The following is a 48,832-nucleotide window of genomic DNA, read 5'->3' on the forward strand; positions in this document are numbered from 1 at the left end:
ACAGAAAAATGACAATAAAAATGACATATGAAGTGATTATACTGGGGCATCTTCATATGCCATTGTATTTTATAGGGACATTTACTGAATATCCCTAAATGAAGGGGCTGTTCAAAGTCGGATAGCCCCTTTCGCTATAGTTTATTTCGGTAAAAAGTCACAATCCTTTTAACTGTGCTTCGATTGCGGCAATTTTAACCTCTGCATCGGCTTGTTTTTTACGTTCATTGGCTACTACCTGTTCGGGAGCACCGTTGACGAATTTTTCATTACTGAGTTTTTTCATCACTGAAGTCAGAAAACCACGGGTATAGTTTAATTCTTCTTCCAGTTTGGCTTTTACTTCGGCTGTGTTTACTTCACCTTGTGCCGGAATAAAATATTCGACGGTATCGACGATAAAACTCCAGGCTCCTTTGACCGGTTCGTTAACCAATCCGATCTGACCGATATTTCCCATTTTACGGATGATACTATCGAAGGAAGCCGGATAACGTTCGTTCTTTTTTACCTTCAGCTCCAGGACATCTTTGAAAGCGATATTATTTTGTTTCCGGATATTTCTTATACCTACGATGATATTTTTTACCGCTTCAAAGCGTAACAGATAACTCTCGTCATAACTTGTCGCCTTCGGGAGTCGTGAAATCATGATACTTTCACCGTCTTGCCGTTCGCGTAAGGTTTGCCAGATCTCTTCTGTTATAAATGGCATAAACGGATGCAGTAATTGCAACAGTTGCTCGAAGACATTCAGCGTCTCCTCATACGTTTTCCGATCGATAGGCTGGCCGTACGCTGGTTTGATCATTTCCAGTAACCAGGATGAAAATTCGTCCCGGAACGTGGTGTATACCGTCATCAGTGCTTCGGAGATCCGGTATTGGTCGAATTGGGTATTCAACGTTTCGTTTACTTTTCCCAACAAGTGGTTGAACCATTCCAACGCCAAACGGGAATGGGCCGGTTGGTCGATGGAGGCTACCTCCCAGGATTTTACCAACTTGAACGCATTCCACATCTTGGTAGTGAAATTACGGCCTTGTTCGGGCAGACTTTCATCGAACAGTAAATCACCTCCTGCCGGAGCACATAATAACATCCCTACCCGTACCCCATCTGCTCCGTATTTGTCGATCAAATCCAACGGATCAGGAGAATTTCCCAGGGATTTAGACATCTTACGGCCTAATTTATCCCGTACGATACCGGTGAAATATACATTTTTGAACGGCATTTTCCCTTCGTATTCATAACCGGCCATGATCATACGAGCCACCCAGAAGAAAATGATGTCCGGGCCGGTCACCAGATCGTTCGTGGGATAGTAATAATTGATTTCCGGATTTCCGGGATGGTTGATTCCGTCGAATAAGGAAATAGGCCATAACCAGGAAGAAAACCAAGTGTCGAGGCAATCTTCATCTTGTCGTAGATCTGCAATGGTCAGATTCGAATTATGACTTTTCTCCCGGGCTAAGCGTAAAGCTTCCTCTTCGTTATAAGCGACGACATACCCGCCTTCAGGCAGATACCAGGCCGGAATCCGGTGGCCCCACCAAAGTTGACGGCTGATACACCAGTCTTTGATGTTTTCCATCCAGTGTCTGTAGGTATTTTTGAACTTAGAAGGGAAGAAACGGATATCGTCGTTCATTACCGGCGATAAAGCGATCTCTGCCAGATGTTCCATTTTCAGGAACCATTGCATAGATAGTTTCGGCTCGATGGGTACATTGGTCCGTTCCGAAAAACCGACATTATTGGTGTAAGGTTCCACTTTCTCCAATAACCCTGCTGCTTGCAGATCTTTTTCTATCTGCTCCCGTACGTCGAAACGGTCCATGCCGACATAAATTCCGGCCTGCTCGCTGATCGTACCGTTGTCATTGAAAATATCGATAGAAGGCAAATGATATTTTTCACCTAACATATAGTCGTTGACGTCATGAGCTGGAGTTACTTTTAAACAGCCTGTACCGAATTCAATATCGACATATTCGTCTTCGATAACCGGTATCGTGCGCCCGACCAAAGGAACGATCACCTTTTTTCCCCGTAAATGCTGGTTTTTAGGGTCTTTGGGATTGATACACATAGCAGTGTCTCCCATGATGGTCTCCGGACGGGTGGTCGCTACCAGGGCATAACCGTCTTCTCCTTCTATTTTATAACGGAGATAGTATAATTTACTATGCTCTTCTTTGTAAACCACTTCCTCGTCGGAAAGAGCGGTCAGTGCTTTCGGATCCCAGTTGACCATACGTACTCCCCGGTAAATCAGTCCCTTGTTGTAAAGGTCGACAAAAACTTTCAGTACACTTTCACTTCGTTCTTTATCCATGGTAAAAGCAGTACGGTCCCAGTCACAGGAAGCTCCCAGGCGTTTCAATTGCTTGAGGATGATTCCGCCGTGTGTATGCGTCCAATCCCAGGCGTGTTTTAAAAATTCATCCCGGGTCAGATCGGTTTTTTTTATTCCTTCACTTTGAAGCTTACCTACTACTTTGGCTTCTGTGGCTATCGAAGCGTGGTCCGTGCCAGGCACCCAGCAAGCATTTTTCCCTAACAGACGGGCCCGGCGTACCAAAGCATCCTGTATTGTATTGTTCAGCATGTGCCCCATGTGTAGAACTCCGGTGACGTTAGGAGGAGGGATGACGATGCAGTAAGGTTCTCTGCTGTTATCTACTTCCGAATGGAATAGTTTATGATCCATCCAGTACTTGTACCATTTCTCTTCGCTTGCTTTCGGATTGTAATTTGTAGCAATCATGCCTGAAATTTTAGATTTAAAATGATAATAAAAAGGCTGCATTTGCAGCCTTTTCTTATTCTTCTGATTTTTTGATTCGTCTTCCTTTTTTCTTTTGAGCTTCCATCGCTGATTCGAGATCTGCTTTTTGCATGCTGCCGTCATAGTCACAGATATATTTGTCGATCAGGATTCGTCCGCAATACTCACACACGATGATTTTTTTCCGGGAGCGGATATCCAATTGCCGCTGTGGCGGAATTTTATTGAAACAACCTCCACAAGCATCCCGGTCGACGGTGACGACTGCCAGGCCGTTGCGGGCATTGTCACGGATCTTCCGGTAGGCTGTCAACAAACGCTCTTCGATATTCTGAGATAATTCCTCGGATTTTTGGGTCAATGCTTCTTCATCTTTGTGGGTTTCAGCGATGATGTCGTCCAGTTCCGCTTTCTTCGCTTCTAAATCTGCTTTCTTTTCTGTATATTGTTTGTTGGAAATTTCCAGATTTACCTCTTTTTCGGCTTTCAGTTTTTGAGCTTCCCGGATTCTTTTTTGCTGTAATTCGATTTCCAGTTTCTGAAATTCGACTTCTTTGGTCAGGGCATCGTATTCCCGATTGTTACGGACATTATCCAATTGCTCTGAATATTTTTTTATCAGCTCTTCCGACTTGGTGATTTCCTGTTTTTTGTTTGTTACACTTTTGTCAGCTTCACTGATTTCATTTTTCAAATTTTCAAGACGGGTTTCCAGACCGGCGATTTCGTCTTCCAAGTCCTGAACTTCAAGAGGCAATTCCCCTCTTAATGTCTTGATTTTATCGATCTCGGTATCAATGCGTTGTAGCTCGTAAAGATGCTGCAATTTTTCTTCGACAGAAAGTTCTTGCAGTTTTTCGTTGTTTGTTGCCATATTTATAAAGTAACTCTAATTTATTTTTGAACCATCAGAGGAAGAAACACCCTATTATAAATAATGTATGGGATTTGTTTCGACCTTCGAAAACTGAATTGCAAAGTTAGATATTTTTTTTGTAACTAACTCATAAAAAATCTCTTTTGTGAACTGTTCGCTTTCATAATGCCCGATGTCTGTCAGGATCAACCGATTTTCTGCCTGGAAGAAATCGTGGTATTTGTAGTCTCCGGTGATATATATATCGGCTCCCTGAGCTATTGCGGCCGAAGTGAGGAAGGCACCGGAACCGCCGCAGACGGCTACTTTCCGGATCTGAGATTTACAGATTGCAGTGTGACGGACGACTTTACAACGGAAAGTCTTTTTTACCTGTTGCAGGAAAGGCAGACTATCGGCTGGCTCGGCGAGTTCGCCGATGATTCCGAAACCCGTTACAGGATTGGTATTATCCAGGTTAACGATGTTCCATACCGGTTCTTCATAAGGATGTACCTTCAGTAAAGTCTCTATGCTTTGGGAGAGGAGGTATTCAGGGACCGTAATTTCGGTTTTTATCTCTTCCTCCCGGTGAAGGGTCCCGATTACTCCTACATAGGGATGGCTACCTGCCTCGGCGTGAAAGGTGCCTTCTCCTTTCTGGTTGAATGAACAGTGACTGTAATTACCGATGTGACCTCCGCCTACTCCCAATACGGCTTGTCTTACTTCTTCTGCCTTTGAGACAGGCGTGTAGAAGCACAGGCTGAATAATTTACCGCCCGGTTGCAGGATTTTCCGGTTTTGTAATCCCAGTTTGTCGGCCATTCTGCCGCTGACACCGTGTAATACGGCATCCAGATTGGTATGTGCGGAGTAGATATTGAGGTTGTGCCGAATGGCTTTGATGAGGCAACGTTTTACATAGCTGTCCGGACGCAGATTTTTTAATCCCTGTAAAGTGAGCGGATGGTGGGAGATGAGCAGATCATGTCCTCCCTGTACGGCTTCGTCGATTACTTCTTCGGTAATATCCGTGCTTAACAGAACCGAATGTATTTCGGCTTCCGGATTGCCACAGATGAGTCCGGCATTATCGTAACTTTCCTGTAAACTCAAAGGAGCGAAGTTCTCTAAAATAGAGAGGATGTCTCTGACATATAGGGGCCGTTGCTGGTTTTGCATGTCTGTACTTGGGACCGTAAGTCCTGATTATTGTAATTGGTCTTTAATCTGAAGTAATTCTTCCTTGATTGCTTTCAGGCGTTTTACCACTTCGAAGTTGGTTTCGGTTTCCGCTTTGTTTTCCCGTAATTTCATCTGAGCACCTTTGAGTGTCATGCCTTTTTCTTTGACCAGATGATAGATCAGGTGAAAATTGTCGATATCTGCCTTGGTAAACTGGCGGTTGCCTTTTTTGTTTTTATGTGGTTTGATGACGTCGAATTCTTTTTCCCAAAAACGAATCAGTGAGGTATTCACTCCGAACATATCGGCGACTTCACCGATTGAGTAGTATACTTTTAATGGTTGTTTCTCCTGTTCCATAATCTGAGGTATAAAGTTGCCGCTTAGTCCATGGTTTGCCCGTTATTGTTTGCTTCTGTTACGAGTTTATCATATTCATCGGCTGTTAAATCGTTGAAATAATAGTTAATCGGATCGACAGGAATGCCGTTTTTCTTTACTTCATAATGAATATGAGGCCCGGTAGACATCCCTGTATTACCCATATATCCGATGATATCGCCACGTTTGACTTTTTGGCCTGCTTTAACATTGTAAGCGCTCATATGAGCGTAAAGGGTTTGATAATTGAAGCCGTGGTCGATCAATACGCATTTTCCATAACCTTGATGAATTTCTGCATATACGACTTTTCCGTTTCCCGTTGCATAGATCGGCGTACCGACGGCTCCGGAAAAATCCATCCCGGCATGGAGTTTTACCGTTTTATAAATCGGGTGCATCCGATAGCCGTAGGAGGAAGAAAAACGGGTACTCGGATCTTTAAGTGATACGGGTAAGATGGCCGGTATCGATGCCAGCATTTCGATCTTATTTTTCGCCAATGTTTCTATTTCATCGTACGATTTACTTTGGATATAAAGCGCTTTCGATAATTCATCCAGTTTTTTGCTGGTATTGATGATCAATTCGGCATTGTCCATGTCTTTCAAGGACTCATACCGGTTTACTCCTCCCGAACCTGCCCGGCGGATAGAAGCGTCGATCGGTTCGGACTCGAATATCACCCGATAGATATTGTCATCCCGGGTTTCCAGATTTTTCAATACCTCGTCCATACGCTCCAATTCGTTGTTCAGAATATGATATTGAGCCAGTATTTCTTCTTTTTCTCTTTTCAGCGCCTTTTCTTTCGGAGAATCGACGATAGCGGAAACAATCAAAAAGATGACCAGGGCCAGGGATAAACTGGAAAAGAATTTTACGACCAGCGACCATAGTTTCTTTTTTACGGAGACATGTATTCTATCATAAGACAGTGTTTCGGGATTAAAACGATAACCTGTTTTCGCCATTTTTTATTATAAAATTGATAATTTTCGATGCAAAGTTAAAGAAATAATCTAATTTTGCAATTCTATTTTGCGTCGATACGGGAGAGACAGTCTTGGGCAGGTTCAGGACGTGGAAACACAATCCCGTTTTTTTATTGTACTTCTGAGTACAAAAAACGATAGTTACAACTTGTTCATTAAAAAGATATGAAATCAGCAGAGATCAGACAAAAGTTTCTGGATTTTTTTGAAAGTAAGGGACATACTATCGTCCCTTCAGCACCCATGGTGATTAAGGACGATCCTACGTTGATGTTTACAAACGCAGGAATGAATCAGTTCAAAGATATTATTCTTGGGAATATCAATCCCAAACACCGGCGTGTCGCGGACTCGCAGAAATGTCTCCGGGTTTCCGGAAAACACAACGACCTGGAAGAGGTAGGACACGATACATATCATCATACGATGTTCGAGATGCTGGGGAACTGGTCGTTCGGTGATTATTTCAAAGAAGATGCGATTGCTTTTGCCTGGGAATTCCTGACCGGAGTAATGGGGCTGGATAAAAACCGGTTGTACGCTACTGTCTTTGAAGGGAGCAAAGAGGACGGACTGGAAGGAGATGCAGAGGCACGTAAAATTTGGATGAATTATTTGTCCGAGGATCGAATCCTCTTCGGGAATAAAAAAGATAATTTTTGGGAAATGGGGGATATGGGACCTTGTGGGCCTTGTTCTGAAATCCATATCGACCTCCGGCCCGAGGAGGAGAGAAAATTGAAATCCGGTCGTGAACTGGTGAATCAGGATAATCCACTGGTGATTGAAATCTGGAACCTTGTATTTATGCAATACAACCGGAAAGCGGACGGAAGTCTGGAAAATTTGCCCAATCATCATGTGGATACAGGAATGGGATTCGAACGGCTTTGTATGGCTGTGCAAGGAAAAACTTCTAATTATGATACGGATGTTTTTACTCCAATCATCGATGAAATATCCCGGCTTAGCGGTTTGAAGTATGGGGTGTCACACGATGCCGATGTGGCTATGCGGGTGATTGCAGACCATTTGCGTACTATTTCTTTCTCTATTACAGACGGGCAATTGCCTTCGAATGTGAAAGCAGGTTATGTGATCCGCCGGATCTTGCGGAGAGCGGTGAGATATGCTTATACTTACCTGGATCAGAAGGAAGCTTTCATGTACCGGTTGGTGCCTGTTTTGATAGAAGTGATGGGAAAACATTATCCGGAATTGGTCGCTCAGCAAGAATTGATTGAAAAAGTGATACGGGAAGAAGAAAATGCCTTCCTGAGGACATTGGATAAAGGTATCAAATTGCTGGATCGGATTATCGAGAAAACTAAAGCAGAAGATTTTCTGACGATTCCCGGTAATGTTGCTTTTGAATTATACGATACTTATGGATTCCCACTCGATTTGACCGAGTTGATCTTGCGGGAGAAAGGGTTGGTGGTTAACCGCCGGGAATTCAAAGCTGAAATGGAAGCCCAAAAAGAGCGTTCCCGTTCAGCATCTTCTGTAGATACGGACGATTGGATCGAATTGATCGACGACGATGTTCAGGAGTTCGTAGGATATGATTATACCGAGGTGGAGGTAAAAATCACCCGCTATCGGAAAGTAGTTACCAAGAACAAGACCCTCTATCACCTGGTATTCAATATTACTCCTTTCTATGGAGAAGGAGGAGGACAGGTAGGAGATAGCGGAGTACTGATCGGAGAGAAAGAGACTATCCGGATTATCGATACTAAGAAAGAAAATGGACTGACCATTCATTTGGCGGAGAAGATGCCGGAGGATGTAACCCAGACTTTCATCGCGAAAGTGGATGAACATAAGCGGGTGCTGACCGCTAATAATCACTCGGCTACTCACCTGCTGGATTATGCTTTGCGGAAAGTGTTAGGAAAGCATGTCGAACAGAAAGGTTCTTATGTGAGTGACGAGCATTTACGGTTCGATTTTTCACATTTCCAGAAAGTGACCGATGAAGAACTGGCCGAGGTTGCTGCCATTGTAAACCGGTTGATCCGTATGAATATTCCTTTGGAAGAACATCGCAGTGTCCCTATGGCTAAGGCACAAGCTATGGGAGCTTTAGCGATTTTCGGGGAAAAATATGGCGATCTGGTCCGGGTGATCAAGTATGGGGAATCTGTCGAACTGTGTGGAGGTACACACGTTCCGGCTACCGGACAAATTGGTTTTTTCAAGATTCTGTCTGAGAGTTCGGTTTCTGCCGGTGTGCGTCGTATCGAAGCGATCACAGCCGATAAAGCGGAAGAGTACATCAATAACTCTTTTGCTATCATCCGGGAAATGGAGAAAATGTTCAAATCCAATAAAAATTTGATGGAATGCGTAAAGAATGTTTTGGAAGAGAACGAAGGATTAAAAAAGGAAACTGAAAAATTTGCTAAAGAAAGCTTACGTTTATTGAAAGAACGGTTGAAAAACGAGAAAAAGGTATACCGGGATATCAATCTGATTATTACGAATTTGTCTATCCCCGCAGCTCAAGCGAAAGATATCGCTTTTCAACTGAAAGGGGAATATGAAAAAGTGATTTTCATTGCGGGAGGTGTAAATGCCGGGAAGCCTCACCTGACCGTGATGATCAGTAATAGTATAGCAGAAGACTACGGGTTGAATGCCGGTCAGATCGTGCGTGAAGCTGCTCAGGAAATAAAAGGTGGCGGAGGCGGACAACCTTTCTTCGCAACTGCGGGAGGGGCCTATCCGGAAGGAATAGAAAAAGCCATCGAAAAAGCAGAAAAGTTAGTGATGCATAAAATTAATGTAGATTAGTTTCAATATTTTTCCAGATAAGTGAATGTTTTAATATTTTTTTATACATTTGCTTTGCTTATTGAGCAACCAATTTGAATATTAAGAATAAATTTGAAAGTGATTATGAAAAGAACATTGAAAACTGTTGCTACCGTTGCGTTAGCCGGGTTTGTTGTTGCTTCTTGTTCATCTCTGAATAAGATGAAAAGATTAGAAAAGAACATTGCTTATAAGGTAACTCCTGAAATGCTGGAAGCTAAAGGTGGCCAAGTAGACCTTAAAATCGATGCTACTATTCCTGCTAAATATTTTAACAAGAAAGTAACTTTGGTTGCTACTCCGGTTTTAAAATTCCAAAATGGTGGAGAAAAAGCTTATGAACCTAAAACTTTCCAGGGCGAAAAAGTGCAGGGAAACAACGAGGTTGTACCTTATGCTACCGAAAAGACTGTCAATTATAGTGGAACCGTTCCTTTTGAAGAAGGAATGAGAGTTTCCGGCTTGTATGTGAAATTTCAGGGATCTAAAGGTAAAAAATCTGCTGATTACGAATCCCGTAAAATTGCTGATGGTGTGATTGCTACCGCTACTATGGTGAATAATGCTCCGGCTATCGCTATCGGTGCGGATCAGTTCGAAAGAATCACCAAGGAAGAACAGGAAGCTGCTATCTATTATTTGATCAATTCTGCTCAGATCCGTACCAAAGAAATGAGTTCAAAAGAAATCAAGGCAATGGAAAAATTCATCAAAGATGCGAAAGCTGCAGAAGATATGGAATTGAAAAATATCCAGATTCAGTCTTATGCTTCTCCTGATGGTCCGATGTCTTTTAACGAGAATTTGGCTAACAACCGGGAAGGTGCTGCTGACAAGTTCGTTAAAAACAACATGAAGAAAAATAAAGTAGAAGAATACAAAGACTTGGATTTCTTCAAAAAATATGTTGTGGCTGAAGACTGGGAAGGTTTCAAAAAAGCGATGGAAGAATCTAATATCCGCGACAAAGAATTGATCTTGCGTGTACTGGCTATGTATTCAGATCCTGAAGTAAGAGAAAGAGAAATCAAAAATATTTCTTCTGCTTATTCTGTAGTGGCTGAACAAATCCTGCCGAAACTGAGACGTTCTAAATTTGTTGTAAATGCAGAACGCATCGGTAAATCGGATGAAGAAATCCGTAACCTGGCAAAATCTAATCCTTCTGCTCTGAATGTTGAAGAATTACTGTATGCAGCTACGCTGTTCGATAATAATGGAGATAAATTAGCTATCTACGAAGCTGCTATGAGACAATTCCCGAACGATTGGAGAGGTTTCAATGACGCAGGTATGATTCTGTTCGAAACGGGTAAAGTTGCTCAGGCTAAAGCTGACTTCGAAAAAGCGAATGCTCTGTCTGCAAACAATAAAACGATTAAGAACAACTTAGGTGCTGTTGAATTGATCAACGGTAACGTAAAAGAAGCTGAAGTACTGTTCGGTGCTGCTACCGGTGCTGGCAACGAAGTAAACTACAACAAAGGTATCGTGGCTATCATGAAAGGTGACTATAAAGCTGCTGTAGACTATTTCGGAAAATGCAACTGTGTCAATGCTGCTTTAGCTAATATCCTGGCAGGTAACAATAACGAAGCTGCTAAAAAACTGAATGAAGGTAAAGATGATTCTGCTTTGGCTTCTTACCTGAAAGCTGTTATCGCTGCCCGTAACAACGATAATAGTGCAGTGCTTTCTAACTTGAAAACTGCTTGTAGCAAAGATGCTTCTATGAAGAAATTAGCTGCTACTGATATGGAATTCGCTAAATTGTTTGACAATGCTGATTTCCAAGCTATTGTAAAATAAGTTGAATGCCATAGTTCAATATAAAGCTGCGGATTTTATTTCCGCAGCTTTTTTTATTTTCTTATTCAGAACAATCTTTTCTTTTAGCCTTTCTTTAACATATTTTTCCCGATTGTTGTTTTATATTTGCTAATCAGAGTAATATGGCTTATTATGGCTGATAATTGGCTGAAAAATAATGAAAGAAATAATTGTTTTAATATTGGTGCTGGTTTCTTTGTTTTCATGTTCGAAAAGTGACGTTGTACAAGTCAGTGGACGGATTGAGAACGGAGATTCTATTGTCAGTATTTTGGTAGACGACAGCATTTATACTTTGTCCTTGGATCAGCAAGGTTTTTTTTCAGGTAAGATCGATATGGTAAAAGGTGGATATGCCACGATGTTACATAATGCCCTGAATCTTTATCTGAGTCCGGGAGAGGATCTGGAAATCTATGTGAATGCAAAAAATTTCTCAGGGTCTTTGTATTTTCGGGGGAGTTTGGGTGGGATCAATAGCTACCTGAAAGAACAGGAGATTGCAGTCTTTTTCGATAAAGACTATTACGCGCTGAACGAAGAAGAGTTCGTGCAGAAGATGAGGGCACTTATCGATGAAAAGGTGAAATTGCTGGAAGCGAAAAATTTTGACGATTCTTTTACAGAATTGGAAAAACAACGAATCGGATATTCCATTGCTGTAAGAGCGTCGTTGTATCCCTCTTTCCGGAGGAATATGTATCCGGACGAAGACTATCGTCCGGGGAGTGTTTTTTCCGATTTCTTATCCTCTTTCTCGATTAATAATGAAAGGCTGATCGGAGCAAAAGATTACCGTGATTTCTTGTTGAATTATGTTTATATACAAGGAAGTCGCGGTGCTCAGGGATGGGAGAATTATTCCGACGGGATTGCCGATTATATTCTGGCTACCGTAAATAGTCCGACGATTAAGAGTTTCTTACTGACTCAGCTCGTTTATAATTATATCTGTGAAAATAACGGAATTGAGGGAGCTGATTATTTGTTGTCCGTTTTTCATCAGGAATGTACGGATCCGAATAAAATCGCTTATATCGACGGTATGGTAGAATTATGGGAAAAGATTCTACCGGGACACGATGCTCCTGATTTTGCCCTTCGGGATACCGAGGGGAAAACAGTGACTTTAGAAGCTTTCCGGGGATCCTATTTGTATATCATGGTATGGGCGACTTGGTGTGTACCTTGTAAAAGCGAATTGCCTTATTTGAATTTATTACAAAAGAAATATGCCGGTAAAAATATTCAATTTTTGACTGTCGCGGTGGGAAGAAACGCTGACGAGCAGAATACCTGGCTAAATTTTCTGCATCAGAATCCCTATGCTGGAAATCATACCTTTAGTGGGGCCGCAGATAAATTTGCAGAAGATTATATGATTATCAGTGTGCCGAGATTTATCCTGATCGGACCCGATGGGAAAATTTTAAATTCGAATGCCCCCAGACCTTCGGGACAGATTTTGCAATTATTTGAAACATTGGAGCTTTAAGGGTACACGCTTTTTAACTTTTGCAACCGAAACAAATTCTTAAGTTTTCTTGGTTCATTTGGTTTTTTTATATCTTTGTAGAAAATTGCGCTATAAAATTTACAAAGTGAGATAAGAAAATGAAAAGGATTTGTTTATTTTTAATTGCTTTTACGCTTTTATTAGCCGGATGTAATTCTAATAAGGTAAAAGTCAGAGGGAAAGTTATTGGTTTACAGGGTACTGTAAAATTGTTGGCAGAGATGCCGGGACAACAAGGATTGGTGATCTTAGCCCAGCAAGATGTTACTGACGGTAATATCGATCTCGAAACAGAGGCATTGCAAATACCAGCTAGAGTATGGGTGGATGTGGCAGGAAAAAATACATTGGAATTTATTCTCGATAGTAAAGATCAGATATGGATTCAGGGAAAAATTAAATTCCCCGATCAAATTGAAGTGAAAGGTTCGGGCCTGGATATGGAATATGCGAAGTTGAAAAAAATGTTCAAGGAGAAATATGAAGGACCGATCGAACCGATCGACAAAGCAATCAAAAAGATCATGGAAAAACCCAAAAGATCGAAAGAAGAAGAAGTATTGTTGGGAGTTCATCAGTTGCAAAGACAACGTTATATCCGCGCTCGTGCTAAATATGTCAAGAACCTGATCGAAGTTAACCCGACGATGGAATTGTCTCTTTTCTTATTACAAGACGAACTGAAAGATAGTCTCGATTTACAGAGAGAGCTGTTCAAAAAATTGGAAATTGCCAATAAGGAAAGTAATATTTATAAGACTACTGCAGAAAAATTGCAATAAAAGTAAAGCCATGTAAATGGTTTTGTTTTCCCGTTTTTATTACTTAGTTGTTTTTAGGGGTACCTGTCCGGTACCCCCTTTTTATTTTCATATCATACAGATTTTGATTATTTTGTAATAAATACTATTTTTACGGAGATATTCCTGGAGTATGATAAAGAAGACAATTATTAAAATTCTTTTGGTTGTGATGATGGCTGCATTTACGGCAGTAGTCGTTGTGCAATGGCTGTGGATAAAATATGCTATCCGGGAACGGGAAACGAAATTTACTTCGCAGGTATACGATGTATTGAACCGGGTGGTCAACCGGATCGATGAATTCAATTACCTGAGATACAAACAGGAAATGAATGAACAGATCGGGGAGATTAAAAACTACAATGACCTGATCGCTTCCCAGCAAGGGGGAACCTCCTCTGAATGGTATTCCAACAATTTGTTTAATATTCTGAATAACGATATCAATCGGTTGAAAGGTGAGCGTTCCTATTTGTTTTCGGTTGTCCCGTATGCCCGTTCCGGAATCGGGAAGAAAATAGATCAGGAATTTATCGAGCAAACGATCCGGTCGATGGAGTTACCTCAGCGGGATAGTACGGCACGGGCTGCCAGACTGGCACAGCTCAGTCAGCAGATGCAAGAATTTCTGATACGTTTGCTTCATGAAAAAGATCCTGAAAATGTATCTGCCGAACAACGTCTGGCTCATATTGATATCGATAATTTATTATTGTATGGTTTCCGGACTTATAATATTCATTTGCCTTTCACTTATGAGATTATGACTAAACAGGGACTGCTGAACAGGGTAAAAGGTGGGGCTCCTAAGAATTTTTATTATGTGGAACTGTTTCAACAGGATTTAGTCAAAAAAGGATATTATCTGGGGGTGAGCTTTGAGTCGGTGCAGCCGGTTTTACTGGAAAATATGGGGTGGCTGTTTTTAGCTTCCGGATTCTGTATTTTCGGGTTGATGTTCGTATTTATTATTACGATCGTTATCATTATGCGTCAACAGAAATTATCGGTCATCAAGAACGATTTTATCAATAATATGACGCACGAATTCAAGACCCCGATAGCGACGATATCTCTGGCTACTTCTGCTATTATGAAAGATAAGGTATTGAACGACCGGGAACAGATCCTGAAATTCAATACCATGATTAAGAGTGAAAATGACCGGATGAATAAGTACGTCGAGCGGATCTTGCAACAAGCGAAGTTGGATCGGAGAGAATTGCAAATAAATAAGACTGAGGTAGATATCAATGAAATGGTCAGAGAAGCAGCTGAACATTTTATGCTCATTGTCCAAAATGCCGGCGGAACTTTGGAGTGCAAGTTTGAAGCCGATCATTTCATCCGTTCGGTAGATGAAGTTCATATGATGAATGCTGTATGCAATCTGATCGATAATGCCATTAAATATTCGGGCGGAAAACCGGATATATTGGTATATACACAAGAAAAGACCGGAGCTTATCTGATCGGAGTGCAAGATCATGGTATCGGCATATCGAAAGAAGCCCAGAAGAAAGTATTCAAACGTTTTTACCGTGTCCCGAGTGGAAATTTACATAACGTGAAAGGATTCGGATTGGGGCTGAGTTATGTGAAGTCTATCGTAGAGTTGCACGGTGGAAGCGTGAAATTGACTTCCAGGAAAAATAAAGGAACTTTGGTAGAGATAGAATTTAAAAAAGAATAAAATAATTTAGATTTCAGATTTATGATTTACGAAAAGAGCTTTGAAAAGCCTTGCATTAAAAGTTGAAATCGTAAATTGTAAATCGTAAGTCAAAAATCAAAAAGTATGGCACAGAAAATATTGTTAGTGGAAGATGACCCCTGTTTTGGTTCGGTATTGAAATCTTATTTGGAATTATCCGATTATGAAGTTACTTTATGTGTGAATGGTAACGATGGTTTGGAGGCTTTCCGGAAAGATAAGTTCGACATCTGTTTACTGGATGTTATGATGCCTGAAATGGACGGTTTTACCTTAGGTAAAAAAATTCGTGAGATCGATGGAAATGTGCCCTTTGTTTATATCACGGCTAAAAGTATGAAAGAAGATATGAAACAAGGTTATGAGATCGGGGCGGATGATTATATTGTAAAGCCTTTTGATTCTGAAGTACTGATTTTGAAGATTAAAGCGATCCTTAGCCGTAGTAAACACGAAGAAGCCGAGCCTAAACCGAAATTTATCACTATCGGTGAATATGTGTTCAATACCGAATTGCGGACGATCACAAAAAATGAGGAACAAATCAAATTGACCCCGAAAGAGGCTCGTCTGCTGGAATTGCTGTATAATTATAAAGATGGCTTGTTACCCCGTGAGAAAGCATTGACCGAGATATGGGGGACCAATGATTATTTTACAGCCAGAAGTATGGATGTTTATGTGACTAAATTGAGGAAATATTTTAAAGATGATCAGAATATAAAGATAGAGAACGTTCACGGCTCCGGTTTCCGGTTGGTGATTGAAGAGTAAAAAAAGCTGAGGGTAAACCTCAGCTTTTTTTGTTACTTGGTTACGGTTATTTTTCCTGCCTCACTATAGGCCGTATATTCCGGGGCGTACATGCTTTGGAAAGTTGCGATCCCGTCCTGATAGGTGCCTGCCTGATTTACCCATACCGGGTATTCCAATACGTAGGTACCTTTGGCCAGAGAATTGAAAAAGAAATTGGTAACGGCATCTTTAGATTCTTCATAGTATACGGTACCGAATTTCCATTGATTGCCCGATAACTGCCTGATAGGTTCGAAACAGGCTGCTCTGAAATCTTTCAGGTAAAGAAAATCCATGTCTTGCTTTAAAGAAAGCGTTAGGCGGGTAACCACTTTATCTCCTGTTTTCAGGTTTTGTCGGCCGAGAGGAAGGAGTTCTTTTTTGCCGTCCGGACCTATTTTTTCAATAAAGAGCTTTTTAGTGACACTGAGTACTCCTTTCTGCTGCTCTACCTGATCGAATTTTTCGAAGTATTGCAAATATAAGCCGCCCCAGCTGGGAGAGTCGGTCATTTTGTTGATTTCGACGCTCAGCATATCGGGTTGAATTTCGGATGATGTATAAGTATGCTTCAAATAACCTAATGGATTGGCGGTAGTGGGGATCGGTAACATCTGTTTCCCCAATTCGACAGTTACTTTTTCGGATTGATTCAGTCGATCTTTTCCCGTTAACAGCAGGGCATAGATCGCATCGACGGTAGAAGGGACGTTGCCCCAATTTTGAGTTTGTTTTTGCCGGAGTAACCATTGTTTCATCAATTCGGTCTCGGGCGTATTCCCTTCTAACTCGTAAAAAGCTTCCATCAAGGCAACGTGAGTCTGAATGGCTGAATTTCTGTAAATTTGTCTCCGGTTATTAGGCCAGTACATCCCTTGTTCATTATTCGTGACTGCATATTGGCGCAGGGATTTCAGTATGTTTTGTGCTTCTTGCTTAAAACCGTACCGGTTTAATGTAACGGCAGTTAAAGCTTTTTCATACAGAGTGAAATCGCTCCATTGCTTTTGAGCTAATGCTATAAAATATTTGTGTGCTTTCAAAGCATCTCCCAAGGGGATATCCCGATATAGACTCCTGACATAGAGGTAAAGGATTTGTTCGTATCCGATTCGTTGGGGAGTTGTCTCAAAATCTTTTCGGATTTCATTATCCAGGTAACGAAGTGCTTTTATTTGCATCTCTTTCTCTTGCTCATTGAAAGCCCGTTGGCCGGTAAGATTAGCCCTGGCCATAATCGCAAGAACATTGGCAGTCATAAAACGACTCGGATACATTCCTTTGAACCAACTCCAGCCTCCTGTCGGATTTTGTAATGCTGCAAGCTTTTGGAGTATACTTTTTTGTTGGTAATCTAATCTGTTTTGGTCGAATAATTGAACCAAACTCTGTATACATTCTGTTTCCGATTGTGCTTGCATTACCCAAGGTGAAGCTTCCAGCAAAATGGATTTCAGCTCTTGGTTCTGTTCCAGTTTGGACAATAAAGTCGGGTCGTCTGCGGATAGATGCCAGCTGCGGATAACTCCGGCGATATGAGGATTGGCATGTATAATACGCTGGGTTATGCTGTTGACATAATAGGCACCTGATAAGTCGGTGATATTTTCGTTCTGAGGTTGTTGTATGGAGGGGATAGCCAAAACAGCATACCAGATCGGATTCTCGGTTAATTCGAAAGTTAGCCGATAAGGAGTGATCGTGGTGTTGGGTTGTTTTAGCGTAAAGGTATGCTTGCCGGTCTGATTCGTGTAGATCGGTAAGGTCTGAGTGATTAAAGTTTCTGTCGGCAATACGGGGAGCAAATGTTGCTCGCCATCACTGAAGTGCCCGCTTTGAGCGGATACTCTGAATCCCAGCAAATCGATATCTGCCGGTACAGTGAACTGGAAAGTTAGCGTTTGACTGCCCTGGGGGTGTGTCCGGAAAGTCTGATTTTGCTGCATGAAAACTTTTTGATTTGCCGGATCGAAAAATTCAAAGTTTACTTTGCCTTGCTGAAGAGTATCCGACAGGTTACTGACAGTTACTTGCAATTCCGTCTGATCGCCGGTTCTGAGGAAACGGGGCAGATTCGGGCGTACCATCAGCGGTTTGGAAGTAACGATCGTTTCGGATAATTGCCCGAACAGTAAGGCGGGTGTCGTGGCGAGAGCTGTGAATTTCCATTGGGTTGTCGCGTCAGGTATAGTAAAACTGATATCGACATATCCTTCCGGATCTGTTTGTAGTTGGGGATAGAAAAAGGCGGTCTCCTGGAAGTTCTCCCGGTAGTTTATTTCGGGGGTTGGCATTCCGGATGATCCGGCTTCGTCTAATGCCGCTTCTGCAAAATCACTGGCAACCAACTTGGCTGAACCGGTCATGTAGGTATTTCCCAACGCTTTGGTTGAAAACCGATAATGGGAATGTGAAGATACATAAGTCTGTAATTCACTGAAAGAAAGAGGTGTGACAGGATAAGAAGGACGTTTAAAGATATTACTCCACAAAATAATCCGGTTCTCGAGGTTATAATGGAATGGAGCCCCCCATGAATAAGGTTCGCCAGGATTTAAGTGAGTCGGTTGAAAATTAAAATAATAAGGTGCGATTTTATCGAGGGAGGCATCGTACATCATGGCCAATAGCTCTGCTGTCACAGGTTTGCCTGCAGCATCGACAACCCGAAATTTCCAGCTTTCCGATTGTCCCGGGGTAAGGTGGTCTCTGAAAACTTTGGTCTCTACGGTTAACTTACGATCCGGTTCTGTCTTTTGGATAGGGATGATCTCCGAGAAAAACTTTTTGTCCTTTACATAGGAGATATACAACCAGATTTGTTTTCCGTATTCTTTCAGAAAAGGGATATCGATCGAAAGCACTTCGTCTGAAAGAACAGGGTAAGACCGTTTGATTAATTTATCGGAAGTATAAATATCATATCTGACATAGGCTTCTTTGACTGAAGTACCGAAAAGAATACGTGCTGTTTCACCCGGACGGCAAGTGGTCTTTTCTCTGACAATCCACTCGTAGGTCGGGAAAGGTGGTTTCTGATCCAGAGGGGAATAGAGGAAAAAGACTCGATTTGTCTTGATTTGGTTGCATTCCACTGTAAATAAATATATACCTGATGTTTGTTGGGTTAAATCCGGAAAAATAGAATCTTTTCGGAAGACGGCTAGATGACCTTCAAGGATGTTTTTTTCTACGATAGTGTCTTTGATTTCTAAATTGGTTTGTAATTGTTTGGGGGATACCAATTTTTGTATGGTGTACTTTACCGGATAAGCACTGGAGTCGTTACCGATTTCCTCTAGTGAGATATGAAAAGCAGTACGTTGTTGTTTATTCACTTGTTCCGGGATTTGTAAAGCTGGGGTTGCTTTGCCGGAATAGATGGGAATACTCGTGCCCGCTTCCTCTGTTTCACCTTTGGTATCCGTCACTTTTACCTTTATTTCATAGAGATAGGAGTTGCGGAAAGAGGGATAGGACGGAATATCCTGGGCTTTAAAAGTAATTTCGAAATTTCCCTCGGCGTTACTTCTGGTAATACCGTGGATTGTGGTGTCTCTATGTGGAAAATAGAATATCGGCGATGATACCGAAATGGCATAATTGATTTCGGTATTAGCCATTTTTACGCCGGAAAAGCTTCCGACCTGTCCTTCCAGCCGGACGATATCACCGACAAAATAGGTTCGTGTCGGTTTGTGAAAGGTGATTTCGAATTCAGGTCGTTTGTAATCCGTAACCTCGATGGTAGTCTGACCTTTTTCGGTATAGAGGGTAAAATATCCGTTAAGGATGCGGGCCGGAATGACGAAACTTCCTGTGAAGGAACCATATCGGTTGGATGTTACTTCTTGTTGGGCGATTTCCTTGTCGTTGGCATCCTTAAAGCTGATTTTGTATTTTTGACCTTCCAGCGCATAAAGGGTATCTAGGGTTGCTTTCCAGCCGATACCTTTATAATAAACCGTTTGGCCTGGCCGGTAAATCCTTCTGTCGGTGATTAAGGTCGTATGGTTTTGAGAGGTAGGAGAGGTATACCACCGGTATATCGGGTTGATGGGACCATTAGGGTTCTCCGGATTGATTACCTGATAAGCCAGATTTTGTTTAGATAAATTTAGGGAAGAGAATGCCAGTCCCCGGGAATTGGTAAACACTGTGTCTAGTAGGGTGTAACCCGGATAGTTGGGTTTATAAAGAAGAATTTTGGCCTTGGGAATGGGTTTGCCACTCTTCGAATCGTATACGGAATAAATTTGCTGGTTCTTGCTGTTCTGAGAATTTGAAAATAAACGGGTGGCGATAACAGTTTGGGATACACTATGTTTTGTCTCCGTTGTATTTAATGAAATCTGATAGAGTCCGGCTTCGGGAAGGGGGATATGGATGGTGGTATCTTGTTCGATCAGACTGGGAGTTAAGGTGAAACGTTTTTCGTAAACTTTACGTTGGACATTGTTCTTATCCTGATTTTTCAATTGTTCGTATGCCTCGGTCGTGAGATCGATTCGGTAGATTTGTAAGGTGGCATTGTCCAGGTTCTGTGAAGTCAGTTTTAAGGCAACCTTTTCTTCCGGGTAGATTACTTCAGGGAGTTGGAGCGATAGTTTAGGAGCTTTCATTTCGCTGACGATCGAACGTAGCAAGTTGATACGTGTATATTTAGGATATAAATGTATCCCTTTTTCGCAGAAGTTGATGATCTTTTCTTTTTCTTTGATGAGTTGTTGTGGATCGGCAGATTGCCCAAATGTAAAGGAAGATAGGGCTTGTACATATTCATTGGCTTCTTTAGCCATCACTTCGATGACAAAAGGACTGCCGATGTATTTTTGGGTCAGTTCCTGCAAAGCTTTTAGATAAAGGGAATCTCTGTCTTCGGAAGAAAGTTTTTTGGCATATTCCAGACGGTCCAGATCGGTAGCCAGGAAAGCCGGGAGATTGGCCTGTTTTTTCCGGAAGCGGAGTAATTCTTGCCATATCTGCAAAATGGTAGCCGACCGCCCTTTTAGTTCTGCGGGAATAGGAGTGGCGATAAATTCGTCGGCCGGAGCGAATAGTAAAGGAGAATCGGAAGATGGTTCTGCAAAGCCGGGAGTATTGGTTTGCAAAAGAATATTTATAGCCCGGTAACAAAGAAAGTCGTAAAGTGTAGGACGTAATGAATCCGCTGGAGTCAAAGAAGTCAGTATGGCTTTGTATGCGCTCAAAGGAGTTTCTTGTAATTTTCGGGCAGGAAGCAGAGAGGCTGCTACACATTTTTTGATTTTTTCGGCGAAAATATTACTGCTCCAGCTTGCTATATCTTCCGGAATATAATCGGTTACGGGGGTGCGTTGGTTGATCAGATAGCTGTTGTTATTGTAGTACTCTGCATAAAGCTGGGCACAATAGGAATTTATGACAGCTATACCGGCAGAATCCGTCTCCTGGGAAAGGTATTTTTCGACTTCGCTTAATATTGCCGGATAGTCCTCGTGATCGATCGCTAACGTAAAAGTAGTTTTTAAAATCAATGATTTGATCAGTAAAGGGGTATCGTTGTTTTTGATGGCTTGTCGGTATAGTGCCTCGGCGTCTTTGATGGCTTGTTGAGGATATCGATAGTAGTAGGCCGTCAAGGTGTCCTGCGGGGAGTGCTGTGCGTAAGTGGCTGAACCTATAAATAATAGTATGCCGATTAAAAGTTTACTTAGTCTCATCTGTTTCTATTTTTATGATACATACGAAATATTTATCGTCTTAGAGATGCAAAAACGAATGGAATTCCATAAAATTAAAAATAATTTGTGGTAAGAAAAGAAAAGTTTTGTCTTTTATTTTAGGATTGTTATCTTTATTGGCAATATGGAAAGTAGAAATAAGATATTGAAAAGTAAAAGATTGAAACTGATCCGGGGAGTGATGTATCTGGATGTTTTATCGATCTTGTTGAGTGTGATGATGATCGATATGCGTCATTTTACTTTTTCGTTGTATTCCGGGGTTTGTATGCGTATCCTTGTGTTGCTGGGGATTTTTATACTTCTTTTGATTGGTGAAAGAAGTTTGACACGTTATCTGCGCAAACATCGTAATGAATGAAAGAATTTCTTCGGGAATATCCCCAAAGCCTTTTTGACTTGGGGGATACTCTACTGAAGAAATCGCTGGGCTTTATTCGAAATCACCTTGTTTTAAAAATTCTGTGGCGGCATCGATGTCTTTATACATCACTCTGTCTTGCCCGTTGAAGGGGACGATGCTACGGAATTCTTTCAGGAACTCTTCCAGGTAAGGTGAGGTTTTGGTTGGCCGCTGTAAATCGATCGCCTGAGCTGCATTCATCAGTTCTATTGCTAAAATACGTTCTACGTTTTCGGCAACCTTAACCGTTTTCGTCGCTGCATTTCCTCCCATGCTGACATGGTCCTCCTGTTCGTTGGAAGAAGGAATAGAGTCTACAGAACAGGGAGTGCACAATTGTTTATTTTTGCTTACAATAGCTGCTGCTGCGTATTGAGGAATCATAAAACCGGAGTTCAGGCCCGGATTGGCTACCAGGAATTCAGGAATATTTCCCCGGTCACCTGAAATCAGCCGGTAAGTACGCCGCTCGGATATACTGCCTAACTCTGCCAAAGCAATACTCAGGAAGTCCATCACCAAAGCCAGAGGTTGACCGTGGAAGTTGCCGCCGGAAATAATCAAATCGTCTTCCATGAAAATGGTGGGATTGTCCGTTACGGAATTAATTTCCCGTTCTACAACAGAAGCGACATACATGATACTGTCTTTACTGGCTCCGTGAACTTGTGGCATACAACGGAAAGAGTAGGGATCCTGAACATGTGTTTTTTCTTTTTGCTGGAATTCGGACCCTTCCAGTAAAGTTCTGATATTGCGTGCTGTTTCGATTTGACCCGGGTGAGGACGTGCGGCCTGGATCTGAGGTAAGAAAGGATCGATTCGACCGTCGTAAGCTTCTAATGAAAGCGCTCCGATGATATCGGCATATTTGGCAATCTTGAAAGCTTTCAATAAAGCATATACGGCATGAGAACTCATAAACTGAGTACCGTTTAATAGTGCCAATCCTTCTTTAGCTCCGAGTTCGATCGGGGCCCAACCCAATTTGGCATTGATTGCTTTTGCATCGCAAATCTTGCCTTTATACCACACTTCTCCTTCGTTAATTAAAGGTAAAAATAGATTGGCCAAAGGAGCTAAGTCGCCGGAGGCTCCCAAAGAACCTAATTCACGAACTACCGGCAATACATTATGATTGAACATATCGATGATCCGTTCGACGGTCACTAACTGCACACCGGATTTCCCCAGCGACAAAGCATGTGCTTTCAGCAATAACATCAGACGAATGATATCCTGATGAATCGGTTCTCCAAGACTACAAGCGTGTGACATCACCAGGTTGGCCTGTAATTGGCTGAGGTCTTCTTTGGAAATACTGATTTTGCATAATGAACCGAAACCTGTCGTTATGCCATATAAAGGTTTGGCAGAACTCTCGATTTTATGATCCAGGTAGGCTTTACAATCGTTGATTAATTTTTTACTATCTTCGGAAAGAGCCAGTTTGTAATTCTTACTTAAAATTTTATCGATGACCTCGAATGTAAGAGGTGCTGGAGATATATAATGTACCATGATAATTGAATGTTGAAAATTAAAAATTGAAAAATGCACACATCACATGTAGTGAAAGTTGTTTCCCGTTTTCACTGTTCTTTTTCATTTTATCATGGACATCTGGAATCGTATCCGTGACTTTTCAGGGGACGATGTTCCTTTTTATATATCTGCATAAATACCGGTTGATGAATGTTTTATTCGTCTTATCGCTTGAGTCTTTCGACTAACTCTTCCATTGTAACATTATGCTGTTCACCCGATAGCATATTTTTCAGGGAGATAATACCTTCTTGCATTTCATTTTCGCCGATCAGGGCTACGAAAGGTATCTCTTTTTTATCTGCATAAGTCATCTGTTTTTTCATTTTAGCGGCTTCCGGATAAATTTCCGCATTGATACCGGCTTCCCGCAGTTGTTTGAGAAGTGGTAAACAATATCTTTCTTCCTGCTTACCGAAATTGACGAAAAGGATCTGAGTGGTTGTCATATTATCTTTGGGAAACAGATCCAGTTGATTCATGACATCGAAAATACGGTCGGCACCGAAGGATATACCTACTCCCGACATATTTTTTAATCCGAAAATACCGGTCAGGTCATCATAACGTCCACCTCCGGTGATACTACCGATCTGGACATCTAAGGCTTTTACTTCAAAAATAGCACCGGTATAATAACTCAAACCACGGGCCAGGGTAAGGTCCAGTTTGATTTCGGTCCGGATGTCCACATCCTTCAGATAATCGAATACAATGGATAGTTCTTCGACACCTTTTAAACCGATAGGGCTATCCTGTAAAATAGTTTTGAGTTTTTCCAGCTTCTCACTATTACTTCCTTCCAGGTTCAAAATAGGTTGCAATTTGACGATTGCTTCTTCGGTGATTCCTTTTTCCCGTAATTCAGCATTAACCTTGTCCAGACCGATTTTGTCCATTTTATCGATGGCTACTGTAATATCTGTCAGCTGGTCCGGATAACCTATGATTTCTGCAATTCCTGCCAGTATTTTCCGGTTATTGATTAATAAACGCACCTTGATTTTCAGACGCCGGTATACTTCGTCGACCATTTGAATCAACTCTACTTCATGCAAAAGCGAATCACTTCCGACAACATCTACGTCACATTGATAAAATTCCCGGTAACGTCCTTTCTGAGGCCGGTCGGCCCGCCAAACCGGCTGGATTTGATAACGTTTGAAAGGAAAGGTTAATTCGCTTTGATGTTGTACGACAAATCGTGCGAAAGGGACAGTCAGGTCATAACGTAATCCTTTTTCTGAGATCTTGTTGGTGAGCTTTATACTATTCTTTTCTAATAATTCCTGATCGGAGATGTTCCCGATAAAATCTCCTGAATTTAAGATTTTGAATAATAGCTTATCCCCTTCCTCTCCGTACTTGCCCATTAAAGTGGACAGGTTTTCCATGGCTGGCGTTTCCAGCGGCATATAACCGTATAGTTTAAAAACACTCTTGATCGTATCGAATATATAATTGCGCTTCACCATGATTTCAGGTGAATAATCTCTTGTTCCCTTTGGTATAGAAGGAAGTTGTGCCATAATTGTATTTGTTGTTTTTCCTTACAAAAGTATATAAAAAGTGTGATTGAAAAATAATGGTATTGGTGATATTTTTATTTTTTTGGAAAAAAATTGTTGGGTAGAATTGTGTTTGTATTTATTTTTTTCAATTTTGTAATTGAAATCATGTTAGATCAGATAACCATAAATAAGTTTATTGCCGGCGATGTGAAGGCTTTTGAACGTTTGTTCCGGAAATATGCGCGAAGTATGCAGCTTGTGGCATTAGGACTTTATCGGGATACAGCTGTGGCAGAAGATGCTGTTCAGGAAAGTTTTGTGTATTTGTGGAACCATCGGAAGGAGATGAAGCCTGATATTGCCATAGAGGGTTATTTATATTCTTGTGTGCGGCATTATGTGTTGAATTATATCCGGCATCAAAATATCCGGATCAGGCAGGAAAAAGAGATTGTGCGTGAGCAGGAATGGTTAGCGGGGTTGACGTACGATGAGATTGATGTAGATGCTAAATTATTGACTATAAAGAAAGTAATTGATGCATTGCCGGAAGGATGTAGAAAGATATTTGTGATGTCTGTAATTGAGGGAATGAGCTATACAGATACGGCCAAGGAATTGGGGGGGGCGGTGAATACAGTAAAGTCACAAGTGAAGATTGCTTATAAGAAATTAAAAAATACGGTTCAGAAATCTCCTGATAATATGTATCTTACTATTTTATTTTTACTTTCCTTAAAAAAAATACTATAATTTTTTCACCCTTTCGGGATGTTCATGTTCTTTATAAAAGAATTTCAAAATGCAGGAGCATGGATACAAGTACCAAAGAGGAATTATTCCGTAAAGTATGGGCAGCTCTTTATGAAGAGGGGAACAAAGATGAATTGCAGGTGCGGGAAGTTGTCGACCAAATGTATATGGCTGTGAAAGAACCGGAGTTGGATATAGAAGAAGTGTTTGATAAAGTACAAAGGGAGATAGGTACGGTAAGGAATAAGGAGCGGAGATTATGGTGGAATGTGATAAAGTATGCAGTTGCCGTAGTGTTACCTTTGGGGTTAGGTGTGGCGGGATATATCCTTTGGAATGGCCGTGGGAATGAGCAACAGCAGCAAATGGAAGGATATGTACGTCCGCAGAATGCCGTTATGCTGACTTTGGCATTTGGAAAAAAAATTGCGGTAGATGAGCAACAGCTGGAAGAATCTCTGACGACCGATGCGGTAACTATCCGCCGGGATAGTATCGAGGGCCTTGTATATGAGGTAAGTGGACAGAAAAATAGGGCGGCAGAGCGGTTTAATATATTGGAAGTTCCTGTAGCGGCGGAATATCAGTTGCGCTTATCAGACGGAACGGTTGTGTATTTAAATTCGGACAGCCGCTTGAAATATCCGGAAGTATTTACAGGTAATGAACGTAAAGTATATTTGGAGGGTGAGGCGTATTTTGAAGTGGCTAAAGATAAGGAACATCCGTTTAAGGTTATGGCGCAGGGGGTGGAAGTGAATGTTTTGGGAACGCACTTTAATGTAAATGCTTACCCGGAACGTACCGATGTCGTGACAACGCTGGTAGAGGGGAAGGTGAGGGTTGGGAGAGGAACACGTCAGATTGTATTGGTTCCGGGAGAGCAGGCTGCTGCGTCGGCAGAGAGTTTGAACGTGAAGAAAGTGGATGTACGGGAATATATTGCCTGGAAAGATGGACTGTTTGTGTTTAGCCGGATGTCGTTGGAGGAGATTATGAGACAGGTGTACCGTTGGTATGGGGTGGAAACGGTGTTTTCCGACGAGACCGTGAGAGCTGTGACTTTTACGGGGATAATCGACAAAAGTATGCCGTTGGGAGAATTGTTTAAAGTGATAGAGACGGTGGTGGACGTGCGTTTCGTAATGGATGAAAATAATCAGGTAGTTATTACTGCAAAATAAACACCGGCAATTTGTTCGTAGCTATGCCGGTGTTTGAATGAATTGTTTATTCCGGAATTGTTGGTAGCAATCCGGACATGTTTAATTTTAATGTTCAAATTTATGAAAAAAAAGCAATCGGAGGTTGCTGCGTTGTATTATTTATTTAAAAAATTACTGCGTGCAATGAAAATTACTCTTTTTCTTCTATTGGTTTTCTTTATTCAAGTGAATGCCAAGACGTATTCGCAGCAGAAAAAAATCTCGCTGAAATATGATAATGTAGAGCTGGCAAAAGTGATGAAAGCAATAGAGAGACAAACGGATCTTTATTTTTTCTTTAATGACCGGGTATTGAATACCGGTCGGAAAGTGTCGGTTAAAGTAGAGAATTCAACTTTAGAGAGGGTTTTGGAAGAGTTGTTTTATGATAGCTATAGCTGGGAGGTCGTGAACAGAATGATCGTGCTGAAACCTTGTGAAAAATCCGTTGTACAGGAACAACAGGAAAAAAAGGTATTTAAAGTGACAGGTGTGGTGGTAGATGTAAAAAAGCAACCACTTCCAGGAGTGACGGTCAGACTGGTGGGAACTTCGTTGGGGACGGCAACGGATGAGAATGGTAAGTTTGAGATAACGTTACCGGTGACAGAGGGAGAATTGGAATTTTCGTTTGTTGGATATAAGGCAGAGCGTAAAGTTTTGAAACAAACCAACCCAATGCCTATGGAAGTTGTATTGACAGAAGAGGTGACAGAGATGGAGGAAGTGGTTGTGACAGGTATTTTTATTCGCAAGGCTGAGAGTTTTACAGGTGCTGCAACGACTTTCAAACAGGAGGATTTGAAGCGATTGGGTAATCAAAATATATTGCAGAGTTTGAAAAATATGGATCCCTCCTTTATGGTTACAGAGAGCGTGGATTTTGGTAGTGACCCTAACCGGATGCCTGATATTCAGATTCGCGGGGCTTCTAGTCTGCCGAATGTGAAAGGTGAGTATAGATCAAATCCCAACTAACCTTTGTTTATTCTGGATGGTTTTGAGGCAACGGCAGAGAAAGTATTCGACTTGGATATGAACCGGGTGGCATCGGTCACGTTGTTGAAAGATGCGGCTGCAAAAGCAATCTACGGTTCGCGGGCAGCTAATGGGGTCGTGGTCATCGAAACCATACAGCCGGAGAAAGGGAAACTGAAGGTGAGCTATACGGGGGATTTGACGGTGACAGCTCCGGATTTGACGAGTTATGATCTTTGCGATGCAACCGAAAAACTGGAAGTAGAACGGACGGCAGGAAGATACAACGGCCATTTTCCGGTAGATGACCAATGGTTGGCGGAGGAATATAACGTGTTGAAAAAAGAGGTGGAACGTGGTGTGAATACCTATTGGCTGGCAAAACCTTTACATACGGGTTTCGGTCACAAACATTCGCTCTATTTGGAAGGCGGAGATGATTATTTGCGGTATGGAGTGGATTTGTCATATAATAAAGTGGCGGGTGTGATGAAAGGTTCGGACAGGGAAACAGTATCGGGTGCGATAACCTTGTCGTATCGGTATAAAAGCCTGTTGTTCCGGAATGTTTTGTCGACTACATTTAACCGGGCGGATGATTCGCCTTATGGGAGCTTTTCGGAATATACGAAATTGAATCCTTATTGGACTTCAGAGGATGAAAATGGTAATGTAAAGCAGGTATTGGGATCGTATAGCCAGCGCGAATGGCAGGAAGCGACGAAGTATTACAACCCATTGTATAATGCGATGTTAGGTACGAAAAATTTTGCGAAATATACGGAGGTGACGGATAATTTTTATGTAGAGTGGCAAATGTATAAGGATCTGAAGTTTATAGGACGTTTTGGATATACACAAAAACAGGATAGTAGGGAAGATTTCTATCCAGGCAGCCATACTCGCTTTGCAGAGTGGACGGGAGACCGTTATTTTCAGCGTGGTTCGTATTACATGAAGGATGGGGTGACGAAAACATTGAAAGTGGATGCGACGCTGAATTACTCGAAACAGTGGAACAAGCACCTCTTGTTTGCCAATTTGAACTGGAATATGCAACAAAATTCGTATGACTGGCACAGCATGGAAGCTTGGGGGTTCTTGAATAACAAGGTGGATCACGTTGCATTTGCCAAACAATATGCGGAGAACGGCCGTCCGGGGGGCGATGAGGAAACTACTCGTGAAGTGGGTGTTGTCGGAGCCGTAAACTATTCGTACGACAACCGTTATTTGGCAGACTTGTCTTATCGTTTGAGCGGGTCGTCTATTTATGGATCAGACAACCGTTGGGGTGGTTTTTGGTCGGCAGGTGTTGGTTGGAACCTACACCATGAGGCTTTCTTGAAAGAAGCTGAATGGTTAAGGCAGTTTAAATTAAGGGCATCGGTCGGTTATACAGGAAGTCAGAATTTCAATCCGTATCAGGCAATGGCGACGTATAAATATTTTACGGATGCGGAATATGACAATATCGTGGGAGCTTATTTGATGGGCATGGCGAACGACAAACTGAAATGGCAGCAGACAAGGGATGTGAATGTGGGATTTGATGCACAATTGCTGAAAGGAATGACGGTACGTTTCGATTATTATGTCAGTAATACGGATAATTTATTGGTGGATTTTGATCTTTCTGGTTCTACTGGTTTCAATACATTCAAGGAAAATCTGGGAGAGGTACAGAACAGAGGATTCGATGCAACCATAAACTGGAGAGTGTACGAGAATACAAAGAATGATGCTTATGTGACTTTATTCGGATCTGTATCATCGAATAAGAATGAAATCAAGAAAATTTCGGATGCTTTGTCAAAATCGAACGATGAACAGATAGATGATGAGGGAAATCCGCTGTCGACTAAACCTTATACCCGTTTTGAAGAGGGACAATCGACAAGCGCCATTTGGGCGGTACGTTCGTTGGGCATTGACCCTGCGTCGGGTGAAGAGATGTTCATAGCCCGGAACGGGTACCGGACCTATGTGTGGAACGTGAATGACCAAGTGGTATGTGGAGAGGCAAATCCTAAATTCCAGGGTAATTTCGGTTTTAATGCGGAATGGCGGGGATTGGCAGTGAATTGTTCGTTTGCATATAAAGTCGGCGGAGAGTATTACAATCAGACGTCGGTGGATAGAGTGGAAAACGTGGATGTGCAGTGGAATGTGGACAGAAGGGTTTTTACGGGGACATGGAAAGAACCGGGTGACAGGACATTTTTCAAGCGTGTGGAAAGTACACCTACACAAACTTATCCGACCTCGCGTTTCGTGGAGAAGTCGAATGAGTTGTCGTTGTCATCGTTGAATGTTTCCTATGATTTTAAACGCTTGAATGTCAAAAGGTATGTAGAGCGACTGAAGATTGCCTTTTACATGACGGATGTCTTCCGTGTTTCAACTGTGAAGGCGGAGAGAGGATTGGAATATCCCTTTGCCCGAACTTGTTCGTTTAGTTTGCAGGCTACTTTTTAATGCTAAATAGAAAGATATTATGAAAAAATTTACAAAAATATTGTTGATAGGATGCTTGTTGGTGACGGTGTCATGTAACAATTGGCTGGACGTGGACCCGAAGTCGCAAGTGAAAGACAAAGATTTGTTCGCATCGGAAATGGGCTTCAAGGAAGCGTTGTCAGGGGTCTATTCGTTGATGACAAAAGAGGCGTTGTATGGGAAAGAATTGACTTTCGGATGGTTAGGTGTATTGGGACAAGAGTGGACGTCTGTTCCCTATAATTATGAGGATGACCAGAAGTATGATTTTGAGAATGCGGCATCGGAGGTACGGATTGATTCGGTATGGACTGGCTTGTATAATGCGATAGCAAATGCTAATAAGCTGCTGAAAGAGTTGGAAGGAAAAGAGAATTTGTTTAGCGGTGACAATTATTTTATCATTAAAGGTGAAGTATTGGCATTGCGGGCATACTTGCATTTCGATTTATTGCGCATTTTCGGAGCGAGTTGCACAGTGGGAATGGAACGGATTGCGATTCCTTATGTGACGGAATATGCGCCGACGATTTTCCCTCAGGAAAAGGTCGGGGATTTTGTGGGTAAGGTATTGAAGGATTTGCAGGATGCGGCGAAATGTCTGGAGAATGACCCGATATTGACAGGACGCACTGTTTCAGAAATTGACGATAACGGCTATCTGATGAATCGTCAGGTGCATTTGAACTATTACGCCGTAAAAGGTTTGATGGCAAGGGTATATTTGTATAAAGGGGACTATGCGAATGCAGAAGTGTGTGCAAAAGAAGTGATTGGCAGCGGATGTTTCGAGTGGGTAAAACAGGAGAACTTGACAAATGAGAGTGTAGCTGACCTGACCTTTTCGACCGAGCATTTGTTTGCGTTGAACATTGTGACCTTGGGTAATATTGTCGATAAATACCTGGATGGAGGAAACAATAGTTTCGCCTTGGAGGAAAGCAGATTATCGGAATATTATGGTTCTTCTTACGACTATCGTTATCTTTATCTGTTTAAGACGGGTGTGGGTATGAGCAATACCTTGCGTTATCTGAAAAAATATGACCAGTTGGAATCTGTTTCTTGGGCGCAGAGTTATCGTAACAAACTGCCTTTGATATGTTTGCCTGAAATGTATTACATCTTGGCGGAATGCCGTTACCATAGTTCCGGTGATGTGTTGGAACCGTTGAACGAGGTGTGTCGTCACCGTGGTGTGGCAGATTTGTCGGAAGCAGACCTTTCGGCTTTTGAAACCTTGCTTTTGGCTGAGTACCGTAAAGAAGTCATAGGGGGCGGTCAGTTGTTTTTCCAATATAAACGCTTGAATCGTTCTGTAGTACCTGGAACAGATGTGGATTTGGCAGGAGAAGGAAGATATGTGATACCGATGCCTAAAGAAGAACTGGAAAATCCGGGTTGGGTCAGCAATCAATAAAATTTAAAGATAGAACGTATGAAAAAATATATATTTATGTGTCTTGCAACTCTTTTGTGTTTAGAGGCTTGTAAAGAAAACGAAAGACAACTCTTCGCTTTGAATGAGGATTTTTTGAATATTTGGTTTGGTGGGGTAGAATTGACTTCACGGACAGATAGCACGGTGTACAATTACTATTACCGTCCTTTGACGCTTGAATATGATTCGGTGATGTTTCATGTCCGGGTGGCAGGGATGCCGTCAGCGGTTGATCGTACCTTTGAATTGGAAGCTGTGGAGGGTGACCTCGGCCAGGTAATTGCCGGCGAGCATTATGTCGTGAAACCTTATGTGATACCCCAGGGGGAAGTGTCGGGTATTTTTCCGATTTACCTGAAGTCAACAGATGATTTTAAAAATTCTTCTTTTAAAGTGGTTTTTGCGGTGCGTGAAAAAGACGGCTTTCGCGGTGGTGCGAGGGAATATGCCCGATTGTATTTGATTGTGGAAGATATGGAAAAGAAACCGTTTTACTGGGAAGAGGATTTGGAAACTTATCAGCCATTAAGCAAATTTTGGGGAACATATAGTGCGGTAAAATATCGTTTTATGACGCAAGTTATCGGAGTCCCCGTTACTCGTGTATGTTATGGTGCTGTTATTCCTTCGGCTCCGGGGGAACTGACCTATTCGGAAGCGGTTTATTGGCAAAATCGATGTCGTCAGGAATTGGAGGCGTATAATAATGACCCGGCGAATCCTGACCGCCCCCTCTCGGATGAATACGGACCTATTTCATTTTAAATTGTATGTTTATGAAAGTATTGAATAATGTATTGTGGGTGCTTGTATGGGTGTTTATGGCGAGTGCTTGCTATGAGGATAAGGGTAATTATGATTACCGTGATTTGGATGAAATCATAATTGATACGGCAGGTGCGGGAATCCGTACCGACTATTCGGTTGCACTGCAGGAAACGCTTGCAATTCCTCTGAAAGTATATTGCAATGGGAAACTGGTGAACGGTTCCGAAAAAGACTTTCCGGAATTGGAATTCAAATGGGTAGCCATACAGCAAGAAACGACGACTCCTATTCTTTCCAGCGATACGCTTTCAACTGAAATCGAGTTGAACGTAGCGGTCAGTTTGCCGACTATCAATTGGACATTGATTTTTTCCGTCCATAACAGACAGACGGAAACGGATGATTTTATGAAATTCAATCTGAAAGTACATGCTGGCTTGAGCGAGGGGTGGATGGTGTTGTACGAGCGGAATGGGAAAACCGATGTCGGTTTGATTGCCAATGACCTGGTTTCACCTGATGTTACACAGGAAAAGATAACCTTGGATGTATATTCTTCTTTGAATGGGGAGGCTATGAATGGCAAGCCGGTACGAGTCGTTTATTCCATGTCAACGAAACCGGAAGTCGTTTATCTTGTTTCTGATCAGGAAATAATGGGTGTTGACCCTGTTTCTTTTACGTCGCTTTATACTTTTGACAATCTTTTTTATGAAGTGCCTGCCCAACGGAATATCACTTGTTTTACAGTATCTTCCGGACGGCGTGAATTCATGGTAAATGACAATAAGGGGTATGGTTTGAATGCTTCTTCGATGGGGTCGAATCGGAACACGCTTAAATTCGGAGTACCTTGTAAGGATGAGAGTGGAGAATTGGCACCCTGGTGTGCCCAAATGGCGACTGCGGGTTATATGGGAGTTGTTTACAATCAGTCGACACAAAAATTCCGTTGCCTGAAAAATAACGGTTCGGCATTGTCTGATTTTTCGGTGCAGGGTAAAGAGGCCGCATTCGATTGTAATCAAGTCGGATTAGAACTTGTTGCCAGCGATTTCGGACGTAATAATTATGAGCATATTCTGATGAAAGATGCTTCGGGACATCATTATTTGCTCGTTGCTGATTTTTGCGGGATATTCACTCAGAATGCTATCGGTAAAGCTAAATACGACCTTGGCGGTTGTGAAGGTTTGGATAAAAAAGTGGTATCCGTGACTGCCGGTTATAAAGGAGAGATTTTTTATTATGCAAGTGGAAATACCTTGTATTTGCTTGATTATAAGTCAGTGCCTGCGAAAGCGACTCCTGTATGGACAGCGCCTGCGGGGACGGAAATTACTTGTGTCCGTTTGCAAAAATACCTTTATGGTGCAAGTGGTAACAAGCCTGTCAATGATTGTGAGGTTATTTATATTGCGACTGCCGATATTGCAGGTGAGGGGGTTGTTTACCAATTGCGTGTAGATCCGTCGAGTGGCGTAGTGGATAAAAGCTCTGAGAAAAGTTACGACGGTTTCGGACGTGTTATGGATATGGGGTGGAAAAAACAATAACATTAAAAATATTTAAAATGATGAAATCAACTTTTTTAATTGCGTTTTTTAGCATAATGGCATTTTTAGGGGGCGTGCGAGTAGATGCCCAAACTATCCGCTTGAATACAGCCGATTTGAAAGCAATAAAGGCACAAATGGAAACGTCGGATAAACAAGCGGCTGTCGATGCCGGCATCCGTTTTTTCAACGGAACCTGGAAAGAGGCATTGGCAGAGGCGAAGAAATCAGGTAAGACCATATTTATGGATTGCTACACCGATTGGTGTGTACCTTGTAAGCGTTTGTCAAAAGAGGTCTTTACCTTGAAAGAAGTAGGAGATTATTTCAATGAACACTTTGTGAATGTGAAGATGGATATGGGTACAGGAGAAGGAAAAACGATGGGCAAACAATGGGGGGTGAATGCCTTCCCGACCTTGCTGTTTTTTAATACTGAGGGAGATGTGATTCATCGGATAGTGGGTGCTCCTGATCTCAAAATATTGCTGGCGGAAGGGAAACGGGCCGTTGAGAGGAAAGGATATGCCTGGATGAATGAGCAGTATGCTTCCGGTAACCGTGAGCTTGCTTTCATTCAGTCTTATATGGAGGTGTTGTCATTGGCATCCGAGAGCCGGAAAGCGGAAAATATTTGCGTGGACTATTTCAAAACATTGGATAAGAACAAATTGACAGAACGTGAATATTGGGATTTTTTCCGTAAATATATTAAGGATGTTGACGATGAGACGGCCGTATATGTGTATAAACATCGGGCGGATTTTATTGCAGCATTGGGAGAAAAGGAAGTGAATAAGAAAATATATTCGTTGTACAATTCAGGTGCATACCGTTATTGGAAAGAGCAAGAGGGACAAGGTACTTTTGATGAGAAAGGATTTGAGAAATATGTCAAACGATTGATGAAAAGTGATGTCGGCGGTAAGGAGAATATTGTGGAGGATGCCCGGATGTTTTATGCGGAAAAACAGGGAGATTGGGCTTCGTTTATAAAGATGGCTACAGAGCGTTTGGATAAAGGTGGCATGTCGGATTTTATCGTCTACAACTGGGGAATACGCTTGAATGTAGAATGCCAGGACCCGGTTTTTCGTGAAGCGATTGCGGCATTGACGGAGCGTAGAGCCAAGGAATTGTCGACATCTACAGAGCCGTCAGACATACAGATGATGAAAAGTTTTGAAAGTATTGCCGATCGTATCCGTCATCCTGAGAAGTATAAAAAACAGTCTTCGGTGGTTACGATCAGCGGTAAGGTAAATGCATTACGTCCGGGAGAGAATGTGGTTCAGGTGGTGAAACAGGAAGGACATTCCAAACAAGTGATAGATTCCTGTACTATTCAGAGTGACGGAACTTATGAAATGAAGGTGACTGTAAAGAATCCGGGTTTGTACGAGTTGGATTGTCAACGTGGACAAAAAGCGACAATATGGCTCGGTGATGAGGATGTGAGTGTGGATTTCCCTGGTTTCGGAACATCGAAATTTAAGGTTATGCGTCCAGCCTATTATGCTGTCAAGGGGCGAACCAATAATGAAGTGTTGGATGTACTGAATTGGGAGTCTATGCGTTTCATGAGAATGGTAGGTGATATCGGTAGAGTACTGTATGGATGCAAAGACTTGTCGGCGGAGACACAGCGGGAATTGAATGAAACTTTGGGAAATACTTGTCGTGCAGAATATTTTGATTGTATCAGTCATTGGGCTGATATATATGCTGACCGGGAGTCTGTGGTGGTATTGCTTTCACAATTGCAAGATGATAAATACAATGCAGTGGTGGAGCGTATAGCGAAAAAATTGACAGAAGCTTATCCGAATAGCGAGGCTGTAAGGAATTTCAATATTACGTTAGAACAGAAAAAACGGTTGTATGAAGGAATGCCCGCTCCTGAATTTTCTTTGTTGACAGCAGATGGAAAGAGTAAGTTGGGACCGTCTGATTTTCGAGGGAAAGTGCTTGTGATTGATTTTTGGGCTTCCTGGTGTGGCCCGTGTCGGGGTGAGATTCCGAATGTAAAGAAGGCTTATGAGACTTATCATGAAAAAGGCGTTGAGTTCCTGAGTGTTTCTATCGATAAAGATGAAGTAGCTTGGCGTAAAGCCTTGGAAGATGAACAAATGCCTTGGTGCCAGGTATTGGCTCCACAGGCTGGTAAAGAGGTGAAAGAACTTTATCAGTTCAGTGCTATCCCTTTTATTGTTGTAATTGACAGAGAGGGAAAGATTGTTGGTAAGAATCTGAGAGGTCAGATATTGCTGAATAAACTGGAAGAACTGACGCGATAGATAGTGCTTCCAGCGGAGAAAGTATGTTTGCAAGGGACTGTCTAACAATAAAACGTTATTCAGTCCTTTTTTTGTATCCTCCTGATAATATATATTTTTTCAGTAAGTTTTAGGATGTCTTATTATTTCTACAATAGTAGCCTTTTTAAGGCTATTCAGCAATAAAATGTGGATTGGTGTTTATATACATGTTTACTGGGAATTATAATAAGCGGATTACTGAAACTAACTGTCGGTACGGATAATTCCCGAAAATATTTTGTTGATAATGGTTTCGTTTTTATTCCAGCCATTGCAGCCATTGCAGCAGCAGTGTGGCGGCGAGAAAATGATTACCCGTCCGTTTTTGCAAGTCTTTGCGGAGCAGGTCCAGCATGCAGGCTTTTTGTTTTTTGACGGCGCTTTCCGTAATACCTAACAGTTGGGCGATTTCGGCATTTTTAAGCCCTTGTTGGAAATGAAGTTCGAAGATCCGGCGGTATTTTTCCGGCAGGCGTTCGATGGAATCGTACAACAGGTTGAGAGTTTCCTGTTCGATGATACTGTTCAGAAATTCGGTACGGTCATCCTGTTGCGAGAGGTAATTGGATTGCGCCTGGTTTTTCCGCAGAATATCAATCGCTGCATGATGGATGCAGGAATACAGAAAAGCTTTGAGCGTGAGGACCGATTTGAAGCTTCCCCGTTGTTCATAGGCCTTGTAAACCGCATCCTGTACACAATCCTCAGCCAAAAAAGCATAATCCGGTCCCAGATGCCGGGAGGCATAGACTAGCAATTTAGCGTATAGCTCGTTGTAAAAAGTCCCGATGTTTCCGGATTTGAATTCCGAAAGCAGCTGTTCGGTTTGTGCCATAACATACGAATTTATACCACAAAAATAGTTATATTTTTAAAGATCCTTTATTATCTGTCCGGAATAAATAAAATTTCTTTTTTTACTGTCCTTTTTCCATCCTTTTACGTCTTTTAAATATAATCTTAAAATGTAAAAAAATGAAAATGAAAAAACAGACACAGTGGTGTTTTGCAATTATGCTTGCCGGAATGCCTTTCTGGAGCAGTGCTCAGCTTCTGAAAGGAAAGGCGGACGGCGGAATCCAGGAGTTGCAGGTAGGAATTTCCTTAGACGGTGACCAGGGGGCGATGGAGTATAGGCCGGTGGAGTTGAAGGAAGACGGTACGTTTGAGTTCGATACCGGTCTGGTATCACCTTTTAATGATGTTATGGTTTTTGTCGATGATAACGAAATTGTCGGTGCTCATTTGGAACAGGGAAAAACATTGGAGTTGATACTCCACAGGGAAAAAGACGGAGATTTGAAGTATACTTTCCGCGGGGATAACCGGGGGTTGTCGGAATTCTATACCCGGTTTGCACGGGCATTCGATTTTATGCGTTATATGCCGATGGATGCTCCGGAGAATGTGAGCAGTGCGGATTACCTTGCTCTGTTAGAGAAAGAGGCGGAGACGGTGAAGGCACTTTTGCCCTCTGTTACCGGTACAGAACTCAACCGTTACTATACACGTCTGACAGAAGCTACTGAGAAATCGTTGCGCATCCGTTTGTTGAGAGAGGACAAAAGCAGGGAAAAAGAGTATCGGGAGTTGCTGGCTTCTATCGATGTAAATGATGAAATTAGTATGAGGAGCGATCTGGCCGGTATGTATATACATTGTAAAATTCCGGCTGAACTGCTTGCTTATGGAAGGGATATGACTCCTTGGGCTTTGCACTATATGGATACGGTGGATTATTATGTGACGAATCCTGTCGTGAAAAAGGCTTTGGTGAGAAATTGTGCGGCTACTTATTTCTGTTTCGGTAAGGGCGGTGACTATATGAAATTTTGGGATAGGTTCCGGACCTTCGCCGGTGATTATCCGGAGATCATCCGGGATTGTGAGGAACGGATTGCGGGTATCTGCCGGACGGCCAAGGGAACTGATGCCGGTGATGCCGTTTTGCAGACTCCGGATGGGAAGACTTGTAAATTATCCGATTTTTTTGGTAAATTGACCTACATTGACGTGTGGGCTACGTGGTGCGGTCCCTGTTGTGCGGAGATTCCTCATTTGGAGAAATTGGTGGAACGTTTTAAAGACAATGATAAGATTCAGTTTATCAGTATTTCAGTAGATACCGCTCTTAAAGCATGGTTGAATAAGCTAGAGAAAGACAAACCGGCTTGGGCGCAATTCATCTTCCCGAAAGAGGAGGCCGCACGCTTCATGCAGGCATGGGGAATCAGCGGTATTCCCCGTTTTATCCTGATTGACCGCAACGGGAAAATATATGCGGCCGATGCGCCCCGTCCTTCGGATGAAGGCCTTGTAGAGATATTGGAAAAAGCGATGAACGAAGAGTAACACACAGGCGAAAGCCATAAACGACATCTTATGAATACGGTACCGGAATATACGGAAGAGATTGCCCGTTTGATTTTGCAGCGTATCTCGGGTACGATCGGCGAAGAGGAGGCCGGGTTATTGGACGCGTGGCGGAAGGCCGACCCGGCAAACGAAGAGACTTACCGGCGTTTGTTGGACAGCGCTTTCCTGGAACGGGAATGGAGGCGGATGAAGTCGGTCGACGCTTCGCGGCCCCTGGCAGATATGCAGGCGAAAATCAGGAGAGGCAGGTCCCGCCGTCTGGTGGTCCTAGGGAAACGGGCGGGCATTGCGGCTGCTGTCGTGACCGGACTTATTGTGGGAGGAGTTGTTTTTTTCAGACATGAACCGCAGCCTCCCCTGACGGTTGAAGGAATCGGGGGGCAGGAAACGGCTTTATATGCTTCGCAGATTCATCCGGGAGAGACAAAGGCCGTTTTAACGACGGATGACGGACAGGTCATTGATTTGGGAGCGGACGCTGTCAGGAACGAAAAGGCCATAAAAAACCGACGGATAAAGGGAAGACAGGAGAATTCGACCGATGTTCCACGCTTCAATCACCTGACTACACCACGAGGTGGGGAGTTTGAAATTACTTTGGAGGACGGTACGAAAGTGTGGTTGAATGCCGAATCACAATTAAGCTATCCCGATACGTTCCGTTCGGATGAACGGCGTGTGATTTTAAAAGGAGAAGCGTATTTCCAGGTGGCGCACAATGAGGAAAAACCGTTTTATGTGGAATCAGACGGCCAGTTGGTGCGGGTATACGGTACAGAATTCAATATCCGCTCCTATGAAGAGGACGCGGCAGTCTATACCACCCTCATATCGGGAAGTGTGGCGCTGCAGGTGGCTGGAAACCTGAATGCCGAGTTGTTTCTTACACCGGGACGTCAGGCCGTGTTTGACAAGAAAGAGGCTTCCGCTTTTGTACGTTCGGTAAATACGGAGGTGGTAACCGGTTGGCGGAAAGGGTTGTTTGTCTTTGAAGAGCAGAATCTGGGACAAATCATGGCTACTTTGGCACGGTGGTATAATTTCGATTACGAATTTGCAGATAATGTCCTCAGCGAAACGGTGTTTATGGGGAGTGTACCCCGCTATGGAGATTTCAACGAAGTATTGGAGATTTTGGAAAAAAGCGGTGGATTGAAATTCAGGCTGGAGAATCACACCGTTATTATTTCGCACAGATAAAAGTGTACTAACTAAATTTATACGATTATGTTAAAAATGAACATCAGGCAGTTGCTTGGAGTAGTGGCCTTCTTGACCTTTTTCTCCGGGGGAGCGATGACTCAGAATCTGAGTGTGAGCTATAAAAACAAGCCATTGGAAGAGGTATTGGCCGATTTGAAACAAAAGACAAATTATAATTTTGTTTATCAGAAACAAATTTTGGCAGGTACCCGGTCTGTGACGGCAAATTTTAACGATATGCCTTTGACCTACATCCTCGACCGGGTGTTGTATAACAACGGTCTGGATTATGAAATTGTGAAAGAAAATGTGATTATCCGTCCGGCGGACAAAGAGAATTTTAAAAAAGTAGTCAGCGGCCGGGTGGTTGATATCCAGAATATACCTATGCCGGGCGTAAATGTACGGGTGAAGGATACCGGAACGGGAGTGGCAACGGGCATCAACGGCGAATTTTCCATTCCGGTGGAGGGTAGCCATCCGGTATTGGTTTTTTCGTTTATAGGTATGCACGACAAAGAACTGCGGATTACCCGCGAGACACAGAACCCCGTTGTGGTAGAGATGCTGGAAAACGCCACCATGATGGAGGAGGTGATTGTTACCGGTTATCAGAACCTTAAGCGAGAGAGTGCTACTGGTGCCTATCAGCTTATCACGGCCAAAGAGATGGACAACCGCTATACGACGGACATTGTCAGCAGCCTTGAAGGTAAGATTCCCGGGTTGGTGAGCTACAACAACGGGCTGAAAAGCGGCGAAGACGCGCTTACTATCCGGGGCGTGGGTTCCTTTCAGGCAAAGACCAGTCCCCTGATTGTCGTGGACGGGTTGCCTATCGAAGGGTCGCTGGAAACGGTCAACCGTTATGACATTGAGAGCATTACCGTGCTGAAAGATGCCTCTGCTGCCTCCATTTACGGGGCACGGGCTTCCAACGGGGTGATTGTCATCACGACCAAACGGGCACGTCAGGAGAAACTCTCCATCGATGTCAGCGCCGACCTCACCGTGAGCGAAAAGCAGTGCTACGGTAACCATGAATGGGCGAACGCTTCCGAATTGCTGGAGCTGGAACGCTATAATTTCGATTATGTGGTGGGAAATGAGGATGCCTACCAGACATTGTATGGGCAGTATAGCAGCCAAAGAGAAAAACTCTCGCCGATTATGCAGTTGATGATGGACCGGCATACCGGCAGGATTTCAACCGATGCATACAATGCGCAGATTGCCGAATGGAAGCAAAACGACTATCGCAAAGAGTGGCAGGATGTAATGCAGCGCAAACAGATTGTACACCAGTATAACGTGGCGATGCGCAGCATGGGCAAATACCTCAACTCCAGCATTGTCATCAATTATAAAGGCGACAATACGGGCATGACCCGCCAGCACGACAATGCCCTCAATATGAGCTATAAAGGCGATGTGGAACTCGTCGACGACCTGCTGACCCTTTCCGTGGGCCTGAACCTGATCCGGGAAAACAGCAAGACCCATGCCGATTATTTCGGTTTTAAAGGCATGCACGCCTTTGCGCCCTACCTGAGTATGTACAATGCCGACGGCACACCCGCTGCCATGAAGGCCGAAGTGGATTTGAACGAACCGGCCCTGAAAAACCCCGCTCTGGGACTGAAATCCGAGGAATACAACCTGCTTGACGAAGCGCGGCGGAATTTCACGAAAGCCAACCGCACCAACCTGCGTTCTTTCGTACATGCCAGTCTGGACATATTGCCGGTACTGAATCTGAATGCCCGCTTCCAGTATGAGGATATCACTTACAAAAGCGAACGCTATTTAGAAAAGGAATCTTATGACATGCGCCACCTTTATAACTTGTTTACAAGTGGCGGGGTGCACTACATTCCGGATGGCGGTATGCTGAACATCGATACGGAGAACGGGGCTTATTACACCTTCCGCACCCAGGCAAACTATGGGCAGGAGTTCAATGAGAAACATGCCGTAGAGGCAGCTGCCGGTTTTGAGTACCGCGAGACGAAAACCCGTTCTACCCATACGCTTCTTTTGGGATATGACGACCAGACACAGAGTAACTTGACCAATATGGTGAATCTCAAAGACCTCAGAGACCTTCAGGATTCTGATCTTGGGGTCAACTACTCTCCTGTCGGGAGCAGTCCGGTGGATGATCTCAGCGGTAACGGAGCGGGATTCCGGACTTCGGAAGTCTTACACCGTTTCTATTCCCTTTATTTTACCGGCGGATATACTTATGGCAGACGCTACAGCGCGTCGTTCTCCTGGCGTGTGGACAAGACCGACCTTTTCGGTGCGGATCCCGAATTCAGGGGACGTCCGTTGTGGTCGGCAGGTTTGAGCTGGAACCTGAACAACGAGGCATTTATGAAGCCCTGTACCTGGCTGGATGTCCTGAAACTGCGTGTCAGCTACGGACTGACGGGTAATATCGACTCTTCGGTGTCTTCGTTTTTGACGGCTTCGTTGGGCGTCAACGGTATTACAGGCAATAAGCAGGGGACGCTGAATACGCCTCCCAACGACCAGTTGCGTTGGGAAAAGACGGCTTCCTGGAATACGGGTATGGATTTTTCCTTTTTCAGCAACCGGTTGAGCGGTTCGTTGGATTGGTACCGGAAATACAGTTCCGACCTGTTGACCGTGACGGATCTCGACCCCACCACCGGCTGGTCTTCTTTGACCATCAACAATGGCGAGGCCTTGAATACGGGTATCGAATTGGCGCTCAATGGCGAAATCCTGCAGGCCGAAGACCGCCGTTCCCTGGGCATCAGCGCTTCTTTGAATTTCGCTTACAATAAGAACGAAGTAAAGGCAATAGAGCATGAGGAACCGGACGGGTTTGGCTCTATGCGTGCTTTGCATGAAGGACGGCCGGTCAATTCGCTTTATTCCTGGCGTTTTGCAGGATATATGACGGATGCACTGGGCTACCAGCAGCGCGGGTGGTATAAAGCCGACGGTTCTGTTTGTACATCGGATGTCGGAGGTCCGGAATTTACACCGGATGACGTTGTCTTTTCCGGTAGTCTTGACCCCAAATATGTCGGGAGCTTCACACCGCATATCACCTGGAACGGCTTCAGCCTGTCCGCCATGTGTTCCTTCTACGGCGGACATAAGATGCGGGCGAGGACAAGCGATTATGAGACAGTGGGGAGTGCAATGGGATATGCGGGCGATGTGGTTGTGCGGGGGTTGCTGAATTATTGGAAGAGTGAGAACAAGGATGCCTGGCGTGCCAACGGATATTTGGGAATGACCGGTGTCGAAAATCAGTATAGTACGGAATATATGGATTGCACGGTTGTTCCGGCCGACTACCTGAAGGTGCGCAACATCGTGCTGGCCTACGATTTTTCCAGGACGCTTTGCCGGCGCCTGGGCATGAGCGCTATGCGTTTGCGCTTCCAGATGAACAACGTGGCCACCTGGGCACGCAACAAATGGAACATTGATCCCGAGACAGTGGATCCCTTCAGCGGTGCAACGCTGGATAAGACTCCGCGCAGCTATACCGTCAGTCTGAATATTAATTTTTAATCCGAGAAATGATGAAAAGAATAGGATTTATCATGCTCTTGTGGGCGTTGTTGACAGCCTGTGAGGATAAATTGGACATTACCCCGAAAGGGATGACTGTATTGGGGAAGGTGGATGAACTGGAAACCCTGCTGAATCAGAGCTATGGATTTGGAGCGGTTACAGACCTGGGAATTGTGTGCAATGAATGTTACAGTTCTTTTGAAAATGCGGCTACCGCTTTGTCGGTGCCGAACACGCTGAAGTATGCTTACCTGGCGTATGATGAAACCGTCGACCGGGCGGCTTTGACGAAAACCGATGAAACCTATGCGGCTATTTATCAATATGTGAACTACATGAACATCCTGCTGGACAAGCTGGACGGGGCGGAAGGCGATGAGGCGAAAAAAGTGCGTCTGGCGGCGGAAGCCCGGGTGATGCGTGCTTACCTGCACTGGCTGGCTGTGAATATCTATGCCCGGCAGTACGACGAAGCCACTGCCGGAACGGCGGGCGGTGTGGCTTATGTGACCGATTTGGATGTGACCGGCGAGAAAACGAAACTCTCTGTGGCCGAGGTTTACCGCCTGATTCTGGAGGATTGCGCCAAAGAGCAGATCGAATGCCTGTCCGATGCCACTCCCGATGTCTGCCGGGGCGGGAAAGCGTGGGGGTATGCCGTGCGTGCCAAAGTGCTCATGCAGATGAAAAAGTATCCCGAGGCATTGGATTGTGCTTTAAAGTCAATTGAATACCAGAATACTCTGGAGGATCGTTCGGTAGTGGTGGCGTCCGGCAGCTGGTCTTTGCTTGACAGGGCTCCCAATAATATATTGTTTATGCGCAGTGGTAGTGCACCTTTCGGGGAAATTCTGTCGAGGGAGACTGCCCGGCTTTTTGAAGAGGGCGATTATGTGCGCTATTATGCTGTAATGGGCGGCGGAGGCGGAGATGACGGAGAAGATGAAGATTATGGTGAGGAAGAAGACGGTGAAGATTGGGGCGATGAGGATTGGAGTGATGAAGGCGGGGAAGGGGACCGGAGCGATGAAAACTGGAGTGATGAGGAAGGCGGCTGGGAGGATGATGAAGAAGGCGGTTGGGGAGACATTCCGGTCGATCCGAATCCGATGGGTATCTGGAATTCTATGTACGGTCTGATGCTGGGAGGAATTGAGGGCGGACTGATGAATTTCTCTTTGGTGACTACAGTGAATGCCTACGGTATTACCGTAGACCGGATGTATTATACCGCAGCCGAATGTTACATCCGTACGGGGGAGATTGACAAAGGACTGCATTTGGTGGATGAGGTACGCCGTCGGCGCATTCACCCGGATTTTTTTACGGCTTACGAAGGGACGGTGCATACCGAAGAGGAGGCTATGGCGCTCTTGCAGCCCGCCAAGTGGATAGAATGTATTTCCACCTACGAAAATTTTTTCGACTGCAAGCGCTGGAATACGGAAGCGAAATACCGCCGCACGATTACCCGCGAGGTGCCCGGATCCGGCACCTACACCCTGGCTCCCGATTCGCCCCTGTGGGTATTTCCCTTTCCGAACAATGCCGTGCGTTACAACGCTTCGTTGACGCAGAATTATTAATTCGTATGGGTTGAAAATTAAATTGTAAAGCAAATGAATGGATTCAGATTATTGGTTTTCCTGTGCAGCGCCGTCTTCGCGGCGGGCTGCGCCGGAAATGCCGGTGAGTATGTGCTGACCGGGAAGTTTGAAAATGCCGCTGCCTCTTATGCCATGATTAAGTGTGGCAAAACCGTTGAAGATATGGACACCATCCGCCTGTCTGCCGATGGCTCGTTCCGCTATGTCCGGAAACTGGAAAAACCTGCCATTTCTTTTATGATGGTGCCCGAAACCGGATTCTTCAGCGTCATTATGATCAACGGTACCCGGAATCATATCGAGGCGGATTTGTCCAGGGTGGGCGACTGCCGTATCACCGGCGACCTTGCCGATGCACACCGCCTTTATGCGGAATTGCAGCGGGAGATGAAGGAAAAGACAGGACAGGATTATGCCTCTTTCAAGGAGGCCGAACTTACCTTTGCGGATTTCCGCCTCCGTGCGGAAAAACGTCTGGCTGACATCCCTGATACCACTTTCCGCAGCTTGGCGCTCCGCGAACTGGATGCTTCTGCTTTCCTGACCTTGTTCACCTGGCTGGGGCGGTTGCAGGATGCGGGACTGCCGGTGTCTTCCGATCCCGACTACAATCGTTTCATGCAGGAATGCGATGTGGACAACCCCGGGTATATGGCTATCGGATTGATAGACTATTATTTTTCCTGGTGCTGTCAGTGTCGTCAGGAAAACGGCGGTAAGGACGCCTGGCAGTATACGCTTTCGCTGGTTGCCGGTAAAATCGCTGACCTGCAGATTCGCGAAAAGGTCTACATGAATATACTGACGGAGTTTTTTGCCGGTGAGGACGCTGACGGGGAGGCTGAGGCCGTTTTTACCCGGGGGATGGACCTACTGCGGGAGGCTGAAAATCAGGAAGCTCTCCGGAAGCAGTACGGGATATTCAAAAAACTCCGCCCCGGTGCCGATGCTGTGGAGTGTGAACTGGAAGATATTACCGGAAAGGTCTTTAAGTTTTCAGACCTGCAAGGCAAGGCGGTTTATTTGGACGTGTGGGCAACCTGGTGCGGTCCCTGTTGTGAGGAAATTCCTTATATGGAAAAAGTAGCGGAGTATTTCAGAAACGATCCTCGTATTGAGATTGTCAGCATTTCTGTGGATGCTAACCGCAAGGCGTGGGAAACAAAGCTGGAAAAAGACAAACCGGAGTGGAAGCAATTCCTGCTAAAGAATTTTTGCGATTTGTACAATATCAACGGAATACCCCGTTTTATGATGTTCGACAAGAAGGGGCGGATTATCACGGTGGATGCACCGCGTCCGTCCGACCCGGAGATTATCGGTTTTATTGAAAGTCATTTGAAGTGATTCGTGTTTTATCGGGTAGGAATGACTTGTCGATTCCTGCCCGATTTTTTAGTATGTTCGGCATGAGTATTATCTAATGGGTACAAGTCCCCAATGAGCCCTAATAGCAGGAATCATACAGCCCAAATCAAGGGTGTCCATCGCGAGGTGGAATCTGAAAGCATCTGGTGGCAAACATCTGGTCTGACGAACAGAAACTTCATATAAGGCATATAACCGTGGGTAAGGTTGCTAAACAAACTAAAGCCTTATAGCTATTCGGAACGGTTGGTGTAAATGAAGCAGACATAAGATGGAAAGTTAATACCCTTATCCGGGGGCTCACGGACATACAGTATAGTTTCCTTTTTTACGAAATGTATGGAGTAACGCTTGCCGTGAGAAGTCAGCAGAGGTCATTGTAATGGGGGTATCGATAGACCCCATGAAGGACCGAACCTACTAATCAAACGATAGTAATTGAAAGTTACCTTATGAAATAAAGAATGCAGAAAACATCAGCCCAAGCTAATGACTGCCCTCAAAGAGACAGGACGGAATCCGAATGGTATGAGGGAGTGCAGACCTTCATGTGGATGACTGAAGACAACATCGTGGAAGTACCATTTGACAAAGAACACCTATTGGAAATCATCCTCAGTCCATTGAATCTGAATAAAGCCTATAAGGTAGTAGTCAGAAACAACGGTAGTGGCGGTATCGACAAGATGTCATGCGAGCAGCTTTTTTTATGGCTAAAATTCAATAAGGATGAATTGATAAGTTGTTTATAATCATGTAGTTGTAATTTGTACCTGTTCGCAGGGGAGAAATTCCCAAGGACAATGGCAAGAAACGCCTTTTGGGTATACCCACTGTGGAGATCGGTTGGTGCAACAGGCCATAAACCAAGTATTGACTCCGGTATACGAGTGTCAGTTTCCCAGGACAAGTTACGGTTTCCGCCCTAAACGAGGGTGTCATGATGCCCTTCTAAGAGCGTAAAAGACAGTGGCTGAAGGCTATAAATACGTAGTCGACCTCGACCTTGAGCGCTTCTTTGACACGGTAAGTCATAGCAAGTTGATAGAGATACTCAGCCGTACCATAAAGGATGGACGGGTAATAAGCCTGATACCCAAATATCTTCGCAGTGGTGTAATAAACCGGGGCTTGTTCGAGGTGAGTGCAGAAGGTACTCCCCAGGGAGGTCCTTTAAGTCCTCTGTTGAGTAACATCATGCTAGGTGGGCTTGATAAAGAACTGGAGAGACGCGGGCTTCCCTTTGTCCATTACGCAGACGATGTGCTGATATTTTGTAAATCCAAACGTGCCGCCCGGCGTGTAAGGAAATCAATAACTCGGTTTATAGAGGGAAAACTCTTCCTTCAGGTAAACCGTGAAAAGACTGTTGTGTCTTATGTAAGAGGAGTAAAGTTCCTGGGCTACTCCTTTTATGTGATGAGAGGACAATGTCTCCTAACAGTGCATCCCCAATCCAAAAATAAGCTGAAATCGAAACTCAAAGAGTTGACAAGTCGCAGTAACGGTTGGGGCTATGATATCAGGAAACAGAAACTCAAGGATTACATAAGAGGATGGATTGCCTACTTCCATCTTGCACAAATAAAACGCCTTTGTATTGAAACCGATGAATGGTTAAGGCGACGTATACGCATGTGTATTTGGAAATCATGGAAGAATGTCAAGACTAGAGTGGCCAACTTAAAGAAATGTGGTACTCTTGACTGGCGGGCATATCAATGGGAAAACACTCGTCTAGGCTATTGGCGTGTGGCAAACAGCAGACTGGTAACCTCTGCAATGTCTAATGATATGCTGCGTAAGGCTGGCTATGTGGTACTGATGGACTGCTATCTCAAATGGTGCCCAAAATAGGAACCGCCGTATGCCGAACGGCACGTACGGTGGTGTGAGAGGTCGGAAAACGAAAGTAGGAAGAAAATTACTTCGTTTTCTTCCACTCGATTTTTTCTCCTTTCTTCTCCCTTTTTAAAGCATGGGATACTCTATAACGTAGGTTTGTGTGTAATAATTTTGTAAAGTAAAATTGCTGGTTATCAATTTGTTGTGTGTATTATTGAATTTTTTTTGAAAAAAAGTGTGTAAAAAATTTGGAAATGGGATATTAATGTTTCTATCTTTGCAGCCACAATCAGGAACCGATGTATTGAACAAACGGAGGAGGTGAGAGGGTATGATGGGTTGGTTTACAGGTTTTTATGTTGTGCAGAGTTCTTCAGAATATTGCCCTGGTCGGGTTCTGAAAAAAAACTTCAAAAATTTCTTTTGAAAAGTTTGGAAGTAATGAAAAAGTCCTTACCTTTGCAGCCGCTTTCCGAAACG

The 48,832-nt window shown here is 43.5% G+C and carries 29 protein-coding genes and 1 pseudogene; 21 read left to right on the forward strand and 9 right to left on the reverse strand.

Annotation, left to right across the window (positions count from 1 at the left end; genetic code table 11):
* Positions 1-157: 157 nt before the first annotated feature.
* The 5 genes from AC5RDS_RS09390 to AC5RDS_RS09410 are packed head-to-tail and all read right to left on the reverse strand — an operon-like array spanning position 158 to position 6,196.
* Positions 158-2,776, reverse strand: a complete 2,619-nt coding sequence (locus AC5RDS_RS09390) for a valine--tRNA ligase (RefSeq protein ID WP_118108492.1) — start codon at positions 2,774-2,776, stop codon at positions 158-160.
* 55 nt (positions 2,777-2,831) lie between these two features.
* Positions 2,832-3,671 carry a zinc ribbon domain-containing protein gene (locus AC5RDS_RS09395; protein ID WP_046403811.1) on the reverse strand — a complete coding sequence of 280 codons (840 nt, stop codon included), beginning with the start codon at positions 3,669-3,671 and terminating at the stop codon, positions 2,832-2,834.
* 54 nt (positions 3,672-3,725) lie between these two features.
* Positions 3,726-4,838, reverse strand: a complete 1,113-nt coding sequence (locus tag AC5RDS_RS09400) for a Nif3-like dinuclear metal center hexameric protein (protein WP_306444843.1) — start codon at positions 4,836-4,838, stop codon at positions 3,726-3,728.
* A gap of 27 nt (positions 4,839-4,865) precedes the next feature.
* Positions 4,866-5,201, reverse strand: coding sequence for a MerR family transcriptional regulator (locus tag AC5RDS_RS09405; protein WP_013612086.1), 336 nt, complete (start codon positions 5,199-5,201; stop codon positions 4,866-4,868).
* 23 nt (positions 5,202-5,224) lie between these two features.
* Positions 5,225-6,196, reverse strand: a complete 972-nt coding sequence (locus AC5RDS_RS09410) for a M23 family metallopeptidase (protein WP_013612085.1) — start codon at positions 6,194-6,196, stop codon at positions 5,225-5,227.
* A gap of 186 nt (positions 6,197-6,382) precedes the next feature.
* Here AC5RDS_RS09410 and alaS point away from each other — a divergent pair, with 186 nt between their 5' ends.
* The 6 genes from alaS to AC5RDS_RS09440 all read left to right on the forward strand — a co-directional run bounded on the left by alaS (position 6,383) and on the right by AC5RDS_RS09440 (position 15,674).
* Entirely contained in the window at positions 6,383-9,016 is a 2,634-nt protein-coding gene (gene alaS / locus AC5RDS_RS09415; RefSeq protein WP_118108476.1) for an alanine--tRNA ligase, read from the forward strand.
* 105 nt (positions 9,017-9,121) lie between these two features.
* Positions 9,122-10,846 (forward strand): tetratricopeptide repeat protein, encoded by a 1,725-nt coding sequence (locus AC5RDS_RS09420; protein WP_013612083.1) that lies wholly within the window; start codon positions 9,122-9,124, stop codon positions 10,844-10,846.
* A gap of 178 nt (positions 10,847-11,024) precedes the next feature.
* The gene (locus AC5RDS_RS09425; RefSeq protein WP_013612082.1) at positions 11,025-12,362 is read left to right on the forward strand and encodes a TlpA family protein disulfide reductase; all 1,338 of its coding nucleotides are present in this window, start codon (positions 11,025-11,027) and stop codon (positions 12,360-12,362) included.
* A gap of 119 nt (positions 12,363-12,481) precedes the next feature.
* Positions 12,482-13,165: a hypothetical protein gene (locus AC5RDS_RS09430; RefSeq protein WP_013612081.1), complete on the forward strand. Its 684-nt coding sequence runs from the start codon at positions 12,482-12,484 to the stop codon at positions 13,163-13,165.
* 151 nt (positions 13,166-13,316) lie between these two features.
* The gene (locus AC5RDS_RS09435) at positions 13,317-14,879 is read left to right on the forward strand and encodes a sensor histidine kinase (RefSeq protein ID WP_041556638.1); all 1,563 of its coding nucleotides are present in this window, start codon (positions 13,317-13,319) and stop codon (positions 14,877-14,879) included.
* A 105-nt stretch (positions 14,880-14,984) separates the two neighbouring features.
* A complete protein-coding gene (locus tag AC5RDS_RS09440) occupies positions 14,985-15,674 on the forward strand; it encodes a response regulator transcription factor (RefSeq protein WP_013612079.1) in 690 nt (229 codons plus the stop codon).
* A 32-nt stretch (positions 15,675-15,706) separates the two neighbouring features.
* Here AC5RDS_RS09440 and AC5RDS_RS09445 read toward each other — a convergent pair whose 3' ends face one another.
* Entirely contained in the window at positions 15,707-21,397 is a 5,691-nt protein-coding gene (locus AC5RDS_RS09445) for an alpha-2-macroglobulin family protein (RefSeq protein ID WP_494222315.1), read from the reverse strand.
* A 145-nt stretch (positions 21,398-21,542) separates the two neighbouring features.
* Here AC5RDS_RS09445 and AC5RDS_RS09450 point away from each other — a divergent pair, with 145 nt between their 5' ends.
* Positions 21,543-21,779, forward strand: a complete 237-nt coding sequence (locus AC5RDS_RS09450; protein WP_013612077.1) for a hypothetical protein — start codon at positions 21,543-21,545, stop codon at positions 21,777-21,779.
* 72 nt (positions 21,780-21,851) lie between these two features.
* Here AC5RDS_RS09450 and hutH read toward each other — a convergent pair whose 3' ends face one another.
* Together hutH and hisS are read right to left on the reverse strand one after the other, a co-directional pair.
* Positions 21,852-23,342 (reverse strand): histidine ammonia-lyase, encoded by a 1,491-nt coding sequence (hutH, locus tag AC5RDS_RS09455; RefSeq protein WP_013612076.1) that lies wholly within the window; start codon positions 23,340-23,342, stop codon positions 21,852-21,854.
* A 188-nt stretch (positions 23,343-23,530) separates the two neighbouring features.
* Positions 23,531-24,895, reverse strand: a complete 1,365-nt coding sequence (gene hisS, locus AC5RDS_RS09460; RefSeq protein ID WP_013612075.1) for a histidine--tRNA ligase — start codon at positions 24,893-24,895, stop codon at positions 23,531-23,533.
* 147 nt (positions 24,896-25,042) lie between these two features.
* Between hisS and AC5RDS_RS09465 the strand changes: the two genes are divergently transcribed.
* From AC5RDS_RS09465 to AC5RDS_RS09500, 8 genes are all read left to right on the forward strand, one after another.
* Positions 25,043-25,630, forward strand: a complete 588-nt coding sequence (locus AC5RDS_RS09465; RefSeq protein ID WP_046451211.1) for an RNA polymerase sigma-70 factor — start codon at positions 25,043-25,045, stop codon at positions 25,628-25,630.
* Between the two features lie 59 nt (positions 25,631-25,689).
* Complete coding sequence (locus AC5RDS_RS09470; RefSeq protein WP_175315785.1) at positions 25,690-26,814, forward strand: FecR family protein; 1,125 nt, start codon at positions 25,690-25,692, stop codon at positions 26,812-26,814.
* A 102-nt stretch (positions 26,815-26,916) separates the two neighbouring features.
* Positions 26,917-27,813: an STN domain-containing protein gene (locus AC5RDS_RS09475; protein WP_157741840.1), complete on the forward strand. Its 897-nt coding sequence runs from the start codon at positions 26,917-26,919 to the stop codon at positions 27,811-27,813.
* 3 nt (positions 27,814-27,816) lie between these two features.
* A complete protein-coding gene (locus AC5RDS_RS09480) occupies positions 27,817-30,291 on the forward strand; it encodes a SusC/RagA family TonB-linked outer membrane protein (protein ID WP_494222316.1) in 2,475 nt (824 codons plus the stop codon).
* A 19-nt stretch (positions 30,292-30,310) separates the two neighbouring features.
* Positions 30,311-31,732 carry a RagB/SusD family nutrient uptake outer membrane protein gene (locus tag AC5RDS_RS09485; protein WP_175315787.1) on the forward strand — a complete coding sequence of 474 codons (1,422 nt, stop codon included), beginning with the start codon at positions 30,311-30,313 and terminating at the stop codon, positions 31,730-31,732.
* Between the two features lie 18 nt (positions 31,733-31,750).
* Positions 31,751-32,518 (forward strand): DUF4843 domain-containing protein, encoded by a 768-nt coding sequence (locus AC5RDS_RS09490; protein ID WP_175315788.1) that lies wholly within the window; start codon positions 31,751-31,753, stop codon positions 32,516-32,518.
* Positions 32,519-32,529: 11 nt separating this feature from the next.
* Positions 32,530-34,077: a PKD-like family lipoprotein gene (locus AC5RDS_RS09495; protein ID WP_175315789.1), complete on the forward strand. Its 1,548-nt coding sequence runs from the start codon at positions 32,530-32,532 to the stop codon at positions 34,075-34,077.
* A gap of 17 nt (positions 34,078-34,094) precedes the next feature.
* The gene (locus tag AC5RDS_RS09500) at positions 34,095-36,374 is read left to right on the forward strand and encodes a TlpA family protein disulfide reductase (RefSeq protein ID WP_175315790.1); all 2,280 of its coding nucleotides are present in this window, start codon (positions 34,095-34,097) and stop codon (positions 36,372-36,374) included.
* A 280-nt stretch (positions 36,375-36,654) separates the two neighbouring features.
* Here AC5RDS_RS09500 and AC5RDS_RS09505 read toward each other — a convergent pair whose 3' ends face one another.
* A complete protein-coding gene (locus AC5RDS_RS09505; protein ID WP_272054865.1) occupies positions 36,655-37,230 on the reverse strand; it encodes an RNA polymerase sigma factor in 576 nt (191 codons plus the stop codon).
* Between the two features lie 140 nt (positions 37,231-37,370).
* On the opposite strand from AC5RDS_RS09505, the gene AC5RDS_RS09510 reads away from it, so the two are divergent.
* The 6 genes and pseudogenes from AC5RDS_RS09510 to ltrA all read left to right on the forward strand — a co-directional run bounded on the left by AC5RDS_RS09510 (position 37,371) and on the right by ltrA (position 48,364).
* Entirely contained in the window at positions 37,371-38,747 is a 1,377-nt protein-coding gene (locus AC5RDS_RS09510; RefSeq protein WP_272054863.1) for a TlpA family protein disulfide reductase, read from the forward strand.
* 30 nt (positions 38,748-38,777) lie between these two features.
* Entirely contained in the window at positions 38,778-39,971 is a 1,194-nt protein-coding gene (locus AC5RDS_RS09515; RefSeq protein ID WP_272054861.1) for a FecR family protein, read from the forward strand.
* Positions 39,972-39,998: 27 nt separating this feature from the next.
* The gene (locus AC5RDS_RS09520) at positions 39,999-43,529 is read left to right on the forward strand and encodes a SusC/RagA family TonB-linked outer membrane protein (protein ID WP_272054859.1); all 3,531 of its coding nucleotides are present in this window, start codon (positions 39,999-40,001) and stop codon (positions 43,527-43,529) included.
* A gap of 8 nt (positions 43,530-43,537) precedes the next feature.
* The gene (locus AC5RDS_RS09525) at positions 43,538-45,118 is read left to right on the forward strand and encodes a RagB/SusD family nutrient uptake outer membrane protein (RefSeq protein ID WP_272054857.1); all 1,581 of its coding nucleotides are present in this window, start codon (positions 43,538-43,540) and stop codon (positions 45,116-45,118) included.
* 33 nt (positions 45,119-45,151) lie between these two features.
* Entirely contained in the window at positions 45,152-46,486 is a 1,335-nt protein-coding gene (locus tag AC5RDS_RS09530) for a TlpA family protein disulfide reductase (RefSeq protein WP_288792223.1), read from the forward strand.
* A gap of 485 nt (positions 46,487-46,971) precedes the next feature.
* Positions 46,972-48,364: pseudogene (gene ltrA / locus AC5RDS_RS09535) on the forward strand (group II intron reverse transcriptase/maturase).
* Positions 48,365-48,832 lie beyond the last annotated feature (468 nt).

It is taken from the genome of Odoribacter sp., from assembly GCF_985060555.1.

Coding starts and splice junctions, on each gene's coding strand:
- AC5RDS_RS09390 (WP_118108492.1), bottom strand. CDS start 2,776: ATGATTGCTACAAATTACAATCCGAAAGCAAGCGAAGAGAAATGGTAC.
- AC5RDS_RS09395 (WP_046403811.1), bottom strand. CDS start 3,671: ATGGCAACAAACAACGAAAAACTGCAAGAACTTTCTGTCGAAGAAAAA.
- AC5RDS_RS09400 (WP_306444843.1), bottom strand. CDS start 4,838: ATGCAAAACCAGCAACGGCCCCTATATGTCAGAGACATCCTCTCTATT.
- AC5RDS_RS09405 (WP_013612086.1), bottom strand. CDS start 5,201: ATGGAACAGGAGAAACAACCATTAAAAGTATACTACTCAATCGGTGAA.
- AC5RDS_RS09410 (WP_013612085.1), bottom strand. CDS start 6,196: ATGGCGAAAACAGGTTATCGTTTTAATCCCGAAACACTGTCTTATGAT.
- alaS (WP_118108476.1), top strand. CDS start 6,383: ATGAAATCAGCAGAGATCAGACAAAAGTTTCTGGATTTTTTTGAAAGT.
- AC5RDS_RS09420 (WP_013612083.1), top strand. CDS start 9,122: ATGAAAAGAACATTGAAAACTGTTGCTACCGTTGCGTTAGCCGGGTTT.
- AC5RDS_RS09425 (WP_013612082.1), top strand. CDS start 11,025: ATGAAAGAAATAATTGTTTTAATATTGGTGCTGGTTTCTTTGTTTTCA.
- AC5RDS_RS09430 (WP_013612081.1), top strand. CDS start 12,482: ATGAAAAGGATTTGTTTATTTTTAATTGCTTTTACGCTTTTATTAGCC.
- AC5RDS_RS09435 (WP_041556638.1), top strand. CDS start 13,317: ATGATAAAGAAGACAATTATTAAAATTCTTTTGGTTGTGATGATGGCT.
- AC5RDS_RS09440 (WP_013612079.1), top strand. CDS start 14,985: ATGGCACAGAAAATATTGTTAGTGGAAGATGACCCCTGTTTTGGTTCG.
- AC5RDS_RS09445 (WP_494222315.1), bottom strand. CDS start 21,397: ATGAGACTAAGTAAACTTTTAATCGGCATACTATTATTTATAGGTTCA.
- AC5RDS_RS09450 (WP_013612077.1), top strand. CDS start 21,543: ATGGAAAGTAGAAATAAGATATTGAAAAGTAAAAGATTGAAACTGATC.
- hutH (WP_013612076.1), bottom strand. CDS start 23,342: ATGGTACATTATATATCTCCAGCACCTCTTACATTCGAGGTCATCGAT.
- hisS (WP_013612075.1), bottom strand. CDS start 24,895: ATGGCACAACTTCCTTCTATACCAAAGGGAACAAGAGATTATTCACCT.
- AC5RDS_RS09465 (WP_046451211.1), top strand. CDS start 25,043: ATGTTAGATCAGATAACCATAAATAAGTTTATTGCCGGCGATGTGAAG.
- AC5RDS_RS09470 (WP_175315785.1), top strand. CDS start 25,690: ATGGATACAAGTACCAAAGAGGAATTATTCCGTAAAGTATGGGCAGCT.
- AC5RDS_RS09475 (WP_157741840.1), top strand. CDS start 26,917: ATGAAAAAAAAGCAATCGGAGGTTGCTGCGTTGTATTATTTATTTAAA.
- AC5RDS_RS09485 (WP_175315787.1), top strand. CDS start 30,311: ATGAAAAAATTTACAAAAATATTGTTGATAGGATGCTTGTTGGTGACG.
- AC5RDS_RS09490 (WP_175315788.1), top strand. CDS start 31,751: ATGAAAAAATATATATTTATGTGTCTTGCAACTCTTTTGTGTTTAGAG.
- AC5RDS_RS09495 (WP_175315789.1), top strand. CDS start 32,530: ATGAAAGTATTGAATAATGTATTGTGGGTGCTTGTATGGGTGTTTATG.
- AC5RDS_RS09500 (WP_175315790.1), top strand. CDS start 34,095: ATGATGAAATCAACTTTTTTAATTGCGTTTTTTAGCATAATGGCATTT.
- AC5RDS_RS09505 (WP_272054865.1), bottom strand. CDS start 37,230: ATGGCACAAACCGAACAGCTGCTTTCGGAATTCAAATCCGGAAACATC.
- AC5RDS_RS09510 (WP_272054863.1), top strand. CDS start 37,371: ATGAAAATGAAAAAACAGACACAGTGGTGTTTTGCAATTATGCTTGCC.
- AC5RDS_RS09515 (WP_272054861.1), top strand. CDS start 38,778: ATGAATACGGTACCGGAATATACGGAAGAGATTGCCCGTTTGATTTTG.
- AC5RDS_RS09520 (WP_272054859.1), top strand. CDS start 39,999: ATGTTAAAAATGAACATCAGGCAGTTGCTTGGAGTAGTGGCCTTCTTG.
- AC5RDS_RS09525 (WP_272054857.1), top strand. CDS start 43,538: ATGATGAAAAGAATAGGATTTATCATGCTCTTGTGGGCGTTGTTGACA.
- AC5RDS_RS09530 (WP_288792223.1), top strand. CDS start 45,152: ATGAATGGATTCAGATTATTGGTTTTCCTGTGCAGCGCCGTCTTCGCG.